Source organism: Bradyrhizobium sp. SEMIA (assembly GCF_014844175.1).
Lineage (GTDB): Bacteria > Pseudomonadota > Alphaproteobacteria > Rhizobiales > Xanthobacteraceae > Bradyrhizobium > Bradyrhizobium arachidis.
The window spans coordinates 8189901-8246772 of record NZ_CP046601.1 but is presented as its reverse complement, the minus strand read 5'-3'; the positions used below and the strand labels follow the sequence as shown (position 1 = coordinate 8246772).

The 56872-nt window shown below is 64.1% G+C and carries 50 protein-coding genes, 1 tRNA gene and 6 pseudogenes (2 of these 57 only partly in view); 35 read left to right on the top strand and 22 right to left on the bottom strand.

What is annotated here, in order from left to right; genetic code table 11:
• The 10 genes and pseudogenes from FOM02_RS39565 to FOM02_RS39520 all read left to right on the top strand — a co-directional run.
• A protein-coding gene (locus tag FOM02_RS39565; RefSeq protein WP_027557189.1) for an amidohydrolase/deacetylase family metallohydrolase crosses the window boundary here: on the top strand, positions 1 to 1133 show its 3' portion. The gene continues 145 nt to the left of window position 1, outside the view; the window shows 1133 of its 1278 coding nt (coding positions 146-1278); the start codon falls outside the window, past its left edge; it ends in the stop codon at positions 1131 to 1133.
• 9 nt (positions 1134 to 1142) lie between these two features.
• Positions 1143 to 3536, top strand: coding sequence for a xanthine dehydrogenase family protein molybdopterin-binding subunit (locus FOM02_RS39560; RefSeq protein WP_035729897.1), 2394 nt, complete (start codon positions 1143 to 1145; stop codon positions 3534 to 3536).
• Positions 3533 to 4369, top strand: coding sequence for an FAD binding domain-containing protein (locus FOM02_RS39555; RefSeq protein WP_027557191.1), 837 nt, complete (start codon positions 3533 to 3535; stop codon positions 4367 to 4369). The genes FOM02_RS39560 and FOM02_RS39555 overlap by 4 nt, the downstream gene beginning before the upstream one ends.
• Complete coding sequence (locus FOM02_RS39550) at positions 4366 to 5565, top strand: xanthine dehydrogenase family Fe-S subunit (RefSeq protein ID WP_027557192.1); 1200 nt, start codon at positions 4366 to 4368, stop codon at positions 5563 to 5565. Before FOM02_RS39555 ends, FOM02_RS39550 begins: the two co-directional genes overlap by 4 nt.
• Before the next feature lie 92 nt (positions 5566 to 5657).
• On the top strand, positions 5658 to 6812 hold the full coding sequence (locus FOM02_RS39545) for an ABC transporter substrate-binding protein (protein ID WP_027557193.1): 1155 nt from the start codon (positions 5658 to 5660) through the stop codon (positions 6810 to 6812).
• Between the two features lie 125 nt (positions 6813 to 6937).
• The gene (locus tag FOM02_RS39540; protein WP_027557194.1) at positions 6938 to 7810 is read left to right on the top strand and encodes a branched-chain amino acid ABC transporter permease; all 873 of its coding nucleotides are present in this window, start codon (positions 6938 to 6940) and stop codon (positions 7808 to 7810) included.
• Positions 7807 to 8853: a branched-chain amino acid ABC transporter permease gene (locus tag FOM02_RS39535; protein ID WP_027557195.1), complete on the top strand. Its 1047-nt coding sequence runs from the start codon at positions 7807 to 7809 to the stop codon at positions 8851 to 8853. Before FOM02_RS39540 ends, FOM02_RS39535 begins: the two co-directional genes overlap by 4 nt.
• Entirely contained in the window at positions 8853 to 9635 is a 783-nt protein-coding gene (locus FOM02_RS39530) for an ABC transporter ATP-binding protein (protein WP_035729894.1), read from the top strand. Before FOM02_RS39535 ends, FOM02_RS39530 begins: the two co-directional genes overlap by 1 nt.
• Positions 9628 to 10331, top strand: a pseudogene (locus FOM02_RS39525) (ABC transporter ATP-binding protein). The gene FOM02_RS39530 and the pseudogene FOM02_RS39525 overlap by 8 nt, the downstream one beginning before the upstream one ends.
• Positions 10324 to 10710: a Rieske 2Fe-2S domain-containing protein gene (locus FOM02_RS39520; RefSeq protein ID WP_051377953.1), complete on the top strand. Its 387-nt coding sequence runs from the start codon at positions 10324 to 10326 to the stop codon at positions 10708 to 10710. The pseudogene FOM02_RS39525 and the gene FOM02_RS39520 overlap by 8 nt, the downstream one beginning before the upstream one ends.
• Before the next feature lie 78 nt (positions 10711 to 10788).
• Here FOM02_RS39520 and FOM02_RS39515 read toward each other — a convergent pair whose 3' ends face one another.
• Entirely contained in the window at positions 10789 to 11649 is an 861-nt protein-coding gene (locus FOM02_RS39515) for an alpha/beta hydrolase (protein WP_027557199.1), read from the bottom strand.
• A gap of 273 nt (positions 11650 to 11922) precedes the next feature.
• On the opposite strand from FOM02_RS39515, the gene dusA reads away from it, so the two are divergent.
• Positions 11923 to 12918, top strand: coding sequence for a tRNA dihydrouridine(20/20a) synthase DusA (dusA, locus tag FOM02_RS39510; RefSeq protein WP_084334106.1), 996 nt, complete (start codon positions 11923 to 11925; stop codon positions 12916 to 12918).
• 51 nt (positions 12919 to 12969) lie between these two features.
• Here the strand turns inward: dusA and FOM02_RS39505 are convergent, their stop codons facing one another.
• The 6 genes from FOM02_RS39505 to FOM02_RS39480 form a co-directional block, all read right to left on the bottom strand.
• The gene (locus tag FOM02_RS39505; protein WP_027557201.1) at positions 12970 to 13638 is read right to left on the bottom strand and encodes an outer membrane protein; all 669 of its coding nucleotides are present in this window, start codon (positions 13636 to 13638) and stop codon (positions 12970 to 12972) included.
• A 167-nt stretch (positions 13639 to 13805) separates the two neighbouring features.
• The gene (locus FOM02_RS39500; protein ID WP_027557202.1) at positions 13806 to 14360 is read right to left on the bottom strand and encodes a TIGR02281 family clan AA aspartic protease; all 555 of its coding nucleotides are present in this window, start codon (positions 14358 to 14360) and stop codon (positions 13806 to 13808) included.
• A gap of 28 nt (positions 14361 to 14388) precedes the next feature.
• Positions 14389 to 14592, bottom strand: a complete 204-nt coding sequence (locus FOM02_RS39495) for a DUF1289 domain-containing protein (RefSeq protein ID WP_027557203.1) — start codon at positions 14590 to 14592, stop codon at positions 14389 to 14391.
• A 45-nt stretch (positions 14593 to 14637) separates the two neighbouring features.
• Positions 14638 to 16233 carry a sensor histidine kinase gene (locus FOM02_RS39490; RefSeq protein ID WP_027557204.1) on the bottom strand — a complete coding sequence of 532 codons (1596 nt, stop codon included), beginning with the start codon at positions 16231 to 16233 and terminating at the stop codon, positions 14638 to 14640.
• Between the two features lie 139 nt (positions 16234 to 16372).
• The gene (nhaD, locus tag FOM02_RS39485) at positions 16373 to 17650 is read right to left on the bottom strand and encodes a sodium:proton antiporter NhaD (protein ID WP_027557205.1); all 1278 of its coding nucleotides are present in this window, start codon (positions 17648 to 17650) and stop codon (positions 16373 to 16375) included.
• Positions 17651 to 17672: 22 nt separating this feature from the next.
• Positions 17673 to 18620, bottom strand: a complete 948-nt coding sequence (locus FOM02_RS39480; RefSeq protein WP_084334161.1) for an NAD(P)-dependent oxidoreductase — start codon at positions 18618 to 18620, stop codon at positions 17673 to 17675.
• 124 nt (positions 18621 to 18744) lie between these two features.
• On the opposite strand from FOM02_RS39480, the gene FOM02_RS39475 reads away from it, so the two are divergent.
• The 3 genes and pseudogenes from FOM02_RS39475 to FOM02_RS39465 all read left to right on the top strand — a co-directional run bounded on the left by FOM02_RS39475 (position 18745) and on the right by FOM02_RS39465 (position 19952).
• Complete coding sequence (locus FOM02_RS39475; RefSeq protein WP_027557207.1) at positions 18745 to 19182, top strand: VOC family protein; 438 nt, start codon at positions 18745 to 18747, stop codon at positions 19180 to 19182.
• A gap of 93 nt (positions 19183 to 19275) precedes the next feature.
• A pseudogene (locus FOM02_RS39470) lies at positions 19276 to 19554 on the top strand (iron-sulfur cluster assembly protein); the annotation flags it as partial.
• 322 nt (positions 19555 to 19876) lie between these two features.
• A tRNA-Lys gene (locus tag FOM02_RS39465) sits at positions 19877 to 19952 on the top strand.
• 436 nt (positions 19953 to 20388) lie between these two features.
• Here the strand turns inward: FOM02_RS39465 and FOM02_RS39460 are convergent.
• From FOM02_RS39460 to FOM02_RS39450, 3 genes are read right to left on the bottom strand one after another with little or no spacing between them, the layout of a single operon-like run.
• On the bottom strand, positions 20389 to 21429 hold the full coding sequence (locus tag FOM02_RS39460; RefSeq protein WP_035729329.1) for a class II aldolase/adducin family protein: 1041 nt from the start codon (positions 21427 to 21429) through the stop codon (positions 20389 to 20391).
• A 10-nt stretch (positions 21430 to 21439) separates the two neighbouring features.
• Positions 21440 to 22309, bottom strand: a complete 870-nt coding sequence (locus FOM02_RS39455; protein ID WP_027560439.1) for a TIGR01459 family HAD-type hydrolase — start codon at positions 22307 to 22309, stop codon at positions 21440 to 21442.
• A complete protein-coding gene (locus tag FOM02_RS39450) occupies positions 22306 to 23586 on the bottom strand; it encodes an FGGY-family carbohydrate kinase (protein WP_027560438.1) in 1281 nt (426 codons plus the stop codon). The genes FOM02_RS39455 and FOM02_RS39450 overlap by 4 nt, the downstream gene beginning before the upstream one ends.
• A 158-nt stretch (positions 23587 to 23744) precedes the next feature.
• Between FOM02_RS39450 and FOM02_RS39445 the strand changes: the two genes are divergently transcribed.
• From FOM02_RS39445 to FOM02_RS39400, 10 genes and pseudogenes are all read left to right on the top strand, one after another.
• The gene (locus tag FOM02_RS39445; protein WP_027560437.1) at positions 23745 to 24755 is read left to right on the top strand and encodes a sugar-binding transcriptional regulator; all 1011 of its coding nucleotides are present in this window, start codon (positions 23745 to 23747) and stop codon (positions 24753 to 24755) included.
• A gap of 22 nt (positions 24756 to 24777) precedes the next feature.
• A complete protein-coding gene (locus tag FOM02_RS39440; protein ID WP_027560436.1) occupies positions 24778 to 26217 on the top strand; it encodes an extracellular solute-binding protein in 1440 nt (479 codons plus the stop codon).
• 145 nt (positions 26218 to 26362) lie between these two features.
• The gene (locus tag FOM02_RS39435; RefSeq protein ID WP_181411702.1) at positions 26363 to 27289 is read left to right on the top strand and encodes a carbohydrate ABC transporter permease; all 927 of its coding nucleotides are present in this window, start codon (positions 26363 to 26365) and stop codon (positions 27287 to 27289) included.
• 10 nt (positions 27290 to 27299) lie between these two features.
• Positions 27300 to 28157, top strand: coding sequence for a carbohydrate ABC transporter permease (locus FOM02_RS39430; RefSeq protein WP_027560434.1), 858 nt, complete (start codon positions 27300 to 27302; stop codon positions 28155 to 28157).
• A 4-nt stretch (positions 28158 to 28161) separates the two neighbouring features.
• Positions 28162 to 29268, top strand: a complete 1107-nt coding sequence (locus FOM02_RS39425; RefSeq protein ID WP_027560433.1) for an ABC transporter ATP-binding protein — start codon at positions 28162 to 28164, stop codon at positions 29266 to 29268.
• A gap of 19 nt (positions 29269 to 29287) precedes the next feature.
• Positions 29288 to 30397: an ABC transporter ATP-binding protein gene (locus tag FOM02_RS39420; RefSeq protein WP_027560432.1), complete on the top strand. Its 1110-nt coding sequence runs from the start codon at positions 29288 to 29290 to the stop codon at positions 30395 to 30397.
• 2 nt (positions 30398 to 30399) lie between these two features.
• Positions 30400 to 31979: pseudogene (locus FOM02_RS39415) on the top strand (FGGY family carbohydrate kinase).
• Complete coding sequence (locus tag FOM02_RS39410; protein WP_027560430.1) at positions 31972 to 33012, top strand: 2-hydroxyacid dehydrogenase; 1041 nt, start codon at positions 31972 to 31974, stop codon at positions 33010 to 33012. The pseudogene FOM02_RS39415 and the gene FOM02_RS39410 overlap by 8 nt, the downstream one beginning before the upstream one ends.
• A 19-nt stretch (positions 33013 to 33031) precedes the next feature.
• Positions 33032 to 33778 (top strand): class II aldolase/adducin family protein, encoded by a 747-nt coding sequence (locus FOM02_RS39405; RefSeq protein ID WP_027560429.1) that lies wholly within the window; start codon positions 33032 to 33034, stop codon positions 33776 to 33778.
• Positions 33775 to 35282, top strand: a pseudogene (locus FOM02_RS39400) (glycerol-3-phosphate dehydrogenase). Before FOM02_RS39405 ends, FOM02_RS39400 begins: the two are co-directional and overlap by 4 nt.
• Before the next feature lie 455 nt (positions 35283 to 35737).
• Here FOM02_RS39400 and FOM02_RS39395 read toward each other — a convergent pair.
• Complete coding sequence (locus FOM02_RS39395) at positions 35738 to 36166, bottom strand: hypothetical protein (RefSeq protein ID WP_051377667.1); 429 nt, start codon at positions 36164 to 36166, stop codon at positions 35738 to 35740.
• Complete coding sequence (locus tag FOM02_RS39390; RefSeq protein ID WP_027560427.1) at positions 36159 to 36359, bottom strand: hypothetical protein; 201 nt, start codon at positions 36357 to 36359, stop codon at positions 36159 to 36161. The genes FOM02_RS39395 and FOM02_RS39390 overlap by 8 nt, the downstream gene beginning before the upstream one ends.
• A 709-nt stretch (positions 36360 to 37068) precedes the next feature.
• Between FOM02_RS39390 and FOM02_RS39385 the strand changes: the two are divergent.
• Positions 37069 to 37271, top strand: a pseudogene (locus FOM02_RS39385) (ATP-binding cassette domain-containing protein); the annotation flags it as partial.
• A gap of 355 nt (positions 37272 to 37626) precedes the next feature.
• A complete protein-coding gene (locus FOM02_RS39380) occupies positions 37627 to 37782 on the top strand; it encodes a hypothetical protein (protein WP_167336479.1) in 156 nt (51 codons plus the stop codon).
• Positions 37783 to 37879: 97 nt separating this feature from the next.
• On the opposite strand, the gene FOM02_RS39375 is transcribed toward FOM02_RS39380, so the two are convergent.
• The gene (locus tag FOM02_RS39375; RefSeq protein WP_035729337.1) at positions 37880 to 39184 is read right to left on the bottom strand and encodes a caspase family protein; all 1305 of its coding nucleotides are present in this window, start codon (positions 39182 to 39184) and stop codon (positions 37880 to 37882) included.
• Between the two features lie 7 nt (positions 39185 to 39191).
• A complete protein-coding gene (locus FOM02_RS39370) occupies positions 39192 to 40100 on the bottom strand; it encodes a DUF4399 domain-containing protein (RefSeq protein ID WP_027560426.1) in 909 nt (302 codons plus the stop codon).
• Between the two features lie 257 nt (positions 40101 to 40357).
• Here FOM02_RS39370 and FOM02_RS39365 point away from each other — a divergent pair, with 257 nt between their 5' ends.
• Both FOM02_RS39365 and FOM02_RS39360 read left to right on the top strand, forming a co-directional pair.
• Positions 40358 to 41230 (top strand): formylglycine-generating enzyme family protein, encoded by an 873-nt coding sequence (locus tag FOM02_RS39365; RefSeq protein ID WP_027560425.1) that lies wholly within the window; start codon positions 40358 to 40360, stop codon positions 41228 to 41230.
• A 20-nt stretch (positions 41231 to 41250) separates the two neighbouring features.
• On the top strand, positions 41251 to 41664 hold the full coding sequence (locus tag FOM02_RS39360; RefSeq protein WP_028146187.1) for a hypothetical protein: 414 nt from the start codon (positions 41251 to 41253) through the stop codon (positions 41662 to 41664).
• 201 nt (positions 41665 to 41865) lie between these two features.
• Here the strand turns inward: FOM02_RS39360 and FOM02_RS39355 are convergent, their stop codons facing one another.
• Positions 41866 to 42099: a DUF6894 family protein gene (locus FOM02_RS39355; RefSeq protein WP_027560423.1), complete on the bottom strand. Its 234-nt coding sequence runs from the start codon at positions 42097 to 42099 to the stop codon at positions 41866 to 41868.
• 752 nt (positions 42100 to 42851) lie between these two features.
• On the opposite strand from FOM02_RS39355, the gene FOM02_RS39350 reads away from it, so the two are divergent.
• Positions 42852 to 43208 carry a hypothetical protein gene (locus FOM02_RS39350; protein WP_027560422.1) on the top strand — a complete coding sequence of 119 codons (357 nt, stop codon included), beginning with the start codon at positions 42852 to 42854 and terminating at the stop codon, positions 43206 to 43208.
• 137 nt (positions 43209 to 43345) lie between these two features.
• Here the strand turns inward: FOM02_RS39350 and FOM02_RS47405 are convergent, their stop codons facing one another.
• Positions 43346 to 43534: a hypothetical protein gene (locus FOM02_RS47405; RefSeq protein ID WP_027560421.1), complete on the bottom strand. Its 189-nt coding sequence runs from the start codon at positions 43532 to 43534 to the stop codon at positions 43346 to 43348.
• Positions 43535 to 44104: 570 nt separating this feature from the next.
• Between FOM02_RS47405 and FOM02_RS39340 the strand changes: the two genes are divergently transcribed.
• Positions 44105 to 44320, top strand: coding sequence for a hypothetical protein (locus FOM02_RS39340; protein ID WP_028146188.1), 216 nt, complete (start codon positions 44105 to 44107; stop codon positions 44318 to 44320).
• Between the two features lie 938 nt (positions 44321 to 45258).
• Positions 45259 to 45440, top strand: a pseudogene (locus FOM02_RS39335) (IS5/IS1182 family transposase); the annotation flags it as partial.
• Between the two features lie 119 nt (positions 45441 to 45559).
• On the opposite strand, the gene FOM02_RS39330 reads toward FOM02_RS39335, so the two are convergent.
• From FOM02_RS39330 to FOM02_RS39310, 5 genes are all read right to left on the bottom strand, one after another.
• Positions 45560 to 45751, bottom strand: a complete 192-nt coding sequence (locus FOM02_RS39330) for a hypothetical protein (protein ID WP_265441001.1) — start codon at positions 45749 to 45751, stop codon at positions 45560 to 45562.
• 155 nt (positions 45752 to 45906) lie between these two features.
• On the bottom strand, positions 45907 to 48021 hold the full coding sequence (locus FOM02_RS39325; RefSeq protein WP_027565005.1) for an acetate--CoA ligase family protein: 2115 nt from the start codon (positions 48019 to 48021) through the stop codon (positions 45907 to 45909).
• Positions 48022 to 48208: 187 nt separating this feature from the next.
• A complete protein-coding gene (locus tag FOM02_RS39320; RefSeq protein WP_027565006.1) occupies positions 48209 to 48958 on the bottom strand; it encodes a hypothetical protein in 750 nt (249 codons plus the stop codon).
• 2 nt (positions 48959 to 48960) lie between these two features.
• The gene (locus FOM02_RS39315; protein ID WP_265441000.1) at positions 48961 to 49749 is read right to left on the bottom strand and encodes an enoyl-CoA hydratase; all 789 of its coding nucleotides are present in this window, start codon (positions 49747 to 49749) and stop codon (positions 48961 to 48963) included.
• A gap of 110 nt (positions 49750 to 49859) precedes the next feature.
• On the bottom strand, positions 49860 to 51068 hold the full coding sequence (locus FOM02_RS39310) for an ABC transporter substrate-binding protein (protein ID WP_027565008.1): 1209 nt from the start codon (positions 51066 to 51068) through the stop codon (positions 49860 to 49862).
• A gap of 397 nt (positions 51069 to 51465) precedes the next feature.
• Between FOM02_RS39310 and FOM02_RS39305 the strand changes: the two genes are divergently transcribed.
• Both FOM02_RS39305 and FOM02_RS39300 read left to right on the top strand, forming a co-directional pair.
• Entirely contained in the window at positions 51466 to 52236 is a 771-nt protein-coding gene (locus tag FOM02_RS39305; RefSeq protein ID WP_084335131.1) for a thermonuclease family protein, read from the top strand.
• 131 nt (positions 52237 to 52367) lie between these two features.
• Positions 52368 to 53759 carry a M48 family metalloprotease gene (locus FOM02_RS39300; RefSeq protein WP_028146479.1) on the top strand — a complete coding sequence of 464 codons (1392 nt, stop codon included), beginning with the start codon at positions 52368 to 52370 and terminating at the stop codon, positions 53757 to 53759.
• Between the two features lie 151 nt (positions 53760 to 53910).
• On the opposite strand, the gene FOM02_RS39295 is transcribed toward FOM02_RS39300, so the two are convergent.
• Positions 53911 to 55245: an MFS transporter gene (locus FOM02_RS39295; protein ID WP_027565010.1), complete on the bottom strand. Its 1335-nt coding sequence runs from the start codon at positions 55243 to 55245 to the stop codon at positions 53911 to 53913.
• 180 nt (positions 55246 to 55425) lie between these two features.
• Here FOM02_RS39295 and cyoA point away from each other — a divergent pair, with 180 nt between their 5' ends.
• Together cyoA and cyoB are read left to right on the top strand one after the other, a co-directional pair.
• Entirely contained in the window at positions 55426 to 56586 is a 1161-nt protein-coding gene (cyoA, locus tag FOM02_RS39290; protein WP_027565011.1) for a ubiquinol oxidase subunit II, read from the top strand.
• Positions 56587 to 56597: 11 nt separating this feature from the next.
• Positions 56598 to 56872, top strand: the beginning of a protein-coding gene (gene cyoB / locus FOM02_RS39285) for a cytochrome o ubiquinol oxidase subunit I (protein WP_027565012.1). Its footprint extends 1723 nt past the window's final position; 275 of the gene's 1998 nt are visible here — the first part of the coding sequence; the start codon lies at positions 56598 to 56600; its stop codon lies off the right edge, out of view.

The following is a 56872-nucleotide window of genomic DNA, read 5'->3' as shown; positions in this document are numbered from 1 at the left end:
AGGAGGTCGTCGACGTCAGCGGCAAGCTGGTGCTGCCCGGGCTGATCGACACCCATGCGCATGTCTATCAATATGTCTCCGGCCGCTTCGGCATGAATCCGGACATGGTGGGCGTGCAGTCGGGCGTGACGACGCTGGTCGACCAGGGCGGCCCGTCCTGCATGACGCTGCCCGGCTTTCGTCACTTCATCGCGGAGCCCGCGGCCTCACGAGTTTATGCCTTTCTGTCTGCCTACCTCGTCGGCGGCCTCGAAGGGCACTTCTATCCGCAACTCTACAGTCCCGATGGCGTCGACATCGACGCCACGGTCAAGGCGGCGGCGGCCAATCTCGACATTGTACGCGGCATCAAGGCGCATGCCGAGATCGGTGGTTTCGCGCGCTGGGGCATTCGCGTCATCGAGATGGCGGCGGAGATCGGAAAGCGCGCCGATCTTCCGGTCTACGTGCATTTCGGCCAGCTCTGGGGCCTGCCCGAGAGCGGCGCCAATGGCGAGGATGCTGACACGATTCTTACGCGCGTGATCCCGCTCCTGCGTGAAGGCGATGTTCTCGCTCATCCGTTCACGCGTCATCCCGGCGGCTTCGTCAACCGCGAGGGTGAGGTGCATCCGGTGATCCAGGCCGCGCTCGACCGCGGCCTGAAGGTCGATGTCGGTCACGGCAGCCACTTCTCTTACCGGCTCGCCAAGAAGGCGATTGCCGCCGGCATCATTCCGACCACGCTCGGCGCCGATATTCACGGCTACAACACGCATGTGCCCGCGCCGGCCGGAACGCCCGACCAGCACGAGGACGAGGAGAACCATCCGTTCGCAGGACAGGCCAAGTTCAGCCTGGTGCAGGCGATGAGCTCGATGATGGCGCTCGGTCTGTCGCTGGAGCAGGTGGTGCCGATGGTCACCTCCAATCCCGCAAAAATGCTCGGCCGCAGCGAGGAGATCGGCGCGCTCAAGGTCGGCATGGGTGCCGACGTCTCCGTGCTCACGGAGAAGAACGGCCGGTTCGTCCTGAAGGACAACGAGAAGAACGAGGTCATCGCCGAGCGCCTGCTGCAGCCGGCCTTCTGCCTGCGCGCCGGCACGCGCTTCGACGCGGTCGCACCGATCCTGCCGCAGGCCGTCGCGGCATAAGTCCGCGCGGTGAGGGAGAACGCCGGCGTGCGCAACGAACGAGAGTTTCCTTCTGGCAAGTCCGGGCAGGGCGTTGGCGCGCGGCTGCCGCGGAAGGAGGATGACCGCCTGATGCGCGGCCGCGGCCAATACGTCGCCGACATCAGGCTCGCGGGCCTTCAGGACGTCGCCTTCGTGCGCAGCCCGATGGCGCATGCACGCATCCGCGGCATCCACGTGCCCGAGCGTTATCGCGGCAGCGTGTTCACGGCGGCCGAGCTCGTCGGGATCAAGCCGATCCGCGCGGTATCGGGGCTGCCGGGCTTCAAGATATCCGAACAACCGGTGCTGGCCGCCGGCAAGGTGCGCCAGGTCGGCGAGCTCGTTGCGATGTGCCTGGCGCCGACGCGCGCCGAGGCCGAGGACATCGCGGCCTCCGTGACGCTCGATTTGGAGGAGCTGCCCGCGGTCTACGACATGCTGAAGGCGCGCGAGCCCGGCTCGGCGCTGGTGCATGAGCATTGGGGCGACAACGTCTTCCTCGAGACCAACTACGAGGTCGACATCTCCGCCGCGCTGGATGCGCCGATCAAGGTGACGCGCGAGATATCGACGGCACGGCAATGCATGTCGCCGCTGGAGGGCCGCGGCGTGGTTGCGACCTTCGACCGGCGGCTCGATCAGCTCACGCTGCATTCAGCGGCACAGATGCCACACATCACACGCAGCGGCCTTGCCGAGTGCCTCGGCATGGAGGAGGGCCAGATCCGCGTCATCTCGCCCGATGTTGGGGGCGGCTTTGGCCACAAGGGCATTCTGCTGCCGGAAGAAGTCTGCCTGTCCTGGCTGACCATGCGTAACGGCCATCCCGTGCGCTGGCTGGAAGATCGCCGCGAGCATCTCGTCGCTAGCTCCAATTGCCGCGAGCATCATTACAAGATCACGGTCTATGCGGACCGTGACGGCACGCTGCGCGGCATCGATTGCGAGGCGACCGTGGATTCCGGGGCGTACTCGTCTTATCCGTTCTCGGCCTGTCTCGAGGCCGCGCAGGTCGCGAGCATTTTGCCCGGCCCTTACAAGATGCCGGCCTATCGCTGCCGCACCTTCTCGGTTGCGACCAACAAATGCCCGATCCTGCCGTATCGCGGCGTCGCGCGCACCGGCGTCTGCTTCGCGCTGGAGCTGATGCTTGATCTCGTGGCGGCCGAAGCCGGGCTCGAGCCCGGCGAGGTGCGGCTGCGCAACCTGGTGCTGCCGGAGCAGATGCCGTTCGACAACATCACCAGGAAGCACTTTGACAGCGGCGATTACCCGGAAGCGATGCGGCGCGCGCTCGCCGCCATCGACATCGAGTCCATTCGTGCCAAACAGAGCCTGGGCGAGGTTGACGGTCGCCGCATCGGCGTCGGCGTCTCCATCTATTGCGAGCAGGCGGCGCACGGCACCTCGGTCTATTCCGGCTGGGGCATCCCCATGGTGCCGGGTCACGAGCAGGCCTCGGCACGCTTGACGCCGGACGGCGGCCTCGAATTGCGCGTCGGTGTGCATTCGCACGGGCAGGGCATGGAAACGACGCTTGCCCAGGTCGCGCACGAGATCCTCGGCGTCGAAATTGCAAAGATCCGCATCATCCTCGGCGACACCGCGATGACGCCCTATTCGACGGGGACCTGGGGCTCGCGTTCGATGGTGATGGCCGGCGGCGCGGTGGCGACGGCCTGCCGCGAGCTCGGCGAACGCGCAAGGCGCATCGGCGCCAAGCTGTTGCAGCACGATCCGGCCGCCGTGGTGTTGCAGAATGGCGAAGTGCGCGGCGTCAATGGCAATGTCAGCCTGAGGGCGATCGCCCACACCTGGTATCGTCGCCCGCAGGATCTCCCGGCCGATGTCGATCCCGGCGGGCTCGAGGTGACGCAAGGCTACAAGCCCGTCCGCGACAGCGGCACCTTCAGCTATGCCGCGCATGCGGCCGTGGTTGCGGTCGATCCTGATCTCGGCGAAGTCGAAATTCTGGATTACGTGATCGTCGAAGACGGCGGCGTGCTGGTCAATCCGCTCGTCGTTGACGGCCAGATCTATGGCGGTCTGGCGCAGGGCATCGGCACCGCGCTCTACGAGGAGATGCCGTTCGATGCCTCCGGCCAGCCGCTGGCGACGACGCTCGCCGACTATTTGCTGCCGGGCCCGACCGAGGTTCCGGCCGCGCGCCTCGATCACATGGAAACGCCGTCGCCCTATACGCAGTTCGGCGTGAAGGGCATCGGCGAGGGCGGTGCGATTGCGCCGCCGGCCGCCATCGCCAACGCCGTCAACGACGCGCTGCGTCCGTTCGGCGTCGAGCTGATGCAGTCGCCGATCACGCCGCATCGCGTCGTCGAAGCCGTGCTGGCTGCACGCGCCGCCGAAAGGAGCGCGGCATGAAACCGGCGCCCTTCAGTTATGAGCGTCCACGCGATCTCGACGCCGCGCTGTCGATGCTGGCCGCAAGCGGCGGTTCGGCAAAGATCATCGCCGGCGGGCAGTCGCTCGGACCGATGCTCAATCTGCGGCTGGTGCAGCCGGAGCTGATCGTGGACATCTCCGGCCTGGCCGAGCTCAAGCGGGCCGAGGTTTCTCGTGGCGAACTCGTGCTCGGCGCCTTGGTCACCCATGCCGACATCGAGGATGGGCGCACGGCCGACGTGACCCGCGGCGCCATGCGCGGCGTCGCCGCCAACATCGCATACCGCGCGGTGCGCAACCGCGGCACGATCGGTGGCTCCCTCAGTCATGCCGATCCCGCCGCTGACTGGATCTCGTCGCTCGCCGCCCTGGGTGCGCGCGTGACGCTGCGCAGCCTTGGCGGCGCTCGCACCATGGCGATCGAGGCCTTCGTCGTCGGCGCGCTGGAATCGGCGCTGCATGCGGGCGAAATCGTCGAGGCGATTCACGTCCCGTCACGCGCGGCCTCGGCCCATTGGGGCTATGCCAAGAGCTGCCGCAAGACCGGCGAGTTTGCCCACGCCATCGGCGCTGTACTGATCGATCCAGTTGCTGCCTCGGCGCGTGTCGTGATCGGTGCGATTGACACGACGCCGATCGTTGTCACCGATGCCGCCGAGCTGTTCGGCGGGCGGATCGCGGCCGACTACAAGCAGCGCTTCGACGCTCGCGTCGCGGATGGCCTTCTGACCAAAGCCGGCATCGACGACGTCGCGCAGCGTCACATCCATGTCAGCGTGTTGAAGCGCGCCGTCCTGGAGGCCGCGGCATGACCACGATCGCACTTCAGGTCAATCGCCGTGCGGTCGAAGTTTCGGCCGAGCCGCGGACCAGCTTGGCCGATTTCGTCCGCGATGAGCTGGACTTGACCGGCACCCATCTCGGTTGCGAGCACGGCGTCTGCGGCGCCTGCACCGTGCTGCTCGACGGCGTGCCGGCGCGCTCCTGTATCACCTATGCGGTGGCCTGCGCGGGCGCCGACATCACCACCATCGAAGGGCTCGATGAGGACGAGGTCACGACCGAGTTGCGCGCAGCCTTCACCCGCGAGCATGCCCTTCAGTGCGGCTATTGCACCCCGGGGATGCTGGTCTCGGCGCGCGACTTGGTGTTGCGTCTGCCCGATGCCGATGAGCGGCGCATCCGTGTCGGCCTCAGCGGCAATCTCTGCCGTTGTACCGGCTATGTCGGGATTGTGCGCGCCGTCCAGTCCGTCATCGAGGCGAGGCGTGCGCGCAACATCGCGCCGCTTGTCGATGGCGGCCGGACCAGTCTCGGCCCCGCCGGATCGGGGCGAGCCACGTTCAGCGGCGACGAGCCGAGGCCTGCGCGGCAGATCTCAGTGGCGGCATCAGACGGCGCTGCACTGGTCCGAATTTCCGATTTCATTCCGGCGACCGTTCTCGATCAGCGCTTCACGCTGCCGCATGCACCGACAAGGGTGTTCGCGATGTTCGATGACATCGCCGGTATTGCATCCTGCCTGCCCGGCGTATCGCTCACGGCGCCGCCAACGCCGGAGCGCGTGGAGGGCATGATCAGCGTCAGGCTCGGGCCGATCGCGGCGTCCTTCGAGGGCGCCGCGCGCGTCGAACGCGATCCCGCAGCGCTATCGGGACGCATCGTCGGCGTTGGCGCCGACCAGCGCAGCCATTCGGCGACGCAAGGAGAGATCCGCTATCGCCTGCTTCCGCTCGAGGGCGGCTCGGCGACCGCCGTCGAAGTCTCGATCGGGTACACGCTCACGGGAATGCTGGCGCAGGTCGGCCGGCCCGGCCTGGTGCGGGATCTTGCCAAGCGCCTCGTTGCGGAGTTCGCGGGCAATCTCGACCGCCACATGTCCGGCGCGCCGTCGGGGCAGGTGGCCGCGGCAGAGCTCAGTGGCTGGTCGATTGCCTCGGACGTTTTGCGCGCCCGGCTGGCGCGCATGTTTGGCCGCGTCTTCACTGGAAAAGGTGGCGCGGAATGATCGGCGTGCCGGCACCGGGGAGTGACGAAGCCTTGAACGACCTTGGATTGGACGACCCTGGATATCAACAGCGTGGGATTTGGAGAGACAACATGACACGAGCACTCGGACTGGTTCCGGCCATCGCGCTGGCGACGGCCTTGTTCGGCGGCACGGCAGGGGCGCAGGCCATCAAGATCGGCGTCAACGAGCCGCTCACGGGCGCGTTTGCAGCCTCCGGCACCTACGTCGTCAACGGCGCCAAGATCGCTGCCGATGAGATCAACGCCAAGGGCGGCATCCTGGGCAAGAAGATCGAGCTCGTCATCGAGGACAACAAGAGCAACCCGACGGAGGCCGCCGCCGTCGCCGAAAAACTCATCACCAGCGACAAGGTGCCGGTGCTGATGGGCGCATGGGGCTCGAGCCTGACGCTCGCGGTGATGCCCAAGCTGATGGAATACGAGACCCCGATGGTCGTCGAGACCTCGTCCTCCGGCAAGATCACGACGACGGGCAATCCCTTCATCTTCCGGATCTCGCCGCCCTCGGCGGTCGAGGCCGCCGCGTTCAAGGGCATCGTCGACAAGCTCGCGCTGAAGAAGGTGGACTTCCTCGTCATCAACAACGACTGGGGCCGGGGCACTGCCGAGGACTTCAGCAAGATGATGAAGGACAAGGGCATCAGCATCGGCCTCGTCGAGACCATGGACCAGGGCGCGCAGGACATGAGCGCGCAGCTCTCCAAGATCAAGAGCTCGGATTCCGAGACGGTGATCGTCACGACGGCGGTCGATCAGCTGACGCTGATCTTCAAGCAGGCGGCCGCGCTGGGCCTGAAGAAGCGCATCATCACCACCGGCGGCTCGCAGAACCCGGACCAGATCATCGCCCAGGCCGGTGCCGCCGCCAACGGCACCATGCATCTGACCACCTTCCTGCCGTGGTTCCCGGACAAGACGCCGAATCCGGAAGCCACCAACTATTTCATCACGGAATGGAAGAAGCGCGGTTTCGAGTTCGCCGGCTGCACCGAGAGTTTTCGCGGCTATGACGGCATCCGCACTGTGGCGGCGGCGATCGAGAAGGCCGGCAAGGCCGAGCCAGCCGCAATCAAGGCGGCGCTCTGGGACATCAATATCAAGGGACTGAACGGCGATATCGTGTTCCGCAAGTCCGGTCCGGAGGGCAAGGAGAGCGGGCAGAGCCAGCCGAACGTCTATCTCATCGAGATCAACGACGGCAAGGTCGAGCTGAAGACGCTCTAGAGCATGATCCGGAAAAGTGTGAAGCGGTTTTCCGGCAAGATCATGCTCAAACAATAACGCGCTTCGTCGACGGCGAGGGCGGTGCATCACTGCCCTCGTCATGTGCGATTTATTCGGGAACGGCTTTGAGCGAATTCCTTCAGCATCTGGTCAATATGCTCGTGCTCGGCGGCACCTATGCGCTGCTGGGCATCGGGTTGACCTTGATCTTCGGCATCATGAACGTTGTGAACTTCACGCACGGCGTGCTCTACACGTTCGGCGCCTACATCATGTTCATCGTGGTGCAGCAGCTCGGGCTGAATTTCTTCCTGGCATTGCCCGTCGCGGTGCTTGCCGGGTGGCTGCTCGGAGCAGCCATCGAGCTGACATTACTGCGACCGCTGCGCGGCTCCGACATCGACACCACGATGCTGGTCATGATCGGCGCCTGGATCGCGATGCAGTCCGGCACGCTATGGATCTGGGGCGGTGTCGCCAAATCGGTGGCCACGCCATTCCCTGAGACGCCGCTGGTGCTCGGACCGGTGTCGGTATCCTGGCTTCGCCTGTTTGTGCTCGCCGCGGCGGCAATGTTGATCCTGGTGACGTACCTCCTGATCAACAAGACCAGCCTGGGACGTGCAATGCGGGCGACGTTCCAGGACCACGACACGGCCTCGCTGATGGGTGTCAACGTGGACATGATCTACACCTCGACCTTCGCGATCGGCTCCAGCCTTGCCGCCGCCGCCGGCGCTCTGCTCGGGCCTGTCTACGTGATCTTCCCGCAGATGGGTGATCTCGCCGCCGTCAAGGCCTTCGCCATCGTCATCCTTGGCGGCCTCGGCAATATCACGGGCGCGGTGATCGGTGGCTTCATCCTGGCGCTGGCCGAGGAATTGGGGGCGGGCTACGTCTCGTCTGGTTACCGCGACGCCATGGGTTTCGTGATCATCATCGCGGTCCTGATCTTCCGACCGACCGGCCTGTTTGCGCGCGCGGAGCGGGTTGGATGAGAGCCGCCGTCACCATTTTCGCCGTCGCGGCCCTGGCCTCGGTGCCGCTCTGGCTGCGCGATCCCTATCTCCTGAACGCGCTGATCACGACCGGCATCTTCGTCATCGGCGCGATGAGCCTCAATCTGTTGCTAGGCTTCACAGGCCAGCTCAGCCTCGGCCACATCGCTTTCTTCGGCATCGGCGCCTATGTCAGCGCGCTGACGTCGCTCGGCTTCGACGTCGGTCTGCCCGGAGACGTCCGCCTGGTTCACGCACCTTGGCCGCCGATTGCAGGCTTCTTGCTGGCCATCCTGGTCGCCGGAATGTGCGGCTATTTCGTCGGGTTGCTCTCCTTCCGCGTCCGCGGCGCCTATTTCGTCATCGTGACCATCTCCTTTGCCGAGGTCGTCCGGCTGGTCGCGCTGAACTGGGTCGAGCTGACGCAGGGGCCGCTGGCACTGACCAACATTCCATCCATCGCGCTGCCCTTGCCCGGCCTTGGTGAGCTGACGCTGCGCACCAAGATGCAGAACTACTATCTCGTGCTGATCGTGGCGCTGGTCGCCTATCTCCTGATCGCCCGCCTCGTTCATTCCCATTTCGGCCGTGCGATGCGGGGGCTGATGGAGAACGAGACGCTCGCCGTCTCTGTCGGCATCGACGTCACCAGGACGCTGACGGTGGCAGCCGTGATCTCGGCCGCGATCGCGGGCGCGGCCGGCAGCCTCTATGCGCACTACATCCGGATCATCGACCCCGAAGTGTTCGCCTTCATCAACACCGTCACCATGGTCATCATGGTGATCAGCGGCGGCAAGGGCTCGCTGGCCGGGCCCGTGGTCGGCGGCCTGATCTTCGGGCTGCTGCCGGTCGCGTTGCGGCCGGTCATGGCGCCGGAGGCGCAGTGGATCGCCTATGGCGGCGTGCTGATCGCCATCCTGTTCGTGCTGCCCCGTGGCATCGTGCCCTCGCTCGCACAGCGCTTCATCCGACGGCGCAGCGGCGCGCCGGCGTTGGCATCGGTCGCGCTCACCGAAACCGGTGCCAAGGAGCCGGCGTGATGACCGCGCGCAGCATTGCCATGACCATCGAGCAGGTCGCCGTCCGCTTCGGCGGCCTGGTCGCGATCTCCGACATGAGTTTTACGGTCGGTGAGGGCGAGATCGTCAGCCTGATCGGGCCGAATGGCGCCGGCAAGACCACCGCCTTCAACGTCATGACTGGTTTCCTGACGCCGAGCGCAGGCCAGGTCACCTATCAGGGTACGACGTTGACCGGGTTGAAGCCGCACGAGATCGCCGATCTCGGCCTGATACGCACGTTTCAGCGCACCAGCGTGTTTCCCAACGACACCGTCTACGACAATCTCCTGATCGGTCTGCATCGTCAGGGCCGGGTTAGGCTGCTCGATGCCATCCTCGGGCTGCCGGGCGCGCGCGCCTCGGAACGCAGGCTGCGGCAGCGCGCGAGCGAGTTGATCGAATGGGTCGGCCTCGAACGCCGCGCCCATGATGCGGCCGGCTCGCTGTCCTACGGTGAGCAGCGCCTTGTCGGTGTCGCGCTGGCGCTGGCGGCGGAGCCCTCGATGCTGCTGCTCGACGAGCCCGTCTCGGGCATGAACGCCTCGGAAACCCACCGCTTCGTCGAGCTGATCCGCAGCATCCGCGACCGTGGCATCACCATCCTGCTGGTCGAGCACGACATGCCGATGGTGATGACCGTCTCCGACCGCATCGTGGTGCTGAACTATGGCCGCATCATTGCCGAGGGGACACCGGATGTGATCCGCAACGATCCGGCCGTGATCGAGGCCTATCTCGGACATGGAGCGGGGCGTGCTTGAGATCCGCGACATGGTGTGCGGCTATGGCGGCGTCACTGCGCTGCGTGGCATCTCGCTCGACGTGAAGGCCGGCCAGCTCGTCGCCCTGATTGGCGCCAACGGCGCCGGCAAGAGCACGACGCTGCGTGCGATTTCCGGCCTCGTGCCGCCGCGCGCAGGGCAAATGCGGTTCGAGGGCATCGACATCACCGGGGCGAGACCACCGCGCGTGCTCGCCAGCGGGATCGCACATTGTCCGGAAGGCCGGCGCGTATTTCCGCACATGAGCGTCGAGGAAAATCTCGACATGGGGGCTTACCTCCGTCGTGGTTCGGGCGAGATCGCGGCCGACCGCGACCGCATCTACGCGGAATTTCCGCGGCTCGCCGAGCGGCGCCGGCAGGCGGCGGGCACGCTGTCGGGCGGCGAGCAGCAGATGCTGGCGATCGGCGCGCGCTGATGTCGCGGCCGCGGCTGATCATGTTCGACGAGCCGTCGCTCGGCCTTGCGCCCAACATCGTCGAGCGAACCTTTGCAATCATCCGCGGTATCCGCGATGCCGGCACCACGGTGCTGCTGGTCGAGCAGAACGCGTTCGCCGCGCTCGAGATGTGCGACCACGCCTATCTGCTCGAGAATGGCCGCATCGTGCTGTCAGGCGCAGGCTCCGAGCTGATCGAGAACGAGCATGTGCGGAAGGCCTATCTCGGTGGATGACGATGCCGCCGGCTCGGCTGGCTTCGGCTGGACGCCGGTCTGCAATCTCGACCGCCTGAGAGCGGAGACGATCGTTCACGTACATGTTGCAGGCTTCGACCTGCTGGTGATCTGGAACGACGGCGATGCCGTCGCATGCGACCGCGCGTGTCCGCATGAACAGGCGGATCTGGCTCTCGGACAGGTGAGGGCCGGCCGGCTGTTCTGTCCGCGTCACGCGGCATCGTTCGATTTGCGCGACGGGGCGATCAATCCGGGATGGCCGAGCCCGCCGTTGCGGCTTTACCCGATACGGATCACAGGAGAACAAATCTGCGTGGAAGTGCGAGCGCAGCAAGCGCGACGTCATGCCCCTGTTTTGCCCGACGAGTCAAAATGATCGGTGGTGTCGCCTTGCCTGCAAAATTCGTCTTTGAAAACAACGGCATTCTACTGTGCATGGGGTTGTTTTCACGGTTCAGTCCAGCAACCGGCGAACGGCGTCGACGAGGACCCCGTTTGGCCGCCGCAGGGCCTCGAGAATGGTGAAATGATCGGCGCCGTCGACCGGAATGAGCTTGCCGGGCGCCTTCGCCGCCGTGCGCTTGTCGTGGAGGTTGATGGAATCGCACACGAGCGCCGGCAGCTCGTTGCTGCCATAGGCGATGTCGAGCCGCTTCGGCGTGACGGGCAGGCGCAGCGGCGACAGCGCGGCGATTTCCTCATCCGTCAGCTTCAGCGCGTTGTTGAGGCCGGTATCGCGGATTGGCGCGAGCTCGTACACGCCTGAGATCGCCAGTCCCGCATGGACACTCGGATGGTTCAGCGCCATCGCTGCGAGATGGGCTCCGGCGGACCAACCCGACAAGACGACCGGTCCGGCAACGCCATAGGACGCGCCATTTGCGGCAAGCCAGTCGAGCGCGCGCGGCACTTCGGCGACGATGTCGGTGAGGGATACCTCCGGCGCCAGCGAATAGCCGGGAATGGCAACCGACCAGCCATTGGCGGCGATGCCTTCGACGAGCATCGCGAACAATTCGCGCGAATTGCGCTGCCAATAGCCGCCATGCACGAATACCAAGCAGGGCGCCTCAGGCCTGCCGGCCGGGTAGAGATCGATCTTGTTGTTCGGCCGCTGACCGTAAGGCAGATCGAGATGGGAATTCAGCGTGCTTCGCAGCCGGCCAGAGGCTTCGTTCCGTTCGGCAATCAGGGCCGTGCTGTTCTTGACGGCCGCGTTGTTGTCATAGGCGGCGTCACGTTCTGCCTGGGACAGCCCGGACCATGCGGAACGGGGGTCGACTGGTCGACCTCTCGAATGAGCATTCTCAATCATAATCACTCCGATGCGGCCCGGATGGCACCCTTATCCAATTTGGGCCGGCTATTCACCGACAATTGAGGTGTTAGACCAGCCGTGTCCAGATTGGACAAGGCTGCCTCGGATTATGCCATTCGGGATCATTGTTGCTTTCTCTTGTCCGCACCACTTTACTGTTGCGGTTGCATCAGACGCCCATTCAGGCGAAGGGTATGCTCCACGCCACGCAAAATGCTGGTTCGGGTGCAAGCGCACCTCCGTGCTGTCGGTTCGATGAAAGAATAGCATTTGAAATCGCAAGACTATCGCTTTTCCGTCGCCCCCATGATGGATTGGACTGACCGGCACTGCCGGGTGTTCCACCGTCAGCTGACCCGGCGCGCGCTGCTCTATACGGAGATGCTGACCACGGGTGCCGTCGTTCATGGCGATCGGGAGCGGCTGCTCGGGTTCGACGCGTGCGAGCATCCCGTGGCGCTGCAGCTTGGCGGGTCGGATCCGCGCGAGCTCGCGCTTGCTGCGCGGATCGGCGAAGATTTCGGCTATGACGAGATCAATCTCAATGTTGGCTGTCCCTCCGACCGCGTGAAGGACGGCCGCTTCGGCGCCTGCCTGATGGCGGAGCCGGAGCTCGTGGCGCGATGCGTCGAGGCCATGAAGCACGCGGTCGGCGTTCCCGTGACGGTGAAGTGCCGCATCGGCATCGACGAGCAGGATCCGGAAGTTGCGCTCGATACGCTTGCGCGCGGGGTGGTCGCTGCCGGCTGCGACGCGCTGATCGTGCACGCCCGCAAGGCCTGGCTCAACGGTCTGTCTCCGAAGGAGAACCGCGACATCCCGCCGCTCGATTATGATCGCGTTTATCGCCTCAAGCGCGCGATGCCCGATGTGCCCATCATCATCAATGGCGGCGTCCCTGGCATCGACAAGGCCAGGGCACATCTCGATCACGTCGATGGCGTGATGCTCGGCCGTGCTGCCTATCAGGAGCCGTGGCGGCTGCTCAGCGTCGATCGCGACATCTTCGGCGAGGCGCCGCCGCATGCGACCATGCAGGACGCGTTCGAAGCGATGATGCCCTATATCGAGCAGCAGCTCGCCCGCGGCACGCGGCTGCACGCCATCACGCGGCATTTCGTCGGCGCATTCCACGCCGTGCCCGGCGCGCGGGCGTTCCGCCGGCATCTCGCGGAGCACGGCGTGAAGCCGGGCGCCGGCCTCGACGTGCTGCGCGATGCAATTGCTCGCGTCGGCGTGCGTGCGCCAGCGGAAGCGGCCGCGTAGCTCCAGTCAGATGAAGAGCCGGATCGCAAAATCCGGCTCTTTCGATCCGTCTTAGCGGAACAGGTCGAAGTGGTAGTTCACGCCGACGCGGAAGGTGTGGAATTTCGGCGCGTTCCAGTCCGGCAGATCGTCGTGCTTGAACTCGGTGTAGAGATATTCCGCCTTGGCCGACCATTTCGGCAGGAACGCCCATTCGACGCCGCCACCTGCGGTCCAGCCCATCTTCATCTTGTTGATCGGACCGTCCTTCAATTCGCCGGCGGCCAGACCCGCGGTCCCGAAGAACAGCAGGCGTGAATCCATCGTCGCGATGCCGGCGCGGGCTCGGCCGGTCATGTACCAGGGCAGGCTCACCGCGGCACTGCTCAGCGCGTCGTGGTTCTTGATGTCCCCGCCTTCGAAATCGTTCTCGATGCCGACAACGAACATCGGCGAGATCTGGTAGTTGTATCCGATCTGCACGCCGCCGACGGCGCCCTTGACCTTGCCTCCGTTGGTGCCGACGAGATTGTTGAAGGCGTCGTCGCCGCTCTCGGCATAGCCGGCGTTGAAGCCCGCATAAAGACCCGTCCACGAGTACACCGGCTGCGGTGCCGTGTAGGCGGAGGAGGGCACGGCATAGCGCGGCGACAGATCCGCAGCGCTGGCGCTGCCTGCGGCGAACACCGCGACAAAGGGCAGGGCGCGCATCGCGCAGCGTAAGGCGGCAGTGGCAGTCATGAGTCTCGATCTCCCATTTGGCCGCTCCCTGAAGGGCGCAGCGCTCGTCCAACCCCGATCCGGGAATGAACCCGTTATAAACCGACTAGGCGGTTTGTAAATGGTGCAAATGCCACTGCTGCGCTTTCGCGGCAAGTTGTCCGAGGCTGTGGATGGGCCGGAGGGGATTAATCCACCGCTGTGCGCGCGCGGCGATGGCCGCTCTGCAGCTCCGGGTAGCCGGTGAGCATCAGCTTGTCGGCGCGAACGCCCCAGCTTTCCAGGCGGTCGAGGAAGCTCATGCCGAGCAAGTTGGTCTTCATCTGTCCGCGCTGCACGACGAGGGCCGGCACCGATTTTTCGACGAGGTGGCCGACCGCGAGGCGATCGAGCGTGAGCCGGGCCGCCTTGGTGTGGCCGCCCGCGGTTTCGAGATCGACGTCATATTCGAGCATCTCGAGCGGCAGTCCGATCGCCTTCGCGGTCTCCCAGGTCAGCACCACGGAGGTCGCGCCGGTATCGATCACCATCGGCGCGGCGACGCCGTTGATCTTGGCGCGCAGCGCGAATTCGCCGCCCTGGCCGCGCTGGATCTGCACGGCAGGGGGCGGGGAGGCGGTCTGCGCGCGGAACATGTGCGAGACCTTGTTGCTGGCGCGCACGATCTGGCTGGGATCGCCATAGGCGACAACGGCACCGGCCGTGCCGGCGAGCATGATGAGAACGAGCAGGAAGCGGATCATGGCGCGCCTCCGAGGGCACGCGAGGCGGTCAGGCGCGCTTCGGCGTTCCTGCGATCGGCGTCAGCCCGGCGTCCGTCATCCGCGCCGGCAGCAGCGCCATGACCGCGAGCCGTTCCGCGCTCTCCATGGCGTGCCAGCGTGCGATCTCCGGCAAGGTGCGGCCGCAGCCGAAGCATAGCTTGGTCTTGGGATCGATCATGCAGACGGCGACGCACGGCGTTTCTTTGCTCATTCGGACATAGTGGGGGATGGTCGGGCATCTCTGCAAGCATCTCGTTTAAGAGCCCGTGCCTGCGCTCATGATCGGCTTGTGGCGTGGCCGCCGCCTCTCGTCGGCAAGCGCGGAACTCTCCGGCTGGAGCGGCGGGGCCTCATCCGACATCGGCGCCAGCGCGCTCATCACGCGCTCCGGCGGGAAGGTGACGATCACCTCGGTGCCGATGCGCAGCTTCGATTTCAGCGTGAACGTGCCACCGTGCAGGTCGATCAGGTTCTTGGCGATGGGCAGGCCGAGCCCGGCGCCCTGTTCGGCCGACTTGATCGAGTTGGAGCCCTGGCCGAACGAGGCGAGCACGACCGGAATTTCGCTCTCGGGAATGCCGGAGCCTGAATCCTTCACCGAGAGATATTGCCCGCCCGAGGCGGTCCAGCCGGCCTTGAGCCAGATCTCGCCGCCTTGCGGGGTGAACTTGATCGAGTTGGAGAGCAGATTGAGCACGACCTGGCGGACCGCGCGCTCGTCGGCCCACAGCCGCGGCATCGCCTGCTCGAATACTTCGTGGATCGTGATGCCGCGGCTGGACGCGCGCAGCTTCATCAGATGATGGCAGTCGGCGACGATGCCCACCAGCGACACCGCTTCCTCGTTCAGCTCGTAGCGGCCCGCCTCGATCCGCGACAGGTCGAGGATCTCGTTGATGAGGTTGAGCAGGTGCACGCCGGAATTATGGATGTCGGCGGAATATTCCTTGTACACGCCGACCGCATGCGCACCGAAAATCTCGCTCTTCATCACCTCGGAGAAGCCGAGGATGGCGTTCAGCGGCGTGCGCAGCTCGTGGCTCATCTGGGCGAGGAAACGCGATTTGGCGACATTGGCGGATTCGGCGCGGTGACGCGCTTCGTCCGAGATTGCTTTCGCCTGCTCCAGCTCGCCGATCAGTGCATCCTTCTCGGCGCGGGCCTCGAGCGTTGCGAAGGTCGAGGAGTGCAGGCGATGCGCCAGCAGCACGAAATAGCCTTCGGCTGCGATCGCGAGCGCCGCCAGGATATAATTGTCCAGCGAGCCGGTCATCACGAAGCTCAGCGCCATCGCGACCGCGACCGGCGCGGTGGCGGCGAGGGCCGCGATCGGCAAATTGGCGGCGAGCATGCTCGACACTGCGATCACCAGCAGCATCAGGAACATCATCAGCGTTTCCGTGACCATGTCGAGCACGGGATGGATCAGGATTGCCATCCAGCACAGGCCATAGAGCAGGTCGAGCAGGACGAAGCGCGTCCGCCAGGCGCGCGTCGATGTCGGCGAGGCGGGCTCGGCCAGAAAGCGCCGGCAGCTGCGGATCATCGCGGCGTGAATGCAGATCATGCCGCAGGTCCAGGCCGCGGCCGGGATCGGCTGCATCCACAACCCGAACAGCACACCGGTGGCAACCACCAGCAGCATCACGACATAGGAGGCCGACAGCCGGGTCTGCGCATATTGGCGCAGCATCTCGGCGTCGAAGGCCGGCCGGGTTCCGCTGGTCGACGTTAACTTGTCGCGCGCCTCGCGCACCCGCTGCGCGGCGGCCCTTCGGCTGCTCGCCGACGGAGCGCTGACCGGCTCGGCCGGAAGCTGAACTACCTCTGGCTTTTCAGCGGGGTTACTCATCGAAACAACAACGATTCCTGGCCCGCGCGAGGCGGGCCTTCTGCATTCTCTATCTGTGGCAAGAAATCCTTAAGAGGTGACTTAAGGAGCTAAAGAATTGCGTTAACCGCGCGTTAATTTTCAGCCCGCTAACTGCCGTTCAATGCAGCGCAGCATGCTGTGCGACGTAGACGACGGCGCCCGCCAGATAGCCCGCAAGCGCCGGGCCGGCGATGCGGCGGGCGTACCAGAGGAACTCGATCCGCTCGAGCCCCATGGCGGCGACGCCTGCGGCCGAGCCGATGATCAGGATCGAGCCGCCGGTGCCGGCGCAATAGGCGATGAACTCCCAGATGAAGCTGTCCGGCGGGTAGTGGCCGAGGTCGTACATGCCCATGGTCGCGGCGACCAGCGGGACGTTGTCGATGACGGCGCTGAGCAGGCCGAGCACGACGACGATGATGTCCTGGCGGCCGATGGTCGCTTCCAGCCATCGGGCCAGCATCGTCAGCAGGCCCGCATGTTCGAGGCAGGCGACGGCGAGCAGGATTCCGACGAAGAACACGATCGAGCCCATGTCGATCCGCGTCAGCGCATGCGCCAGGGTGAGCGGATGGCGGACATGCTCGTCCTTGCCGCGGTGGACGATCTCGCCGACCAGCCAGACGATGCCGAGCCCGAGCAGCACGCCCATGAACGGCGGCAGATGCGTGACCGTCTTGAAGGCGGGCACGGCGATCAGCGTGCCGAGCCCGAGATAGAACATCAGGTTGCGCTCGAATGCCCCGATCACCTGCAAGCCGTCCTCCTTCGGCGGCGGCGCGATGGTCTTGCCCCTCACCAGGAAGCTGAGGAAGGCGAGCGGGACGAGCAGATTGACCAGTGAGGGCAGGAACACCGCGCCCATGATGTTCAGCGGCGTGATCTGCCCGCCGATCCACAGCATGGTCGTGGTGACGTCGCCGATCACGGTCCATGCGCCGCCGGCGTTCGCGGCGATGACGATGAGAGAGGCGAACAGCAGCCGGTCGTCGCGCTTGGCGATCAGCCGCTGGATCAGCGAGACCATCACGATGGTGGTGGTCAGATTGTCCAGGATCGCGCTGAGCACGAAGGCCACGAAGCCGACCAGCCACATCAGCCGGACCTGGCTCGTGGTGCTGATGCGGGAGGTGATGACCTCGAAGCCGTCATGGGCGTCGATGACCTCGACGATGGTCATCGCGCCGATGAGGAAGAACACGATCTGTGCGGTGGAGGCGACGGACTCGTTGAGCGCGTGGTTGACCAGCGCATGGTCGCCCGTGGTGACCGCGTAGACGGTCCAGAGCAATACGGCGCCGATCAGCGCCGTGGCACTCTTGTTGATCCCGAGCGGATGCTCGAGCGCGATCGCCGCATAGGCGACGACGAAGATGACGGCAATCGCGGTCAGCAAAGTGGGGACGGTCCCTCAGACGTCAGCGTTGCAGGCGCGCAAGCAGGCTCGACGTATCCCAGCGCTTGCCGCCCATCTTCTCGACCTCGGCGTAGAACTGGTCGACCAGCGCGGTCACCGGCAGGTTTGCGCCGTTGCGGCGGGCTTCGGCCAGCGAGATCGAGAGGTCCTTGCGCATCCATTCGACCGCGAAGCCGAAATCGTATTTGCCGTCGTTCATGGTCTTGTAGCGGTTCTCCATCTGCCAGGACTGCGCCGCGCCCTTGGAGATGGTCTCGATCACCGCGGCGACGTCGAGGCCGCTCTTCTTGGCGAAGTGGATGCCCTCGGAGAGGCCCTGCACGAGGCCGGCGATGCAGATCTGGTTGACCATCTTGGTCAGCTGGCCGCTTCCGGCGGGCCCGAGCAGCTTGCACATCCGCGCATAGGCAGCCGTGATGATCGGCTCGGCGCCGGCATAGGCATCCGGCGCACCGCCGCACATCACCGTCAGCACGCCGTTCTCGGCGCCGGCCTGGCCGCCGGACACGGGCGCGTCGACGAACTTGAAGCCGGCCTTGGTCGCGGCGGCATCGAGCTCGCGGGCGACTTCGGCGGAGGCGGTGGTGTGGTCGACGAAGGTCGCGCCCTTCTTCATGCCGGCGAATGCGCCGTCAGCACCGATCGTGACCGCGCGCAGGTCGTTGTCGTTGCCGACGCAGCACATCACGAAATCCTGGCCCTCGGCGGCGGCCTTCGGGGTCGGTGCGGTCTTGCCGCCGAACTTGTCCGCCCATTCCTTCGCCTTGGCCGCGGTGCGGTTGTAGACGGTGACCTCATGGCCCCCTTTTTTCACGAGGTGTCCGGCCATGGGGAAACCCATCACGCCGAGACCGAGGAAAGCGACTTTAGCCATGTGTGTGTCCGTAGCTTGAGTTTTACGGTTGCAGCCGGGCGAGGGACGCCAGCCGGGGGTCCTAAAGTTCCACATGAAGGGGAACGAGCGCACCATAAACCCTTGAGGCGGAAGGGCAACGGCTTCGTTTGACGCCCCCCTGTGCTAGGATGGCTGATCTCGGACCTTCAACAAGGACTTCAAGAAAAGGAGCAGAGGGATGGGCGGCGTGAGCGTGGGCGTGCTCGATCATTTCAACATCCGGACCCGGCATCTGGCCGAGACGGTCCGCTTCTACGAGGACGTGCTCGGCCTGGAAAAAGGCCCGCGGCCGGATTTCGCCTTCCCCGGCGCCTGGATGTACAGCGAGGGCAAGGCGGTGGTGCACCTCGTCGATATTTCTCCGACCGCCGAGCCACAAAAGCCGGATTCCGGCGTTGTCCACCACGTCGCCTTCGTCAGCCGCGGGTTCGACGACATGAAGCAGCGGCTGGCGTCCAAGGGGATGAAGTTCGACTCCCGTCAGGTGCCCGGCGGCGACCTCTGGCAGATCTTCGTCCACGACCCCAACGGGGTCATGATCGAGCTCAATTACGAGGCCGCCAGCGAGCAGGGGGCCGCGCCCGCCGAGATGGCTGACGATATCGGCAGGCAGTAGCCTTTTGGCCGTTTCCGCTCTAATGGGGCATCTTAAAGTCCTGAGCATGATCTGGTCGGAAAACCGCTTCATGCTCTCTCCAGGAGATGCGCTTTGAGCGTGACGCAGCAACAGGTTCTCGACAGCCTCGCCCGGATCAAGTCGCCGCGCGGGGTCGCGCTCACCAATGCCAATGTGCTGAGCGCGATCAGCGCCTCGGACGGCAAGGTGTTCTTCTCGATCAATGTCGATGCCGCCGAGGCGCGGGCCTGGGAATCCATCCGGGCCGAGGCCGAAGCCGCGGTGCGTGCCATCCCCGGCGTCACCACCGCGATGGTGGCGCTGACCGCCGAGCGCAAGCCGGGCTCCGCGCCGCCGCCACCCCCGCAGCCGAGGACCCGCCACCGCGGCCCGTTCGGCGCGGCGAGGACGGCCCGCCCCGGCACTTCATGGAACGGGGCATGGACCGTATGATGGAGCGCGGCATGGAGCACTTCCGCCGCGATCGTTTCGACCGCGACGACGGTCCGGACCGGGACCGCGAGGGCCGGCTCTGAGCCACCGCGGATTTTACGGGGATTAACCTTTGCGAAGCCGCTGGAATCCAGCGGCTTTTCGCTTTTTGGGGACTGTGGAAAAACCTTCGCCGCATCGCTTGCCAGACCCGGATCGCTTTGCTAAACGACCGGCCTCGCAAGGCATTTGACCGCCTTTCGGGCGCATAGCTCAGTTGGTAGAGCAGCTGACTCTTAATCAGCGGGTCCCAGGTTCGAGCCCTGGTGCGCCCACCAAATCAATGCCTTAGCTATCAAAAACCGTTTGAGTACCTGATTTTTCAAACGGTCGTTTTGCGGTGATAGAGCCTCACTGCGAAATTGCTGTCCGAGACGGTCGGCGCGTATGCGACCTGCAAACGCAATCTCTCCAATGATGGATTGGAGCGAGAGTCTAAGTTCTTCAAGCAGTTAGAAGGTGGCGTGTGCACGGCGTGTGCACCGGGAGGTCCAAGAAAATCTCATCATGGCCAAGATGAGCAGACCTTCTGAGATACACGTGAGCAGCCTCGGATCGGCGGACGACTACAAGCCGACATTTCCGATGGCGGCGAAGAGACCTGCGTCGCGCCATTCGCCGCTCTGCGCCAATTGCCAATGCGCGCAATGGACAATAGGGGCGGGCCCGACGATGCTGCGCAGGGCTTCGCAACCGGAGGTACAGATCGCTTGTTCAGTCGGGTCCGCGATTTGCGGTCAGTTGCTGGCGATATCGCTCGGCATCCCAATTCAGCAGCGTGTACTCATTCTCCCGCGTTAGATAGCGAACCTGTGCCGCAAGAGGTAAGCGGCAGGTCACCAGGGCGAGACAGCTCAGCATCGCTTCGGCGCCGTCGCTTGCATCCTCGCGAGCGACGCAACCGAGGCCTGGAATGAGCAGTGCGACCGGGTGTGGCAGCCCGTCGGCCCGTACTCGTGATGCAGGGGCGCGAAAGTCTTCCCCCCGTTCCAGAACGGGTAAGCCCGAACCGAGGAAGACCACATGATCCGGATAGAGCGAACCGCTGGTCGCAATCGCGCGGCTGAAAGGGTCGATTGCAATGCTGTGGCATTGCGGGTCCTTTGGCAGGCGATACGCCGTGCCGGCGCAGATTGAGCGAAGCGCATCTTCATCTGGACGAATTGCGGAGCGCGGCGCAAGCGCCAGGCGGCTCTCGACTTCGTCGACCAGAGCCTCTGCGCCGGCGCAGGTCTCGGCACCGACCACCAGCCCATGATTACCAAGGACAAGCACATCCGCCTTGTGCTGCCCCAGCGTATGATTCACGACGCTGGCGAGCGGCAGTCCCGGATGGTGATAGTCGAGCCAGTGCCAGGCTAGTCCTTCCAGTCGCCTGGCAAACTCCTCCCGCGCATCGGTCCGCACCGCCCAGGCGATGGTATTGACCGAATGGACATGCAGCACGACCGTGTGCGGCATGAGCGCGTGGAGCGAGGTCTCGATCGAGGCCCGCAATGTCGTGCCGGCGTCGGGCGCGAGCGGCACCCGTTCATCACCCTGCGCGAGCGCCGCGCGCGCCGCGCTAAGCGCGACCGGCACGAAGATGTTCTTTTCCTCAGCATCTGCGAGCCAAGTGCCGGACGCCTTCACCCAGAGCAAATCGTCGTGCTTGATTGAGGAGTTGCCGCCGGCGCCTTGCACCAGCAGGATGTTGCGACCGACGCGCGCCGATGTGCGGCGCAGCTCATGGAGCAAGGCAGGTTGCTGTTGCATCGCGCGCCTCTCACCAGGCCAGATGGTTCATCGTCCAGTGCGGCATCGGAACGTCCGCGCCGACCGATCTTCGCAATGTGAGGACCCCGTTCGAAGAATTCCGCGTCGCAACGCGGTGCACGCCCGATCTTAGCAGCAGTGTCAGCATGCCCGCCCTGCGGGCGCCGGCGACGTCGTGATCGAGGCTGTCGCCGATCATCAGCACGCGCGCAGGGTCCGGTTGGCGCAGCCGTTCGAGCGCCGCCGCAAAGATCGGCGCATGCGGCTTGCCGACATAGGCCACGCGACCACCCAGCGTTTCATAGAAGCGCGCCAATGCGCCGGGCGCAGGGATCAATCCGGTGACACCGAACATGGCCAGGTCGGGATTGGCGCACAGCATCGGCAGTCCGCGCGCCGTAGCATCCGTCAGGTGCGCGCGCCAGCGCTCGGGTTCGGCGACAGCGTCGTCGAGGCCTGCGAGCAGGATGAAATCGGCCCGTTCAACATCGGCCACGACGCTGAGGTCGAGCCCGTCAATGATCGAGTGATCGCCGCCGCGCGTGACGAGGAAGCACGATTGGCCGAGATCCTTGAATGGTACGCGCGCGCGTTCCCGCAAGCCCGTCCAGGTCACTTCGCCCGAGGTCAGGATGCCGTCATAGGCCGTTGGCGGCAGGCCGAGTCTTGCGAGCCGCTCTTCGTTGCTGCCCGCGCGCTTGCCCGAGTTCGACAGAACCAGCACGCGCTTGCCGGCCGCCTTCAGCCTTGCGACGCAGTCGCGCGCCGCCGCAAACACCGCGCCGCCCTCGTGCAGCGTGCCCCATTGATCGAGCAGCACGTGATCGAACCGGTCGGCGATCGGGCCGAGCGCGTCGATTTCGATGGCACCAGGTCTCATGAGGGACGGCCCTGCATGGCGAGCCGCGCCGCGCCATAGCTTGCTTCGGTCTGCTCGGCCGTGGTCACCGGAACGCCGAGTGCGCGGCGCCTGATCTCGGTCCAGGCTTCATTCACTGCGCCGCCGCCAATGCTGATGACGCGACGTAATGGCGGTGCGCCGAGCCGCGCGAGTTGTTGATAGGCGAGCGCTTCGACCGATGCGACGCCTTCGAGCAGAGCCTGGAAGAAGCGATGATCTTCCGCTGGGCGCGGCGTGATCCGTGCGGCCAACGTCGGATCGGCAATCGGAAAGCGCTCGCCGGGTTTCGGCAGCGGATAGTAGTCCAGCCCGATCGGCTCCTTCGGCCTCAGTTGCGGCGTCAGCCGCTCTATGTCGGCAGCCGAAAAATGCGCAAGCAGCGCGCCGCCGCCGGAATTGGAGGCGCCGCCGGCAAGCCAGCGCTCGCCGAGCCGGTGTGAATAGACGCCCTGATCGGCAGCAAAGATCGGCTGCGTCGCAAGCAGCTTGACCACCAGCGTCGTGCCGAGCGAGGTCACGGCATCGCCGGGCGCGTCGGCGCGCGCGGCGATGAAGGCGGCGACGCCATCGGTGGTGCCGGCCGCAATGCGAGCCGAGCCCGACAGGCCAAGCTCCGCGGCAATCTTCGGGTCGATCCCGGCGAACGGCGTCCCCGGCACCAGCACACGTGGCAGCATCGTGCGGGAAACGCCGAGTTGTTCGAGCCAGGCCGGCCAGGTGCGCGTGACGGGATCGTAGCCGAGCTTCAAGGCGTTGTTCTCGTCGCTGACGCCGTGCTCGCCGGTAAGCCGGCCGGCGATCCAGTCGGCCTGATGCACGGCAAGGCGCGCGTTGCTGGCTTTGGGGTTGCTCGACAGATGCAGCAGCTTCGCAAGCGCGCTGCTCGCGCCGTGCGCGCCGCTTTCCTCCGGGGCGATCGATGCGATGCGGTCGGCTTCCTTCGCCGCGCGGGCATCGTTGTACATCAGTCCCGGCGTGCAGGGCCGTCCGTCAGCATCGATCAGCAGCAGCGTACCTGACGTGCCGTCGACACAGATGCGTTCGACGGCTTCGAGATCGATGCTGCGGCCGAGCTTGCTGATTGTGACCGCCGTCGCATGCCACCAGCATTCCGGATCCTGATCAATCGCATTGCCGTCCTGTCGCGGCGGGGCAAGGGGGGCGGATTCCATGCCCTGGATGTCGCCGCGCGCATCGACGGCGCAGGCGCGCACCCCGCTGGTTCCGATGTCGATGCCGAGAAACATGCTCGTCATTTCGATCTCACCTCCCTTTGGCACGCCGCAACGGCTGAGACCGCAAATCGCCGCTGCGATTGCAGTGCAGCACGTTTGGGGGATTGACGTCCCGGCAGGCCTCTGCAATTTTTTGCAAGACATGAAGAAATTTGCAAGCGGGCTTTTTCGCCGTGGTGATGCAACCGGACAGGCTGGCGACGATTGACGGCGAAGCGTCGCTCGCGACACGCGCGGCCTGGCTCTACTTCGCCGCCGGACTGACCCAGTCGGAGGTGGCCGACCGCCTCAACATCCAGAGCACCAAGGCGCACCGGCTGATCGCGCGCGCCAGTCGCGAGGGCATGATCCGGGTCTTCGTGGAAGGGCCGGTCGCCGAATGCGTCGCGCTGGAGAACACGCTGGTCGAGCGCTACGGGCTCTCCTTCTGCCGTGTCGCGCCCGATCTCGGCGAGGGCGACCTGCCGCTGAAGGCGCTGGCACTGGAGGGTGCCAGCTTCCTGCGGCAGATCCTCGAGCGCGGCGAGCACATGATCATCGGCGTCGGCCACGGCCGCACGCTCGCCGCGATGGTGGAACAATTGCCGCAGACGCCGGCGCGCGGCGTGCAATTCGTGTCGCTGCTTGGAGGGCTGACGCGGAAATTCGCCGCCAATCCGTTCGACGTCATCCATCGCCTGGCCGAGCGGACCGGTGCGGAGGCCTATCTTCTGCCGGTTCCCGTGTTCGCCAATTCTGTCGCCGACCGCGCCGTTCTGATGCAGCAGTACGGCATAGCCGATGTGTTCGCGCTCGCCCGCAAGGCCTCGCTGTTGTTCGTCGGCATCGGCCAGATCCATGCCGAGGGCTTTCTGGTCTCGAGCGGCATGATCAGGCCGGACGAGGTCGTGGAACTGAAGCGGGAAGGCGCCTGCGCCGACCTGCTCGGCCATTTCTTCAATGCCGATGGCGAGATGCTCGACATCGATCTGTCGGCGCGCGCCACCTCGATGGAGGCGGCGGATTTGCGGAAGCACCGCATCGTCGCCATCGGCGGCGGACTGGTCAAGGTCACGGCGCTGCGCGCAGTTTTGCGCAGTGGCCTCCTGCACGGCCTCATCATCGATGAGGTGACAGCGCAGGCACTCGCTACCGACAAGCCGGAGGCAACATCCGGCAAAATCAAGAACAAAGGTCGGAAGGGAAAGTAAACGCGCACCATGGGAGGTTACAATGCACGATCGCGAGAAGAATCTGTTCGATTCCTACGCCGCCAAACGCATCAGCCGGCGTGATTTACTGGACGGAGCCGCCAAGCTCGGCATCGCCGGCGCAGCGGCCAACGCAGCCTTCGCCTCCGCGATGTCGCGGGCGATGGCCGCGGACTTCAACTGGAAGGCCTATAGCGGCAAGTCCGTCAAGCTGCTGCTGAACAAGCATCCCTACGTCGATGCGATGATCGGCGACCTCGAAGCGTTCAAGACGCTGACGGGCATGAACGTCACCTACGATATCTTCCCGGAGGACGTCTATTTCGACAAGGTGACGGCGGCGCTGTCCTCGAAGTCGGATCAGTACGACGCCTTCATGACCGGCGCCTACATGACCTGGACCTATGGTCCGGCCGGCTGGATCGAGGACCTCAACACCTACATCAAGGATCCCGCCAAGACCAACCCGGCCTTCGCCTGGGACGACGTGCTGCCCGGTCTGCGGTCCTCGACCGCCTGGGACGGCATTGCGGGCTCCGAGCTCGGCTCGGGCAAGGCCAAGCAGTGGTGCATCCCCTGGGGCTACGAGCTCAACAACATCGCTTACAACCGCAACATCTTCGACAAGGTCGGCGTCAAGCCGCCGCAGAACCTCGACGAAATGCTTGAGGTAGCGGCGAAGATCACCAAGGACGCGGGCGGGCCTTACGGCGTCGGCGTGCGCGGCTCGCGCTCCTGGGCAACTATCCATCCCGGTTTCCTCTCGGCTTATTCGAACTTCGGCCAGAAGGACTTTGCGATGGAAGGCGGCAAGCTGAAGGCCGCGATGAACACCAAGGCCTCGAAAGATTTCCACGAGAAGTGGGTCAAGATGATCCAGGGCTCGGGTCCGAAGAACTGGTCGACCTACACCTGGTACCAGGTCGGCACCGATCTCGGCGCCGGCGCGTCCGGCATGATCTTCGACGCCGACATTCTCGGCTACTTCATGAACGGCGGCGATAACAAGGAGAAGGGCCATCTTGGCTACGCACCCTTCGCCGCCAACCCGGCGGCCAAGGCGCCGACGCCGAACGTCTGGATCTGGTCGCTCGCAATGTCGAGCTTCTCCAAGCAGAAGGACGCGGCCTGGGTGTTCATGCAATGGGCGGCCTCGACCGAGCACGGCCTGTTCGGTGCCCGCAAGATGGACTTCGTCAACCCGGTGCGCGCCTCGGTCTGGAAGGACTCGGAGTTCCGCGACCGCATCGCAAAGTCCTATCCCGGCTATCTGGAGCAGCATGACGTCTCTGCCCCGGGCGCCAAGATCTACTTCACAGCGCAGCCGCTGTTCTTCGACCTGACCACCGAATGGGCGGCCTCGCTCCAGAAGATGGTCGCCAAGGAGATCAGCGTCGACGAAGGCCTCGACAAGCTCGCTGACAGCATAAACCGTCAGCTCAAACAGGCAGGTCTTGGTTGAATAGGTCTTGGATGAACTAGCCTCGGTTGACGCCTTTCGTGGTGTCTTAATTCCTCCGCGCCACGACAACCCGCCGGTTCGGAACGCCTACCCGATCCGGGCCGGCGGTGTTGCAGTGAGTATGTGATCCCGTATCATCATGAGCATGGTTCAACTCCTTCAGACCTCCGCGCTTCCGCGCCGCACCACGAGGCTGCGCGGGCGCATGCTGCCTTACCTGCTGAGCCTGCCGGCTCTGCTCGTCTGCATCGCAATCCTGGTGCCATTCGTGACGGCCGCGGTCTATTCGCTCCAGCGCTACCGGCTGAACCTGCCGTACTTGCGCGGCTTCATCGGTGTCGACAATTACATCGACTTCCTCTCCGACCCCGCATTCTGGAATACGCTGCGCATCTCGCTCGTCTATACCGCCTTGACCGTGGTACTCGAGCTTCTGCTCGGCCTTGGTATCGCCTTGCTCCTGCGGCGGCCGACGCGCTTCCACAATGCGGTGTCGATCGTGCTTCTGCTGCCGCTGATGACGGCACCCGCGATTGCCGCGCTGATGTGGAAGCTGATGACCAATCCGAGCTTCGGCATCCTGTCCTATCTGGTCAGCCTGTTCGGCGTGCACGATTTCAAATGGGCGTCGGACCCGTCGAGCGCGCTGTTCACGGTCGTGCTGGTCGACGTCTGGGTCTACACGCCCTTCATCATGATTCTGCTGCTTGCGGGCCTGCGCTCGCTGCCGCGCCAGCCGTTCGAGGCGGCGGCGCTCGACGGCGTTCCGGCAAGCTTCGTGTTCTTCCGCATCACGCTGCCGATGCTTGCGCCCTACATCATCACGGCCTCGCTGTTCCGCCTGCTCGATTCCATCCAGCAGTTCGACATCATCTATGCGATGACGCAAGGCGGGCCCGGCGACCGGCTGATGGTGTTCCAGGTCCAGGCCTATCTCGAATTCTTCCAGTACACCAATGTCGGCCGCTCGGCGGCGCTGCTGATGATCCTGTGGCTGATCACCAACATCCTGTCAAACATCTTCATCAAGAACTGGCTGCGGCTGCGCGCACGCGCCCATGGTCACGGCTGAGGAGGCGGCGATGGATCATTCCAGTCTCGCAGGTCGCATCTTCCGGGGCGTGGCTTTGGCGCTGGTGCTTGTCTTCTTCATGTTCCCGATCGTCTGGATCCTCATGATGTCGTTCCAGACGAACGAACAGATCCTGCGGATTCCGCCGCACATCCTGTTCGAGCCGACGCTTTCCAACTATCAGGCCTTGATCTCGGGCCAACTACGCACCACGGCCGGAAATCTTGAGATCTCCTTCATGCGCAACCTCATGAACAGCTTCGTGCTGTCGAGTGCGGCGGTGGTCCTGGCACTGCTGCTCGGCGTGCCCGCGGCCTATGCCTTTGCGCGGTTCAAGTTCCGTCTGGGCGAGAGCATCGCATTCACGCTGCTCTCGTTCCGCTTCGCTCCGCCTCTGCTCGTGCTGCTGCCGCTGTCGCTCTACTATCAGCAGCTCGGGCTCAGCGACACCTATTTCGGCATCGTCTGGGTCTATCAGCTCATCGCGCTGCCGTTGATCCTGTGGATCGTCCGCGGCTATTTCGAGGACATCAGTCCGGACATCGAGCACGCCTATCGGCTCGCCGGCCATTCCTGGCGCGAGGCCTTTACACGCATTGCGGTGCCGCTTGCCGGTCCCGGGATCGCGGCGGCGGGTCTGCTGTCCTTCATCTTCTGCTGGAACAACTTCGTCTTCGCGCTGATCCTGGCCTCCGCCGACAAACAGCCGGTGACCGTAGGCGCGCTAGCCTTCGTCACGGCCTCCGGCATCCAGTACGGCCAGATCGCAGCCGCGATCGTGCTCTCGGTCACGCCGACGCTGCTGCTCGCGCTCTATGCGCAGCGCTATCTGGTCGAGGGTCTGTCGCTCGGCGCGGTGAAAGGCTGACAGGATGGCGCGTCTCGAACTCAATTCCGTTGGCAAGGCGTTCGGCGCGGTACGTTGCGCCGACAACCTTTCGCTCGCTGTCGAGCCCGGCGAGATCGTCGCGGTGTTCGGGCCTTCGGGCAGCGGCAAGACCGTGCTGCTGCGCATGATCGCGGGCATGTTCGAGCCCGATGAGGGCGACATCCTGGTCGGCGGCCGATCTATCGTCGGCGCGCCGCCGGAGCAGCGCGGCATCGGCATGGCCTTCCAGAACTTTGCGCTGTTCCCGCATATGAGCGCGCGGGACAATATCGCGAGCGGCCTGCGGACGAAGGCCAAGGGCGGAGAGTTGGCTTCGCGGGTCACGTCGATCAGCCGGTTGTTGAAGATCGAGGATGTGCTCAGCCACATGCCCCGCGAATTGTCCAACGGGCAAAAGCAGCGAACGGCGCTCGCGCGTGCGCTGATCGGCAATCCGGAGGTGCTGCTCCTGGATGATCCCTTGCGCAACGTCGATGCAAAACTTCGCTATGAAATGCGGCTGGAGCTGCCGAGCCTGTTGCGGCGCAGCTCCGCCGCTGTGCTCTATGTTACCCAGGACTATCGCGAAGCGATGGCGATTGCGGACCGCATCGCGGTGTTGATCGAGGGCCGTCTTGTCCAGGTCGCGCGCCCCGAAGAGATCTACGCCCGGCCGGCATCGGTTGCGGTAGCGCGCTTGTTCGGCGACCCCAGCATCAATCTCGCCGAAGTCACGCCGCAGGCCGAGCAGGGCGCGCTGACAGCCGAAGTGGCCGGGACGCGTATGCGTCTCGAGTCCCCCGACAGGCAGCCGGCCGATTATGGCGCATGCTGGCTGGGCGTCCGTCCCGACGATCTCACAATCGCGCGTGCCGCCAGCGAGGGCGCGATCCCGGCGCGCGTCGTCGCGGTCACACCGATGCACGAAAGAGCCGTGCTGCTGCTGCGCTTTGCCGATGGCTCTGAATGGCTCGCGGCGCTGCCGCCGGATTCACCGATGGCGAGCGCTGACGACGGCGTCTTCGTCCGTTTCGCGCCGGAGGTGGCGCTGTTGTTCGATCGTGCGACCGGGCTCCGGGTTGGTCTGCCGCACCGGCGTCAGGCGGCGTGAGGAGAGCGGACCCATGGCCATGCTCGAAATCAAGAATGTCGATAAGGTCTATAGCAGCCGCGGCAAGCCGCCGGTGCATGCCGTCCGCGCACTCAACATGCAAGTGAAGAAAGGCGAGATCGTTGCTCTCTTAGGCTCCTCTGGTTGCGGCAAGACCTCGACCTTGCGGATGATCGCGGGGTTCGAGAGCGTGACCTCGGGCGCGATCGCGCTGTCGCAGCGACGGATCGACGAGCTGCCGCCGGCGAGGCGCAAAGTGGCGATGGCCTTCGAAGGCTATTCGCTCTATCCGCCGCTGACGGTGCGCGAAAACATCGCCTTTGCGCTCAAGGCGCAGCAACTCTCGCGCAGCGAGATATCGCGCCGGGTCGAAGCGATCGCGCGGCTGGTCGAGATCGAAGATATTCTCGACAGCTTTCCGCGCGCCATCTCGGGCGGGCAGCAGCAGCGCGTTTCGCTCGCCCGCGCGTTGGTGCGCGACGCCGACCTCTACCTGCTCGATGAGCCCATGGGCCAGCTCGAACCGCAACTCCGCGCGGTGCTGCGTGGCCGGATCAAGGGTCTGCTGGCCGAGCGCGGCATGACGGCGATCTTCGTCACCCATGACCAGACCGAGGCGAGCGCGCTCGCTGATCGCATCGCGGTGATGGAGGACGGCGTCCTCCAGCAATTCGCCTGCGAAAAGGAATTGAAGAACCGCCCGGCCAATCTCTTCGTCGCCAGCTTCATCGGCGAGCCGCCGATGAATCAGCTGGAGACAGAGGTTGCCCCCGCCGATGGCGGTTTCCGCCTGTCGGTCGGCTCCGATATCGCGTTCCAAATTCCAGGCCAATTGCTCGATCAGGCTGCGCGGCAGGCACTTGGCCAGACGAGAGGAGTCCGGGTCGGCATCCGCCCACAGAAGATTGCGGTCGGAACGGGCGATGTCCGCGTGCGCGTCGTGTCTAATCAATGGCTCGGCGACCAGTCGCATGTCGCGGGAGAATGCGCCGGCCACCTCCTGATCGCGGTGACACCGAGCCGGATCGCGGCGCGGCCGGGCGACGTCATCCCGCTCGCGCTGGAGCCGCGTCACCTCCACATCTTCGGGGCCGACGGCACCTGCATTCGCCATGCGGAGGGGGGCTGACCATGCAGACCTCGCCGCAGCGCGACGTCATTATCGGCATCGATGCCGGCACGTCTCTGATCAAGACCGTGGCGTTCACGCGCGACGGGCGACAGCTCGGCGATTTTTCTCTGCCCAATACATATACGACTTCGTCCGGTGGCCACGTCGAGCAAGACATGGCGCGGACCTGGAGCGACACGGTCGCCGCATTGCACGGGCTGGTGTCGGCCGTGCCGGATATTTCCCAGCGCCTCGCTGCCGTCGCGGTCACAGGGCAGGGCGATGGCACCTGGCTGATCGACGATGACGGCCGCCCGGCTTCGCCGGCGCTGCTGTGGTTGGATTCCCGCGCCGCCAGCCTTGTCGACGGGATCCGCTCAAGCGAGCGCAACGCCGCACTCTACCGGCGCACCGGGTCCGGACTCAACGCCTGCCAGCAGGGGCCCCAGCTCGCCTGGTTGCAGGCGCATGCGCCCGAGACTTTGTCGCGGGCAAAGACAGCCTTTCACTGCAAGGATTGGCTCTACTTCCTGCTCACCGGCCAGCGTGCGACCGATCCGTCGGAATCCACCTTTACCTGCGGCGATTTCCGCAAGCGCCGCTTTGACGCGGAGACCGCGCGGCTGATCGGCATCTCCGATTGCGCGGCCCTGTTTCCTGAGGTCGTCGACGGGGTCGCGACGACGCATCCGCTGAGCGCCGCCGCTGCAATGGAGACCGGACTGCCGCAGGGTGTGCCGGTCTCGCTCGGCTACGTCGACGTGGTCTGCAATGCGCTCGGCGCGGGCCTCTACGATCCTTCACCCGATGTCGGCTGCACCATCATCGGGTCCACTGGCATGCACATGCGGCTCGCGACCAGCGCCGACGCGGTCACGCTGAATACGGAGGCGACCGGCTACACCATGCCGTTCCCGGTCGCCGGTCACTACACCCAGATGCAGTCCAACATGGCCGCGACGCTCAACATCGACTGGCTACTCGATCTCGCGCGCGATCTCCTTGCCGCCGAAGGCATCGTGCGTTCGCGGGCCGACCTGATCCGCCGCCTCGACGAAAAGGTGCTGGAGGCAAAAGCCGGCGAGCTGTTGTTTCATCCCTTCATCTCCGATGCCGGCGAGCGCGGGCCCTTCGTTGCGCATGAGGCTTGCGCGCAACTCATCGGTCTGCGGTCGCGCCACGGCTATTGGGACCTGATGCGCGCCGTGATGGAAGGGCTCGCCTTCGCCGCGCGCGATTGCTATGCCGCGATGGGCGCGTTGCCGAGCGAGGTGCGGATCACCGGCGGCGCAGCGCGCAGCCGCGCGCTCGGGGCCATCCTTGGGGCTGCGCTCGAGTGCAATGTGCGCGTCTGTAGCCGCGGCGAAGCCGGGGCTGGAGGGGCTGCGATGATCGCGGCCGTCGCAACCGGACTTTATCCGGATATGACGGCCTGCGCGGAGGACTGGGTGAGACCGTATTTGAACGAACCACAAACGCGGATCCGGCGTTGGCCGCGCGCTACGCAAAGATGTTCCCGGCCTATTTGGAGGCGAGGCTCGCGGCGCGGCCGGTCTGGAAGCAGCTTGCGGCACTGCGTGCGGGAGCTCGTCATGGCTAGCTCCATCGCCATCGTTGGTGACCGCTTCATGCTGCCGTCGGTGTTCGCCGAGAAGATCACAGCTGCCTGCGGTAACGGCGTCGACCTCCGCCTTCTGGAGCAGCCCTGGCCGGACCGGCCGATGGAGCACGGCTATGCCGGCTCGAAGCTCGATGGGCTGAAGGAGTTCATGGGCGATCCGGACGAGGTCGCCGACTTCATCGGTGACGCAGCGCTGCTCGTGACGCACCTCGCGCCGATCTCGCGATCGATGCTGGAGCGCTTGCCGAACCTGAAATTCATTGCGGTCTCGCGTGGCGGTCCCGTCAATATCGATATGCAGGCCACGCGCGATCACGGCGTGATCGTCGTCAACACTCCCGGCCGCAACGCGAGCGCGGTGGCCGAGTTTACCATCGGCGCCATCCTCGCCGAGACGCGCCTGATACGCAGCGGGCACGAATCTCTGCGCGGCGGTGAATGGCGCGGCGATCTCTATCGTGCCGATCGCACCGGCCGCGAGCTCTGCGAGATGACGGTGGGCATCGTCGGCTATGGCGCGATCGGCACCCGCGTGGTCAAGCTGCTCAAGGCGTTCGGCTGCAAGATCCTGGTCGCCGACCCATACGTCCAGCTCAGCGCGCAGGACCGCAATGACGGCGTCGAGCATGTCGGCCTAGCGGATCTGCTGGCGCGTGCTGACGTCATCAGCCTGCACGCGCGGGTCACCGGTGAGACTACAGGCTTCATCGATCGCGCGGCGCTCGAGCGGGTCAAGCCCGGCGCGTTGCTGATCAACACCGCGCGCGGTCCGTTGGTCGACTACAAGGCGCTCTTTGAGGTGTTGTCCTCGGGACGCCTTGGGGGCGCCATGCTCGACACGTTTGCCGTCGAACCGGTGCCGCTGGATTGGCCGCTACTGCAACTGCCGAACGTCACGCTGACGCCGCACATCGCCGGCGCCTCCTTGCGCACCGTCACCATTGCTGCCGATCAGGCAGCGGAAGAGGTTCGCCGCTATCTTGCCGGCGAGCCGCCGCTCAACCCTTGCTGAAGACGAAAGGTGTTTTGACATGACCCGCGAGGAGCGACAGTTACGCGAAGCGATCATCGCCAAATGCCGGTGGATGAACGCCTCGGGTCTGAACCAGGGAACGTCAGGCAACATCTCCGCCCGTTACAAGGACCGGATGCTGATCACACCGTCGGCGACGCCCTATGACGCGATGAAGCCGGAGATGATTGCTTCAATGCCGCTCGAGGGCGAACACGGCTCCTGGGAAGGACCGCTGCACCCGTCTACCGAATGGCGCTTTCATCTCGATATCATGCGCGGGCGGCCGGATATCGGTGGTGTTGTCCACACGCACTCGACCTACGCGACTGTGCTTGCGATCGCCCGCAAATCGATTCCCGCCTGCCATTACATGATGGCTGCGTTCGGCGGCAACGACATCCGATGCGCCGGCTATGCGCGCTACGGTACTGCGGAGCTATCCGAACTCGCCCTGCAAGCGCTCGAAGGGCGCCATGGCTGCCTGCTCGCCAATCACGGCATGATCGCGGTCGGCGCCAATCTCGACAAGGCGATGTGGTTGGCGGTCGAGCTCGAGACGATCGCACGGCAATACTATCTCTCGCTCGCGCTCGGCGCGCCGCATATTCTCAGCGAGGCGGAGATTGCGGACACGGCAAAGGGATTCTCGACTTACGGATTGCAGCAGCCCAAGGCCAAGTCGAATCCCAAGCCGGCAAAGGCGCGCACTGCGAAGGCGGCGGCACGGCAACGGGTCGAGAAGAAGCACAGTGGAAGGCGATGACGGGCGCTGCGCCTGACGCGGGCAGGGATCACGGGCTTGTCGACATCGCCATCATCGGCGGTGGCATCAATGGCGCCGGTATTGCCCGCGATGCGGCGGGACGCGGCCTGAAGGTCCTCTTGTGCGAGAAGGACGATTTCGCCGAAGGCACCTCGTCGCGCTCCGGCAAGCTCGTGCATGGCGGACTGCGCTATCTTGAATATTACGAGTTTCGCCTGGTCCGCGAGGCCCTGATCGAGCGCGAGGTACTGCTTGCGTCGGCGCCGCACATCATCTGGCCGATGCGCTTCGTGCTGCCGCACTCGCCAGAGCAGCGGCCGGCCTGGCTGGTCCGCACGGGTCTATTGCTCTACGATCATCTCGCGCGCGCAAGCGCCTGCCGCCGAGTCGCGGGCTCGACCTCGCGCATGCGCCGGAGGGCGCGCCACTGCGTGCCGAATTCCGCCGCGGCTTTGAATATTCGGATTGCTGGGTCGACGATGCCCGGCTCGTGATCCTCAATTTGATCGATGCCGCAAGCAACGGCGCCAAAATCCTGCCCCGCACCCGCGCGGTGAGCGCGCGCCGGGAAGGCGACGTCTGGCGCCTTGACATGCAGAGCGGGGACGACGGCACGCAGGTTGTCCGTGCGCGCGCTCTTGTCAATGCGGCAGGCCCCTGGGTGCAGGACGTCGTGCAGGGCGTCGCCGCGCTGAACTCTTCGCACAATGTCCGGCTGGTCAAGGGAAGTCATGTGGTGGTGCCGAAATTCTGGAGCGGGCCGCAGGCCTATCTGCTCCAGAACGAAGATCGCCGCGTCATCTTCGTCAACCCTTACCAGGACGATCTCGCGCTGATCGGCACCACGGATATTTCCTATGGCGGCCGCGCCGAAGATGTCGCGATCGACGAGGGCGAGATCGACTATCTGCTGGGCGTCTTGAGCCGCTACTTCAGGGCCCCGCCGCACCGGAGCGCGGTCGTCCATGCCTTCTCCGGGGTTCGGCCGCTGTACGACGACAATGCCGAGAACCCCTCGGCGGTGACACGGGACTACGTTTTCGAGGTTCACGGCACGCCGAAGGTGCCCCCACTGCTGTCGATCTTCGGCGGCAAGATCACGACTTATCGCCGGCTCGCGGAGCAGGCGCTCGGCCGCCTGGAAGCCTGGTTTCCGAAGGTATCGCCAGCATGGACGGCCGGCACGCCGCTGCCGGGCGGCGACATCAATGGCCCCTTCGATCATTTCGTCACGGAACTTGCGCGCGCCTATCCCGACCTTCCGCGCAAGCTAATCCACCACTATGCGCGCCTGTATGGTACGCGGGCGCGCGAACTGCTTGGCTCGGCCCGCGTTTCGGCCGATCTCGGTTGGCATTTCGGTGGAGACTTTTACGAACGTGAGGCTGCGTTTCTACGCGAGACCGAGTGGGCCAAGGAACCTCAGGACTTTCTGGATCGGCGCACCAAACATGGCCTGCATCTGACGGTGGCGCAACGGGACGCATTTGCCAGCTTCATCTAACTCGGCGGCGCCATGCCACCTCAACCGTACGGTTGCTGTAGGCGATCTGTGCATGCAAGGGGCAATGGAAGTCTTCGCTAGCTCGAGATCGGAAGCTGTCCGTCCGGCTGGAGCTGCTCAGATGTCGGAGTAGCTCAAGTCGGAGTGACTGCCCGCCTTGCGCGCAAAGCTGACCACCATTGATCAGCCTCGATCTTGTTGGTTGGCGCTATCAAATTGGCCCATGATGGATTGGAGCGAGTGTATAGGTTTTTCAACCGGTTAGAAGGCGGCGTGTGCGCGACGTGTGCACCGGGAGATCAAGATAAATCCTGCGCAGGCCAACGTGAGCAGGCGTTTTGAAGCAGGCAGATTGGTCGCGGAAAGCGCAGCTTCTTTGCACTCGCGCAGCTACTTGCAAGCTATTTTATCAATGACGCGACGGGTGGGACCGACCAGCTCTTAATCAGCGGGTCTCAGGTTCGGGCCCTTGTGCGCCGGCAATCCTCGAGTTGGCCACCTCGCACGGTCGCGCCGCGGCCGAACTTGGTGGTGTCGGTAACGAGCACGGTCATCCGTGAATTCGCGCCGATGGACTGGCGCGCCTGGACTTCGCCGACGTGAAAGTCCAGGAGTGAGCCATCCTGATCGACGCCGACGATGCCATAGTCGGCCTGCAAGCCCGCGAAAATGTTTACGGCCGCCTCGCCGACGATGTCCCGGTCGAGCGGGCGGAGCGTGCCGCCGGCGATCGATATCGCCGCACCAGGATTCTGCGCGAACGCGGCGGCATTCTTGTCGGTCCCGAGACGGACGTGGCGCTGGCGGCTGCGGACAGTCTGGCCGAGCTTCGCGACCCGGCGGCCAGTGCGTACGTGAAAACCCGGCAGTGAGGATTCAACCAAGCGAGATTGCCTGCGCCACCATGAGGCCAGCACCCAGGACGCAGATTAGTCCGGTAAAGAGTTCAAAGATCGACGGCCCAGGGCGGCCTACCGCTAACAGCGCAAGGATGGCCGCAATGCCGAACCGAATGCCCTGTGGCGTGAGGTTATTCCACCCAATAATATCCCAGCCGATAACCGAAAGAAGACTCATTTCCTGCCTCCTGTATTTGAAACCTTTCGTCGCCCGAATTTCCGCGCACGCGAGGCGGGTGACGGGGGTCGAAGTCGCGTCTGGCGGAGACGACCGAGGCGGAAGGCGTCGAAATGAAAACTTGCAGCCGCCCGTGTAGGGGCTTCGCCAGCAAGGCTCGTTGATGATGCTCGGTGGTGAATAGTTGGCATGGCTCTGGCGACACGCCGCCGACGGTTGATGCAAACTGAAACAAAAGAGGCCGCCGACCAAGGCGGCCTAACTGCCCTCGTCACCCGCTGAAGGATGGCGATCACGATGATGGCGATACTTTCACCCTTATGGTGGCCCCTTCGTCGCCATAAGTGGCCATTCCCTGACGTGCCGATTGGAGAATGCTTGAGCCCGACTTGACCGCAACCTTACGCCGGTGAACGATACGGATATGCGCACCCCGAATGGTCCGCCAGCTATGGGAAATTCTAATCCGAGTCATTTAACCTCCAGGTTCAATGAATGGTAACGGTTGTCTCAGCAAACTTGCTTTGCAACACACGCCCGAGATAGCCGATCCCAACGTCAACGACCGTGATGCGCGTCACTGGAACTTCGACCACATGTTCAGATTGTGTCCCGCCGTCGTAGGTTCGGTGTCATCATAGCGCGTATCCCTATCCGCTGTCGTAGCGCGTACCCCCGACGGTTCTTGATACCGGCCAGATGCGCCGTTCCGCACAAATTCTCGGGCGGCCAGCGTCAACGCATCGCGGTCGCGCGCGCATTGATGTTGCGGCCGAAGCTGCTGGTTGTCGACGAGCCGGTCTCCGCGCTCGACATGTCGGGCAGGCACGGATTCTCAACCTTCTGGTCGATCTACAGCGCGAGCTGAGGCTCGCCTACCTCTTCATCTCGCGCGATCTCGGGATGGTGCGTCGATCCTGGACACAGGCTGCTAGGCACCAACCTGCAGTGACAACGGCAAGTAGGCGCGGTCTTGCTGCAATGGTGATTGCATGAAGCACTAGACCGGTAAGGCATCGGATGCGATCGGCGCTCTCGGTCCCGCACTCTCTCAGCTCGTCCATGCTGCACACGGCGACGCGTACAGGCTTCATCTTCGAAGTGATGCTTGAAGCTTGGATGAGTACATCGCAGGCGCTCCAACGGTGATCGAAGCATGCCCCATCGAGTTGTGCTCTCCAATATGTGATGAGGATCACGGCGCTAACGCGTGACCTGCAAGATTGTCGTGTCGATCAGTTGCTTGCTGTTCTTCGAGGAGCACACCATGAACATCGTGATTAAAAGACTTAATGGCCTGTGGCACCTTGTCGTCGGGGCGTGCCAGCTCCGAACTCCCTTCCTGGAGACTCAGGACCGGGAGCTGGTCGTTACGTACGCCCGGCGAGCTTACCCTGGTGCCAAAATCTTCGAACGCGACTGATCTTAACAGCGACGCGTCGGTCGACTGCTCCCGGCTGTGGGGGCGCAAATTTCAATCAAGAAATGTCATGGACATATCACGCTGTGTCCTGACAAGATCAAGGACCGAGGCTCTCGCGCAATCGCCGGAGCTGGGACCGGAGCCGCTCGCAGCCCAATTCCCTCTCGAACTTGGTGATCGCCTCAAGCGTTGGTTCAGCGCGCAGGGTCTGCACCCGCGCCATGTCGCGGGTGCAGGTATCTTCGGAACGGACAGACTCGTTCTGTGCCTGCTGCTTCGGAGCCGCTTGCGGCGCCGCATTTCCGCCGGAAGGTAGAGCGGCATTGCTGCCAACACTCTCAAATAGACGCTGTACTTGCGAACGCAGCCGCTTGCAGGCGACCTCGCGTTGGAAGTTGGTGATCTCGTCCGGCGCTGGGTTGGCGCGCAGACGCGCCAGCCTCGCTTCCTCGCGGATACAGGGATCCGTGATTTCGGGGGCCGGCTCCGCCGGAAGCGGCGGCTTGGGGAGTTCCGCCTTCACCGCCGGCGGCACGCTTGGCGGCGTCGGATTGACTACGGCCGGCTTCGGCAGGGCCGGCGCCGAAACTGGCGGAGGGGGCGGTACCGGCGCGACATTGGTTGCACCGAGCTGCGGCACTAAGGAGATGGTCGCGCCGCCGAGTGAGCCATAGATGAAAGGCTCCTGCCGTCCACCGGTCATGGCGATGACCTCATCGCGCACGCGGCCAAGCGCGATCCGAATGTCGATACCGGGCTCGGCAAGGTGTCGGAGCAGAGCGGCTGCATAAGGACTATTCACGCCGTCGCCGTCATAGGAAATCGAGCCGGCCTTCGCCGCGAAAGCCACCAGCGTATCGGCACTGATTTCATCAAGCTTCGCAAGCCCGCCTCTGGTCGGCGAGCGGCTCGCGGACCGCAGCTTGGCCGCAAACGGGTTGTCGCGGCAGGCGTCGAGCAGTATCAACCGCAGGCGGCGTACCGGTTGCAGCGCCCAGATGATGCGATCGAGCGCGATAGCCTCATCGTCGATGTCGTAGTCGTGGCTCAGCTTGGCATCCATCGGTATCAGATAATTCATGCCGCCGATCTCGATGCCGTGACCGGCGTAATAGACCACCGCCACATCGGCGTTCTCTGCAGTAATGAGGAACTCGCGCACAGCGCGCTTGAGGTCGACGACGCCGAGATCGTTGCGCGAAATGACGACGTCGAAACCGATAGATTTGAACAGCGCGGCGATTGCTTTGGAGTCGTTGGCAGTATTGGTCAGCTTCGGTGCGTTCGTATAGGAGGAGATTCCGACCACCAGCGCGACCCGTCGTTCTGCTGCAGCCGCATCGGCGAACAACGCGCTGACGATGAGGCAGAGGACGTAGATTATATGCCGGCGCGGTTTCATCGCTGCATCAATATCCGTAACTCCGCCAGGTGCGTTGGCGGTACTTGCGTTTTCTCGGCGGCTGGCCGCTCTCCGTCACTGTTACGTTGATGACTTCGGAGAACACAGCTGGATCGTGCGGCACGTGGGCAAAATCGGCGAACAGCAGGCGCAGCTTGTGCTGGCCGAGCGGGAGTGTGATTTTCGCCTCGGTCTGGCCCGCGCCGAAGTGCAGGTGGTTGAAGTCGTTCGGGATCGGTTGGTTGAGCGGAGGCAACTCGGCATCGACAAGCAAATGATGATGGCCGGTGTTGGGTTTGTCGTAGCCCGCCGGCGCCACGCCCATGTTCAACAAACCAAAGCGGATAACCGGGGTCTGAGAAATATAGGAACCGTTCTTCGGATAGATGAAATAGACCTTGGCATCCTTCGGCGCGGGACGACGTCCGCTCGCCGCAGGAGCGGCTTGAGCTACCGCGGGGCCAGTTTGGTCAGCGACCTTGACCCTGATCCGCTCCGAGATCACCGGCGGCGAATGCGGAACGTGATTCTTGTCAGCGAACACCAGCTGCAACGTGTGCTCGCCGGGCGTCAGCGAAACCTCTGCCTCGGTCTGCCCCGCGCCGAAATGGAGGTGCTGGAAATCGTTCGGAATTTCAGCGTTCAGTGCTGGGGGTGGCGAGTCGACGATCAAATGATGGTGACCGCTGTTGGCGCGGTCCGAACCTGCCGGCGCAACGCCCATGCCATGGAGACCGAAATGTAAAGTGGTCTTGGTTGGCAGTGTGTCGCCATCCTTCAAGCCGATGAAATAGACGGCCGCCCCGGGCGGCGAAGGCGTCGGTCCGCCCGTCTGGGCTTGGGCCTGTGCGGCGTGGCAGTGCATCAAACCGCCGACAAATGGAACTAGAATGGATATCAGCAATCGTTGCATCATCGCAATCTTCCCAATGCACAGAGCACAACTTGGACCGAGGGCCCGGGGGAATCTGATTAATTGCAAGCATCGATAATATGCCCGTCCAAACGGACGGGATGAAACGATTAAAACGATATTCCTTTGCCGCCCAATGTAAACCAAAATCCCGCGGCGCGACTGCACCTTGCCGGTCGCGGTCGAATGAAGCATGCTATGCGGCATTGAATGTGACGTGTGCATACTCCCGATCGTTCGAGCCGACCGGAGATCACAATATGAATTTCGCCGTTCTGACTGTGATTTGTCTCACAGCGCTTTTTGCAAGTGCTGCGGCAAGCGCGCAGCGAGGGCTGAGCAGCGGCCCGTCTGTCGACCAGCCGTCCGCGCCATCCGACACCAGAATGGCTCAACAACAGGGCGCCAGTCTGGATCCGGGAGAACTGTTTCGCGACTGCGATAACTGCGCTGAGCTCGTGGTTGTGCCGCCGGGAGACTTCGTGATGGGATCCAATGACACGCCCTATGAGAAACCCGAGCACCTGATCAGCATTCGCAAGCCCTTCGCCATCGGGCGCCGCGAGGTGACGTTCGCGGAGTGGGATCCGTGCGCCGATGCCGGCGCGTGCAAAGTGCGGCCCGAGGATCACGGGTGGGGGCGCGGCGACCGCCCAGTGATCAATATCAGCTGGGAAGACGCCAAGCTGTACGTCGCCTGGCTGTCGCAGAAGACCGGGCAGAAATACCGTCTCCCCAGCGAAGCGGAATGGGAATATGCCGCGCGCGCGGGAACCAGAACGCCGTTCTGGTGGGGCAGAGAGGCAGGCGCGGGTCATGCGCAGTGCGACGGCTGTGGCAGTCCGATCAAGCAGCAGGTCGTGCCAACGGGCTCGTTCCGGCCAAATGGCTTCGGGCTCTACGATACTTCTGGCAATGCTGCGGAATGGGTCGAGGATTGCTGGAACGATTCCTATCGGAATGCGCCAAAGGACGCGTCGCCTTGGACGTCGGGCGACTGCCGTCTGCGAGTGCTGCGCGGGGGCAACTTCCTCAGCAAGGCCAACGACGTCAGATCTTCGGCGAGGTTTCGCTACGACGTAGACGTGCGTTACTACGCCAACGGCTTTCGCGTCGTGCGGGAGTTGCCGTAATCATGCCGCGGGCGGAAACAATGCGCGCGATCGTCGTGGCGACACTTGCGTTGCTTGCTGCAGCCCCTGCCGCTCGGGCGCAATCCTACTCCGCCAGCGGGCAAATCGGCTATCTGCACGAATGGGAAATAACGGGAAATCTCGGGAAAACGGCTAAGCGTCCAGGTGCGGAATATTCGGGGACGATCACGCTGCGCCACGTCGGTCTGTGCAGCGTCAATGGCGTAGAGCAAAAGCAGGCGCGATTGCAGCTGAAAGTGTTCCCCGGGCGGCTGGAAGGTGTATTGATCATGGACGAGGATCAATGCCGGATCGTCGCATCCGGATCATCAGGTTCGGGGCAACTGACCTGCGGCAGCGGACAAGACGTTCCGATCACTCTCCTGATCGGCAAGGCGGTGGAGACCGAAGCGGCTGATCGCGCGCGACTTTAGAGCGCTGCGGTTCCGAAGTGCTGCTTGTTCGCCGCCCGACTGTCCGTGACGACTATGATTCCGGCGCCCGCGCCAACACACGTTGCTGCGGCCGCGACTGGCTTGGCCCCTCCGCGAACGCCGGATGATTGCTGTCGTGAGCGCATTCACCCCCTGACGAAGAAGTATGAACGATGGTAGCTCTGACAGCATGGCATCCTCTCAGTGCGGATTGCCGAGCACGAATGCGAACGGCAGAACGAAAATCTCGTCGCCGGCCTCATCGCTGACATGCAGGGCCCACTGACGCCAATCTTCCAGGTTGGCGGTTGCGACGAGAGATCGCACCCTGCGGGTGGCCTCCTCACACGCTTCGATCAGGTCGGATACGAATGTACCGCGACGATCCATCAGTACTCCCTTGGTGTTCGAGCAATGGAAATAGACCTGAGTCATGTACGCCTCCCTGCAATATTCGGGTCAGCAAGCCCGACCCTGCATGTCGGAGTCATACTAGGCCGCAAAGCGGATTGTCCGTGATCACTCGCACATTGCGCGGTTTGGTGGCCCGCGGGCCGTGATCGTGCACGCCACACATCCACGGACAAGGTATGGATCCAACGTCTGCGTTAGGCCAATGGCTGGCGTCAGCCGTGCCTGCTCTGTCAGCAGCCGAAACCTCCGCGGCTGCTGTCGATCGTACCTGCGTCCCGTCGGGTTCGGCTGGTCCGGCGCCGCTGGAAGCGGGCGCATTGCCGGCAGAGATTGCAACAGAGCGCGGCATCATCTTGCAGTGCTTGCAAACGCGATGCAGGGGAGAAGGCTAGGAGGTCTGTCTATCAATGGTGGCGGGACCGAATTGCCCCGCCATTGACCCACAGAGGTCCGTACAAGCATTTCTATATTTATCGGCTAGTCTAGGTCGTTACCCCGCGGCCATAAATAGAACCCACCGCCAACTCTGTGTGATAAAGCGGTGGCTTTAGGGTGGTCATGAATGCCACAAAGCACAGCACTCCGATCGCGAAGATGAGAAGACTAAAAAAGTGGTTCAGGTTCATCTGTGTTCCTCGCCGCCTTTCGTTTGGGGCCGAATCATACAGCCATGAACCGGAGGATGAAGAGATCGACCCGAATCTTCTGTGACGGCGCTCACATCTAGAGAATTGCCTCCTCTGCCTGCCCTGAGTCACGCAACGGTCATTTGCTTGGCTATCTTCGCGATGGCCGTGATGCCATGGCCGCCCGTGATTTTCGTCACAGATGGAAAGGTCACCCTCCAGTATGGTTCGAGCCACATGTTGTTCATTGCAACCCCTGAGGAGGGAGTTATGAGTGAAATGCGTGAGCTGATCGATACGGAACTCGACGCCGTGAGTGGAGGACATCATGGGCATCATCATGGGCATCACGGGCATCACGGGCTCTTCAGCTTCGGCAATATCGGCCATTTCGGCAATATCGTCATAGAGCAGAACATTGCCGTGCAGATTGGTGTGGCTATCGGCAATAACGCCAGCGTCACTCAGCAGCTCGGTCAGCTGAACTTCAGCTCTATCCACTAAATCGCGGATGCCCGAACACTCCTTACCCGCTGCCGAGGGTGTTCGGGTACGAATTCAATCGAGAATTCTCATGGACACGGGCACCGTCGCTCAAGACTCTCGACACGGTGTCGATGCTCAACGAGCGTACCTGTTGCTCATCCTGCCGCGCGCAAGTTCGTGTCCATTCCGATCGCTTGACCGCCCAAGCCAGCGACCACTTCTGCAACCGCTTCGTTCGCTGGCGGTAGGCCAGCGTGCGGAGCCATGTCATGGACGCGCTTGCCGCCGCCAATGATGCCGCTGTCCAGGCGATCGACACCTTTATTGTCGGCATCCATCAGCATCGAGCGTGCATCACCCGGAGCGGGTTCAGTCGATGGGACGCTCCACGGGTGGGGTGGCGCGCAGGATTCTTGCGGTCGTTGATACCAACGGCCTGCCGATCCGGCTCGCGGCAACGCCTTGTCGGGAAAGGTCCTGTCTCGCCTCAGGGCTCAACATTGCTTGTCGACCGCGGCTGCGACGCCGATTGGGATCAAAGAACTCGCAATGTCGTGGAACGCGTCGCCCTGCGGGGAGCCTGCGGCCACCTCACTCGCGTTCGATCCGTTTGTTGCGCTGAATGGGCGTTGCGTCGCGCTCAATTCTTACACGTGGTGCCTGAGACAGCCAGATCCGTTCGAGACATGCGAGAGTCCATGCCACATGAATCAGAACAGAAGCGCCGTGGGAGCAAATGTCGCACACGGCATTTATCCAACGGGCCATATCGTCGCTAAAGCTGATTGCCACGCCGGGCCCCCCGTGATTTCTGTCACAGATAGAAAAACCGTCCTCCAGTATCAACACGCGTAGTGAGGCACTGGCTTGCTTTGAGCTGGATGTTGTTCACCCGCAAACCTGAGGATGGAATCATGAATGAAGTGCGTGAACTGATCGATATGGAACTCGACGCGGTGTCTGGTGGGGGACTCTTCGACGTGAGCAACTTGTCCGGCAATATCGTCGTACAGCCGCAGATTGCTACGCAGGTCGGTGTTGCCGTCGGCGGCTTCAGCGTCTTCGGCAATGGAGGCAACGCAAACCTCACACAGCTGCTCGCTCAGGCGAACGTCAGCTCGATCGGCTAAGTCCAGGATGCCCGCACACTCCCGGCCGCTCCCGGGGGGTGCGGGTACAATTCGCTCACTGTAAGGTGCCCGTTACCAAGGTGTTCCGCCATCGGCTGAACGCCTTCGGGCCACCAAGGCTGATAAATCCCGCAACGTAATCGGACACATCCCGCTGTCAGATCTTATGACCCGCCGATCCGGGAGTGGCGTCAGCCTGCATCCGAGCTCCTCTCTCCATTCCCCACGGTTAGCCTCCAAGAGCCGACCATCCATGAATCATTGAGAAATCGGTTCGGGAATCGCTTTTGTGATCGCCGACCAACAGCCTGCATAAAGTAGCGTTAGGCCATGAATTCATAAAGCCGGTGGCTTGGCGCACCGAAATTGATGGCCGTCTTGCTGTCCTAAAGCGACGCGGTTGCTGCGCGGCAGCGAAATGAAGCGGTGGTCCGTGACCGGCATCATCCGCATGGCATTTGATCGGATCGGCGTGCTGTCGTCGTACAGTCTCCTTCAATAAAAGGTCTTCCCGTTGGTGAAAGGACCAAGGAATCGGTTGTCAGCAGCTTGATTGAACCGTCTATTGGCCGCGGCGCCGGACGAGCAAGACGGCCGGCGATACAGCGGAGAGCGGGCCGAATGCTACGGCCAAAACCCTCCCTGGTAGATCTCAGTGAGTATCGGATCCGCCCAACGCGTTCGCGGAATTGAGTGCTGGCACACCGTGCGGCCGGACTTCCAATCCGTCGCCGCGGGCAGGTTCGTATCAATTCCGATCGCCTGACCGCTGAAGCTAGCGGCGGCGATAGCAATGTACGATGCGACATCAATCGTTCCATCCGATAGGTTCGCAGAAATTGTTGCGTCGGTTTGAGAGGATCACGATCTTCATAGGCCGATGTCCTGCGCCTGCTGTCACAACCAAGCAAGTGCTGCTGCGGTGGCCACGACATCGAGTCGGAGAACTCGCCATCAGGAACGGCGCCTGGCCAGCATCCCTGCGGAAAGCAGTCCATGCGTCTACCGAGCCCGCAATATCGATGAACGCGTCTTCAACAGGATCGAGCAATGTCGTCGGATCGCAACGCGCTTCGACAGCCTTGCGGTCAACTGCCTCGCATACGTTCAGCTCGCGTCAGAGTTCTCGCTCTGCGCTATGAGACCAGGCCCCCGGGTTATGAAGGTGTCTGAGACAGTCAGGTTCGTTCGAGCGATATCGCAGCCAAGGCTGCCACTGTGGAGCGTGCGTGATTCTTCTCACAGATAGAAAGGCAACCATCCGGTAAGAACACGGGCAGTGAGGCGCTGGTTTGCTTTGAGCCAGATGTCGATCACAGCAACAAGAGGGAAGACATGATTGAAGCGTGTGAATTGATCGATATGGAACTCGACGCCGTGTCTGGCGGGTTCTTCGACCTGAGCAATCTGTCCAACACCCGCCCAACCCATCCTGACAGACTTCCAAGACACAGGGACCCATAACCACAGGGAGGAGTTGCGGCGCGAAAGCGATAACCCCGAGTCCCCGTAACCACATCTTCCCTGGGGTTATGGGTCCCGGATCGGCGCTTCGCTTGTCCGGGACGACAGCTGCGCCCTGCACGCTACTTCCGCCCCACGACCAGCGCATCGACGATCGTCACGCCCTGGCCTTCGGCGTGCACCAGCACCGGGTTGAGTTCGATCTCCGCGATCTCCTGCGCATGCCGTGCGGCGAGCACGGAGATATCGGCGATCAACTGCGATAGCGCCGACACATCCGCTCTTGCCGCTCCGCGAAATCCATTCAACAGCGGCGCGGCTTTCAGGCCCGCCAGCATTGCGCCCGCCTCCTCTGCGCTGACAGGCGCCGGGCGATAGACGACGTCGCGGAACAACTCCGTGGTGATGCCGCCGAGGCCGACCATGACCATCGGGCCAAAGGTCGTGTCCGTCATGGTGCCGACGATGATCTCGACGCCGCGCTTGGCCATCGGGCCGACGAGCACGCCCTGGAGCGTCGCCTCCGGCTTTTGCTTGCGCGCATTGGCCAGCAACGCCTCGAATGCCAGAAACACTTCGCCCTTGGTGCTGATGTTGACGCGCACGCCGCCGACTTCGCTCTTGTGCGCGATATCGGGCGACTGGATCTTCATCACCAGCGGAAAGCCGATTCTGGCGACCGCATCGTCGAGCTCGGTCTTGTCCTTCACAAGCACCTCGTCCGGCAGCTCGATGCCGGCGGCGCGAAGCAGCGCCTTGCTGTCGGCCTCGGACAGAGTGCGCGATGCCAAATGGGCGGAGAGATCGCGCGCCGGCAGCCGCGTCTCGTCCGTGGGCTTCGGCAGGCTGAATTTTGCGTAATCGACGAGCTGCCGCATCGCGACGCCGACATGGGTGAGCCCCGAGAGCACGACGACGCCGGATTTGGCGAGCTCGCGGCGCGCGAAGTCGGACGGCACCGTGTAGGAATAGAACACCACCGGCTTCTTCTGCGCCGCCAGCACCGGCGTCAGCTCCTCCTCCTTGAAGGGCTTGCGCACCTCGCTCGACAGCGACAGCACGACCAGGATCGCATCGACCTCGTTGGAGACAGTCAGCAGATCGACGCTCTTTTGCAAGCCGCCGGAGGTGACGCCTTGCGCGGTGACATCGATAGGGTTGCGCGCGGTGCCGTAGGACGGCATCAGCGTCTTGATCTCCGTCTGGATCCGTTCGGACAATTCGGGGACCTGCAGGCCGCGCAGCGCCACCGCGTCGGCGCCCCAGATACCGGCGCCGCCGGAGACGGTGACCACCGCGACGCGATCGCCTTGCGGCAGCGGATTGCTCGCCAGCACCGCCGCGATCGTCAGCGCCTCGTCGAGATCGTTCGAGACGATGAACCCGTACCTCGCGAACACGGCGTCGTAAGCCGCTGACCATCCCGCCATGCTTGCGGTGTGCGAGGCCGCGGCGCGCATCCCGGCGCCGGAGCGGCCGACTTTCGTGACGATGACGGGCTTCTTCATCTCCCCGGCGCGCCGCGCGGCCGCGAGGAATTTTTCGACGTCGCGGATGCCCTCGATGAACAACAGGATCACATCGGTCGCGGCGTCCTGCACCAGGTAGTCCAGGAACTCGCCGGCGCCGAGATCGGATTCGTTACCGGCGCTGACGACGTAGCTCACGGCGATGCCGAGCGCCTTGGCACGATGATAATACGCAAAGCCGATGCCGCCGCTCTGCGCGACGATGCCGATCCGCTTCGTCGTGGCGACCAGCGGCACCACATCAGGCTTGACGTCCACCGCGGGGCTGAAGGTCGCGGCGACGCGCTGCACCTGACTGAAAAAGCCCTCGGCGTTGGGGCCTGATATCCGCATGCCGGTGCGCCTCGCCAGCGCCGCGATCGCATCCTGCATCGCCGCGCTGTCGCCGCCTTCTTCCGCAAAACCGGAGGAGATGATGACGGCGTTCTTCACGCCGGCGGCGGCGCATTGCTCGAGCGCGGGAAGGACCGCGCGGGCGGGAATGATGATGACGGCGAGATCGATCGGCGCGCCGATCTCCGCGATCGATTTGTAGCAGGCGAGCCCGTCGATCTCGGTATAGTTCGGGTTCACCGGATAGATTTTGCCGGGATACTCGTTCTTGCGCAGCATCGACAGGAGCCGCCCCGGGATCTTCTCGTGATCGCGCGAGGCGCCGATCAGCGCGATGCTTGCGGGGGCAAAGAAGCTGTCGAGCGGATGCGGCATGGCGTAACCCCTTCTTGTTCTTCTTTGCATCCGCAGCACCGTTATCCGTCATCCTGAGGTGCGAGGCGCGCGGTGCAACGCACCGTGCGGGGAGCCTCGAAGGATGAACGGCCCCGCCGGTGGCCGTCGCCCTTCGAGGCTCGCCGAAGAGGCGAGCACCTCAGGGTGACGGATCACTACGAGGGAATCAACTCACGCGGAACGTCACGCCGCCCAGCAAAAACTCATTGCCCGCCACTGCCAGCCCCTTCGCCTTGGCCGCATGCAGCACGCTTGCGATGTCGACCACCCGGAACTCCAGCGCGCTCATGATCTCGCTGGCGCCCTTGACGAAGCGGAAGGTGGCGTTGGGCAGCTTCAATTCGGCCTTGCCATTCGGCGCAACGCCGGTGATCTTGCCCCAGTGCTCCGCCAGCCCCTGCGGATCAGGGCTCTGCATCTCCACCGCAGTCAGCGCCTCGGTGACATCCTTGCGGATGAACTTTTGCCAGCCCGGCCCGGCCGGCGGGTACGGACCCAAGTTGTCATCGCTGCCTTCGGTGTGGTTGAACTCGATGAAGGCGGCGCGGCAGTCGCGGGGGTGGAGCTGGACGCCGTGATAGGGCGCGTGGTCAATCACATTGGCGGTGCGCACGCCAAGCGCATCGGCGTTGCGGCCGCGCTCGTCCGGATCGTCGCAGCAGAAGATCGCCATGTAGCCGCCGCGGCCGCCGGTCTTCTCGATAAAGCGGCCGGCCGCGGTGCCGCCCTTTAACGGCGCCACCACCTCCAGCAGGATCGTGTCGACCGGGAGCAGCGCGTTCTCCAGGCCGTATTTGGCGACGTTGCCGTCGCGATAGCAGACAGAAAGGCCCATGATCTCCGCGATATCCGCGATCACGGGCGCGAGCTGCGGCGCGACGAGGCAGATCTGCCGCAGCCGCATATAGGGCGCCATCGTCATGCGCCCTTGAAGGTCGGCTTGCGCTTCTCGACGAAGGCCTTTGCGGCCTCCTTGTGGTCCTCGGTGTCGCCGCAGCGGGTGTGGTGGATCGCCTCGCCATCGAAGCAATCTTCCAGCGCCAGATGCTCGGCATTGTTGATGTTGCGCTTGATGAAGCCGAGCGCGATCGAGGGACCCTGCGCCAGCGACCGCGCGAGCTCGTGCGCGGCGGTATCGATCTCGGCATCGGGCACGACCTTCGTCACCATGCCGATCGCGTGCGCTTCCTTCGCGGTGAGAACCGGCGACATCAGATAGAGCTCGCGCGCCCGCGCGCTGCCGAGCAGCCGGGTCAGGAAATAGGTGCCGCCGTAATCGCCGGAGAAGCCAACTTTTGCGAAGGCGGTCGTGATCTTGCAGGACTCGCTGGCGATGCGCAGGTCGCAGGACAACGCCATCGACAGGCCGGCGCCGGCCGCGGCGCCGTCGAGCTGCGCCACCACGGGCTTCGGCATCTGGTGCAGGATGCGCGAGACTTCCATGCCGCGGCGCAGGTTCGCAAGCTTCTGCTCGAACGGCAGCGGCGCGCGGCCGGCCGCCATCGACTTGACGTCGCCGCCGACACAGAACGAGCCGCCCGCGCCCTTGAACAGCACCGCGCGCACCTCGGGATCGTCAGCCGCGCGCCGCGCCGCCTCGACGAGGCCGGCCACCATTTCGGGATTGAGCGCGTTCTTCCGCTCCGGGCGATTCATGGTGATGGTGAGCAGCCCGCCTTCGAGCTTTTGCAGGACCATGTCGTTCATGGGAGGCCTCCCTTGTTGTTGTTTTGAGCGTCGTTCCGGGGCTCGCGAAGCGAGTAGAACCTCGAGATCCCGGGTTCGCGCTTACGCGCGCCCCGGGATGACGCTTCGCGTCACTTCTTCACCAGCGGGCAGCGCGACTGCTCCAGCGACTGGAACGCTTCGCTGCCGGGCACGGTGGCGAGTAGCTTGTAATCGTCCCAGCGGCCCTTGGATTCCGACGGCTTCTTCACCTCGAACAGGTACATGTCGTGGACCATGCGGCCGTCCTCGCGGATCTTGCCGTTATGAGCGAAGAAGTCGTTGATCGGCGTCTCCTTCATCACCTTCATGACCGCGGCGGCGTCGGTCGTACCCGCCGCCTTCACCGCCTTCAGATAGTGCGTGACGGAGGAATAGACGCCGGCCTGTGCCGAGGTCGGCGGCCGCTTAACGCGCTCTTGAAAGCGCTTCGAGAAAGCGCGCGTCTCGTCGTTCATGTCCCAGTAGAAGGCCTCGGCCAGCAGCAGGCCCTGTGCGGTCTCGAGCCCGATCGAATCGATGTCGGTGACGAAAGCGAGCAGCGGCGACAGTTTCTGACCACCCTTGGTGATGCCGAACTCGGCGGCCTGCTTGATCGCGTTCACGGTGTCGCCACCGGCATTGGCGAGGCCGATCACCTTGGCCTTGGAGGACTGCGCCTGGAGCAGGAACGACGAGAAGTCCGACGTGTTGAGCGGATGGCGCACGCTGCCGAGCACCTTGCCGCCGGTCTTGGTCACGACGGCGCTGGTGTCCTTCTCCAGATCCTGACCGAAGGCATAGTCGGCGGTGAGGAAGAACCAGGTGTCGAGGCCCGACTTCACGGCCGCGAGGCCGGTGACGTTGGCCTGGCCGAACGTGTCGAACACGTAATGGATGGTGTAGGGACCGCAGGCCTCGTTGGTGAGACGGATCGAGCCCGGGCCGTTGAACATGATGATCTTGTTGCGCGCTTTCGCGATCTCGCCCGCGGCAAGCGCGGTCGCGGAGGCCGCGACGTCGTAGATCATCTCGACACCCTGATTGTCGATCATGTCGCGCGCGATGTTGGCGGACAGGTCGGCCTTGTTGAGATGGTCGGCGGCGAGCACCTGGATCTTGCGTCCCAGCACCTCGCCGCCGAAATCCTCCACCGCCATCTTGGCCGCGGTCTCGCTGCCGGGGCCGGTGATGTCGGCATAGAGGCTCGACATGTCGAGGATGCCGCCGATCTTCAGCGGCGGCTTGTCCTGGGCTTGCGCGGCGGCGCTCGCGCTCAGGGCAAACGCGGCGGCAAAAATGCCGGACAAAATATGCTTCATGGAAAATGACCTCCCGTTATCGCGCCGTTGCTCTTATGGCGGCTTGGTTATTTGCTGTTGTCGCGATCATGCCGCATGCGCGACAGCGCAGCAAGCGCGGGGACGTTGCGCGCGCATGATTGCCACCCATGTTTTCCGCAAAGCGGAATGGCTGGAAGACGCAAGATGTTTCCGCGTTGTCATTGCGAGCGAAGCAAGGCGATGCGTGAGGCCATGACGTAGCATCACGCGAACTGCCGTAGGGTGGGCAAAGGCGCACTCTTCGCGCCGTGCCCACGAGCCGGCGCCACGAACCACAGACGTGGGCACGCTTCGCTTTGCCCACCCTACGAGTGCCCCTTCGTCGTTCGCTACGTTTGAGTTAAGATGATCGCGTAACGCAACCTCTCCGGGTCACGTGACGCGACTGCTTCATCCCATCGTCGCATTTTTTCTCGTCGCGGGTGACACGGCGCTCGCCGCGCCGTGCCAATTCGATACGCTGGGCGAGGGCCGCGTCGCCGCGATTACCGATGTGCGCAGCGTGCGTCTTGACGACGGACGCGAGGTCCGCCTCTCCGGAATCGAGGCGACGGCGAAGACCAAGCAGGCGCTGACATCGCTGCTCGCCGGCCGCGACGTGGTCCTGCGCGGCAATGACGACACGCCCGACCGCTACGGCCGGCAGGGCGCACTCATGTTCATCGGCGAAAACGACATCTCCGTGCAGGCCATGTTGCTTGCCCAGGGCGACGCCATCGTCTCCGCCGAGATCACGGACAAGGACTGCGCCGCGGCCCTGATGGCGTCGGAGGCCGAGGCCCGGCGCCAAAAAATGGGCAGTTGGGCTGACCCGTCGGCCATAAAAAACGCGGAAAGTTCGGACGATATTTTGGCCAGGATCGGGCGCTTTATGGTGGTCGAGGGCAAAGTCCTGTCGGTCCGGCAAGCTGGGGCAACGACCTACCTCAACTTCGGACGGAACTGGACACGCGGCTTTGCCGTGACTATTTCAAAGCGCGCGTTACCGACCTTCGAGGGCGCGGGGATCGCCCTTAAGTCCCTGGAGAATAAACGGATTCGAGTCCGGGGCTGGATTGAGGGAACGACGGGGCCGCGTATCGACGTGCGTCTCTTGGGACAGGTTGAATTGCTGGGCGCAAACGAGCCTACTGGGGTAAGGCCTTAACGGCCGGGCACGGGTTAATCGACGTGAATGGGGTGCTAGAACGGCACGGACGAGGTGATTGCCGCCGCCTGCGGGCTGCGCCGGCCGCGCTTTGCCTTGCGCTGGGCGGCCTTCTCGCCGGTTGCGGCGACATGAACCGGTTCCAGACCGCGGCCGCCCCGCCGACCGTTGCGCTACCCAAGCCGAAGCCGGCCGTCGCGCAGACCCCCGCCACCGAAAAGGAGCACGAGCGCATCCTGGCGAGCTATGGCGGCACCTATGACGACCCCAGGCTCGAATCGCTCGTCAGCAAGACCGTCGACCGGCTGGTCGCGGCGTCCGACCGCCCCGACCAGGGCTACAAGGTCACCATCCTCAATTCCGGCGCGGTGAACGCGTTCGCGCTGCCGAATGGCCAGCTCTATGTCACGCGCGGCCTGCTTGCGCTCGCGAGCGACACCTCGGAATTGTCCTCCGTGCTCAGCCACGAGATGGCGCATGTGCTGTCCAAGCACGCCGCGATGCGCGAGGACCAGGCGCGCCAGGCCGCGATCGTCACCCGCGTCGTCACCGACATGAGCAACGATCCCGATCTCACCGCGCTCGCGCTCGCCAAAACCAAGCTCACCATGGCGAGCTTCTCGCGCAATCAGGAGTTCGAGGCCGACGGCATCGGCGTCGGCATTTCCGCCAAGGCGCATTTCGACCCCTATGGTGCGGCACGCTTCCTCTCGGCGATGGAGCGCAATGCCGAGCTGAAGGCCGGCAAGACCTCGCTCGATCCGCGCGCGCAGGATTTCACCTCGTCGCATCCGGCAACGCCGGAGCGCGTGCAGAATGCGCAGACCATCGCGCGGCAATATTCTGCGCCCGAGGGCGCTGAGCGCGACCGCGAGAGCTATCTCGCCGCCATCGACAACCTCGTTTATGGCGAAGATCCCAGCGAAGGTTTCGTCCGCGGCCGCAGATTCCTGCATCCGAAACTCGGCTTCACCTTCCAGGCGCCTGACAATTTCACGCTCGACAACACCGCGCAGGCGGTGATCGGCGTGCGCGACGGCGGCTCGCAGGCGATGCGCTTCGACGTCGTGCGTGTGCCGGCCGAGCAGTCGCTCGGCGATTACCTCAATTCGGGCTGGATGGAGGGCGTCGAGAAGGCTTCGACCGAGGACATCACGATTAACGGTTTTCCGGCCGCCTCCGTCACCGCCAAGGGCGACCAGTGGCAGTTCAAGGTCTACGCGCTGCGGTTCGGCAGCGACGTCTACCGCTTCATCTTCGCGGCCCGGCAGAAATCGACCGAGAGCGAGCGCAACGCCCGCGAGACCGTCAACTCATTCCGCCGCCTGACGCTCGACGAGATCCAGGCCGCGCGTCCGCTGCGCATCAAGGTCATCACGGTGCAGCCGGGCGACACCGTGGAATCGCTGTCCCACCGCATGGCCGGCGTCGATCATCCCGCCGAGCGGTTCCGCGTGCTGAACGGGCTCGATCGCACCGCGCAGGTGAAGGTGCGCGACCGCGTGAAGATCGTGGCGGATTGACGCGCGCTAAGCGCAGACCGGGGATCTCGAGCTACAAATCTCGCTGCCGTAGGGTGGGCAAAGCGAAGCGTGCCCACCATTCTTGCGCGCAATCATTGAGAGGTGGTGGGCACGGCGCTGCGCGCCTTTGCCCACCCCACCAGGCTCGAGCTTACGAGCTGGAGCCCGCGTCCATATCGCCGGCCTCGCGCTGGCCGCTGAGCCAGAGCGCAAGCAAGGTCCAGAACGCGCCTGACAGCAGATACGCACCCGAGGCGATGACGCCGAGATTGGTGGCGAGCAGCAGCGCGACCAGCGGCGCGAAGCCGGCGCCGAACAGCCAGGCCATGTCGGAGGTCAGCGCCGAGGCGGTGTAGCGATAGGCCTGCCTGAAATTCGAGGCGATCGCGCCCGAGGATTGGCCGAACGACAGGCCGAGCAGGATGAAGCCGATCACCATGTAGATGGTCTCGCCGAACGCGCCGGCGTCGAGCAGCTGCGGAGCAAAACCGCTGTAGATCGCGATCGCGATCGCCGATCCCATCAGCAGCGATTTGCGTCCGACGCGGTCGGCGATCACGCCCGAGGCCACGATCGCGGCGACGCCGAACACGGCGGCGACGATCTCGATGATCAGGAAGCGCACCGGGCTCTCGCGGGTGAACAGGAACACCCAGGACAGCGGAAACACCGTGACCATGTGGAACAGTGCGAAGCTCGCCAGCGGCGCGAAGGCGCCGAGCATGATGTTCTGGCCTTCGCGCGCGACCGTCTCGGAGATTCGCGAGGGCTGGAGCTCGCGGGTCTCGAACAGCGAGGCGTATTCCTCGGTCGTCACCATGCGCAGGCGGGCGAACAGCGCCACGACGTTGATGGCGAAGGCGACGAAGAACGGATAGCGCCAGCCCCAGTCGAAGAAATCGTCGGCCGACAGGTTGCCCGCGAAATAGGCGAACAGCGCGCTCGCCACGATCAGCCCGAGCGGGGCGCCGAGCTGCGGCACCATCGCGTACCAGCCGCGCTTGGAGGGCGGCGCGTTCAGCGCCAGCAGCGAAGCCATGCCGTCCCAGGCGCCGCCCCAGGCCAGACCCTGCGCGATGCGCGCCAGTGCCAGCAGCCAGATCGCGGCGACGCCGATGTCGTGATAGCCGGGCAGGAACGCGAGCGCGACGGTGGCGGTGCCGAGCAGGAACAGCGCCGAGACCAGCTTGGCGGTTTTGCCGTAGCTGCGATCGACGGTCATGAAAATCACGGTGCCGATCGGCCGGGCCATGAAGGCCAGCGCGAAGATCATGAAGGAATAGAGCGTGCCGGTCAGCTCGCTCGTGAACGGGAAGACCAGGCGCGGGAACACGATCACCGAGGCGATCGCGAACACGAAGAAGTCGAAGAATTCCGAGGTGCGGCCGATGATGACGCCGATGGCGATCTCGCCGGGACTGGCCTGGTCGTGGCCGTGCTCGCCCGAGTGGAGGTCTGCCATTGCGGGGGTCTGTGCCGTCGCCATTCGTGCGCCCTTAACGTCCTGAAAACCAAAGCCGACCGCCCGGCGAACGCCAGGCAATCTGGACCTGTCTGACCCAACATCCCGCACTGCAACATTGGACAAATTGTCCAATGTCCGGATTGTTGCGCCGCAGCTACCCGTTGGCCCCGCAAAGGAAACTCATTCTCAAAGGCTCGGCCCGTGTCTCGTCTCAAGATCCTGGCGCTACTACCCCTGGCAGTCGCGCTCAGCGGCTGCAACTACGTCGTGCTGGCGCCAGCCGGCGACATCGCTGCCCAGCAGCGCGACCTCGTCATCATCTCCACCGTCCTGATGCTCCTGATCGTCGTCCCCGTGATGGCGCTGACGGTGCTTTTCGCCTGGCGCTACCGCCAGTCCAACGCCTCGGCCCGCTACGAGCCGGAATGGGACCACTCGACCAAGCTCGAGCTGGTGATCTGGTCGGCGCCACTTCTGATCATCGTTTGCCTTGGCGCGCTGACCTGGATGGGCACGCATCTGCTCGACCCCTATCGCACGCTCGGCCGCATCAAGGCGGAGCAGGCCATCGACCAGTCCAAGGCTCCGCTCGAGGTCGACGTCGTCGCGCTCGATTGGAAGTGGCTCTTCATCTATCCGGACTATGGCATCGCCACCGTCAACGATCTGGCCGCGCCGGTCGATCGTCCGATCAACTTCCGCATCACCGCCTCCTCGGTGATGAACTCGTTCTACATCCCCGCGCTCGCCGGCCAGATCTACGCGATGCCGGGCATGGAGACCAAGCTCCACGCCGTGGTGAACCACGCCGGCACCTACAAGGGCTTTTCGGCGAACTACAGCGGCGCCGGATTCTCCGGCATGCACTTCAACTTCCAGGGCCTCGACGACAAGGGCTTCGATGCCTGGGTCGCGCAGGCCAAATCGGCCGGCGGCTCGCTCGGCCGCGCTGAATATCTTCAGCTCGAGAAGCCCAGCGAGAACGAGCCGGTGCGCCGCTACGGCACCGTCGATGCCGATCTCTATCGCCTGATCCTCAACATGTGCGTCGAGACCGGCAAGATGTGCCAGAGCGAGATGATGGCGATCGACGCCAAGGGCGGCAACGGCCATGAGGGCCTGAACAACACCCTGCCGCTCACCTACGACAAGTACGCCCGCCGCGGCACGCCGTTCGGACCCGAGCCGACCTTCGTCGCCGGCACCTGCACGCCGGAAGCGCCGCAGGGCCAGAGCACCGCGTCGATCAAGGCCCCCCTCGACACCGCGCCGCTGCTTGGCGCCGGCCTGAAGCGGCCGATCTTCGCGCCGCTGAAGTCCTCGTCCTTCTTCCTCGGACAGCGTCCGAAGTCAGACTCCTAAAGAGATCCAGCATGTCTCCTGATCTTCTCAAGCTCATCTTCGGCCGACTCGGCATCGATTCGCTGCCGTTCCACGAGCCGATCCTGGTTGGCACCTTCGCAGTGGTCGCGCTCGGCGGCATCACGCTGTTTGCCGGCGTGACCTATTTCCGCCTCTGGGGCTATCTCTGGCGCGAATGGTTCACCACGGTCGACCACAAGCGCATCGGCATCATGTACATGATCCTCGGCATCGTGATGCTGCTGCGCGGCTTCGCCGACGCCCTCATGATGCGTGCGCAGCAGGC

Coding starts and splice junctions, on each gene's coding strand:
- FOM02_RS39300 (WP_028146479.1), top strand. CDS start 52,368: ATGAACCGGTTCCAGACCGCGGCCGCCCCGCCGACCGTTGCGCTACCC.
- FOM02_RS39420 (WP_027560432.1), top strand. CDS start 29,288: ATGCTCGAAATCAAGAATGTCGATAAGGTCTATAGCAGCCGCGGCAAG.
- FOM02_RS39315 (WP_265441000.1), bottom strand. CDS start 49,749: ATGAACGACATGGTCCTGCAAAAGCTCGAAGGCGGGCTGCTCACCATC.
- FOM02_RS39425 (WP_027560433.1), top strand. CDS start 28,162: ATGGCGCGTCTCGAACTCAATTCCGTTGGCAAGGCGTTCGGCGCGGTA.
- FOM02_RS39530 (WP_035729894.1), top strand. CDS start 8,853: ATGACCGCGCGCAGCATTGCCATGACCATCGAGCAGGTCGCCGTCCGC.
- FOM02_RS39480 (WP_084334161.1), bottom strand. CDS start 18,620: ATGTGGAACTTTAGGACCCCCGGCTGGCGTCCCTCGCCCGGCTGCAAC.
- FOM02_RS39380 (WP_167336479.1), top strand. CDS start 37,627: ATGAACATCGTGATTAAAAGACTTAATGGCCTGTGGCACCTTGTCGTC.
- FOM02_RS39450 (WP_027560438.1), bottom strand. CDS start 23,586: ATGACGAGCATGTTTCTCGGCATCGACATCGGAACCAGCGGGGTGCGC.
- FOM02_RS39535 (WP_027557195.1), top strand. CDS start 7,807: ATGAGAGCCGCCGTCACCATTTTCGCCGTCGCGGCCCTGGCCTCGGTG.
- FOM02_RS39495 (WP_027557203.1), bottom strand. CDS start 14,592: ATGAGCAAAGAAACGCCGTGCGTCGCCGTCTGCATGATCGATCCCAAG.
- FOM02_RS39370 (WP_027560426.1), bottom strand. CDS start 40,100: ATGATGCAACGATTGCTGATATCCATTCTAGTTCCATTTGTCGGCGGT.
- FOM02_RS39545 (WP_027557193.1), top strand. CDS start 5,658: ATGACACGAGCACTCGGACTGGTTCCGGCCATCGCGCTGGCGACGGCC.
- FOM02_RS39500 (WP_027557202.1), bottom strand. CDS start 14,360: ATGATCCGCTTCCTGCTCGTTCTCATCATGCTCGCCGGCACGGCCGGT.
- FOM02_RS39455 (WP_027560439.1), bottom strand. CDS start 22,309: ATGAGACCTGGTGCCATCGAAATCGACGCGCTCGGCCCGATCGCCGAC.
- FOM02_RS39475 (WP_027557207.1), top strand. CDS start 18,745: ATGGGCGGCGTGAGCGTGGGCGTGCTCGATCATTTCAACATCCGGACC.
- FOM02_RS47405 (WP_027560421.1), bottom strand. CDS start 43,534: ATGCTGATGGATGCCGACAATAAAGGTGTCGATCGCCTGGACAGCGGC.
- FOM02_RS39505 (WP_027557201.1), bottom strand. CDS start 13,638: ATGACTGCCACTGCCGCCTTACGCTGCGCGATGCGCGCCCTGCCCTTT.
- FOM02_RS39390 (WP_027560427.1), bottom strand. CDS start 36,359: ATGAGTCTTCTTTCGGTTATCGGCTGGGATATTATTGGGTGGAATAAC.
- FOM02_RS39320 (WP_027565006.1), bottom strand. CDS start 48,958: ATGGCGCCCTATATGCGGCTGCGGCAGATCTGCCTCGTCGCGCCGCAG.
- FOM02_RS39340 (WP_028146188.1), top strand. CDS start 44,105: ATGAATGAAGTGCGTGAACTGATCGATATGGAACTCGACGCGGTGTCT.
- FOM02_RS39515 (WP_027557199.1), bottom strand. CDS start 11,649: ATGATTGAGAATGCTCATTCGAGAGGTCGACCAGTCGACCCCCGTTCC.
- FOM02_RS39355 (WP_027560423.1), bottom strand. CDS start 42,099: ATGACTCAGGTCTATTTCCATTGCTCGAACACCAAGGGAGTACTGATG.
- FOM02_RS39310 (WP_027565008.1), bottom strand. CDS start 51,068: ATGAAGCATATTTTGTCCGGCATTTTTGCCGCCGCGTTTGCCCTGAGC.
- FOM02_RS39490 (WP_027557204.1), bottom strand. CDS start 16,233: ATGAGTAACCCCGCTGAAAAGCCAGAGGTAGTTCAGCTTCCGGCCGAG.
- FOM02_RS39375 (WP_035729337.1), bottom strand. CDS start 39,184: ATGAAACCGCGCCGGCATATAATCTACGTCCTCTGCCTCATCGTCAGC.
- FOM02_RS39295 (WP_027565010.1), bottom strand. CDS start 55,245: ATGGCGACGGCACAGACCCCCGCAATGGCAGACCTCCACTCGGGCGAG.
- FOM02_RS39405 (WP_027560429.1), top strand. CDS start 33,032: ATGACCCGCGAGGAGCGACAGTTACGCGAAGCGATCATCGCCAAATGC.
- FOM02_RS39365 (WP_027560425.1), top strand. CDS start 40,358: ATGAATTTCGCCGTTCTGACTGTGATTTGTCTCACAGCGCTTTTTGCA.
- FOM02_RS39555 (WP_027557191.1), top strand. CDS start 3,533: ATGAAACCGGCGCCCTTCAGTTATGAGCGTCCACGCGATCTCGACGCC.
- FOM02_RS39430 (WP_027560434.1), top strand. CDS start 27,300: ATGGATCATTCCAGTCTCGCAGGTCGCATCTTCCGGGGCGTGGCTTTG.
- FOM02_RS39440 (WP_027560436.1), top strand. CDS start 24,778: ATGCACGATCGCGAGAAGAATCTGTTCGATTCCTACGCCGCCAAACGC.
- FOM02_RS39325 (WP_027565005.1), bottom strand. CDS start 48,021: ATGCCGCATCCGCTCGACAGCTTCTTTGCCCCCGCAAGCATCGCGCTG.
- FOM02_RS39410 (WP_027560430.1), top strand. CDS start 31,972: ATGGCTAGCTCCATCGCCATCGTTGGTGACCGCTTCATGCTGCCGTCG.
- FOM02_RS39435 (WP_181411702.1), top strand. CDS start 26,363: ATGGTTCAACTCCTTCAGACCTCCGCGCTTCCGCGCCGCACCACGAGG.
- FOM02_RS39460 (WP_035729329.1), bottom strand. CDS start 21,429: ATGCAACAGCAACCTGCCTTGCTCCATGAGCTGCGCCGCACATCGGCG.
- FOM02_RS39330 (WP_265441001.1), bottom strand. CDS start 45,751: ATGGGTTGGGCGGGTGTTGGACAGATTGCTCAGGTCGAAGAACCCGCC.
- FOM02_RS39550 (WP_027557192.1), top strand. CDS start 4,366: ATGACCACGATCGCACTTCAGGTCAATCGCCGTGCGGTCGAAGTTTCG.
- FOM02_RS39445 (WP_027560437.1), top strand. CDS start 23,745: ATGCAACCGGACAGGCTGGCGACGATTGACGGCGAAGCGTCGCTCGCG.
- FOM02_RS39360 (WP_028146187.1), top strand. CDS start 41,251: ATGCGCGCGATCGTCGTGGCGACACTTGCGTTGCTTGCTGCAGCCCCT.